We start from the raw sequence: 55,036 nt of genomic DNA, 5'->3' as shown, positions 1-55,036 counted from the left end.
CAGGACGCGGTCGCGGGTGGAGGGATCGGGGGGGAGGTCGGCGGGCAGGAAGAACACGCCCTTGCTGGTGCCCCCGCGCATGTAGAGGGCGCGGATAGGAATTTGGCGGGACAACGAGTCAATGTGATTCATGGGGAACTCCAGGCTTGAATACGATGCAGACGGGACTGCCTGTGGATGCGAGTACGGTCGGGGGTTGGGCAACATGCAGACGCACGATGGTGTCGGTGCCTTCATTCGCGACCCAGAGGGCCCGCCGGTCGGGAGCGAGTGTGATGAACCGCGGCGTCCTGCCCCCCGTTTCCTGCCAGCCGCCGGGCGACAAGCGCCCGTCGCGGATGACGAAGCAGGCGATGCTGTCGTGGCCCCGATTGGAGACGTACAGCCTGCTTTCATCCGAGGACAGCGCAATGCCTGATGCCGTGTTTTCGCCCGTGTAGTGGGACGGCAGCGTGGAGCTCCGTTCGAATGGCGTGAAGGCGCCACGCTGGGCGCATACCCGGGCGGCCAGCACCTGGCTGGAAAGCTCCAGGGCAATCCACGCGATACGGCCGTCGCCGCTGTAAACCAGATGGCGAGGACCGCTGCCGGCGGCAATGGAGGAACCGTGCATCCATGTCAATTGCCCCGATGCTTCGTCCAGGTGGACGGCATGGACCCTGTCGGTTCCCTTGTCAGGAACGGCCAGCCAATCGCCGGTGGGGTGGTAGACGAGCTGGTGGGGATGAGCACCCGTCTGCTGGCTGCGGTGCGGGCCCGGCATTCCTGGCAATGGCAATGTGTGCGCGACTGCGTCCAGGCTGCCGTCGGCCTTTATCGGGAGCGATGCCAGGTTGCCGCTGGCGAAATTCGCCACCAGCAGCCATCGGCCGCCGCGGCTGGCCAGGATATGGACCGGGTTGTTGCCTCCGCAGGCGTAAGTCCCCAAGTTCAGCAGCGCGCCGTTGTCCTGGATGCGGAAGGCGCTTACGGCATCGCCGTCGCCATGCGCACAATACAGATGCTTGGCCGCGGCATCCAGGCATAGAAACGACGGATTCGGTGCCGTCGGGTGGCGGTGCCGGTGATGCAGGCTGCCATCGGCAAGGAGGTCGAACACTTCGATTCCTTGGCCTCTGGCCTGGCGGGCGAGCGTGGTCCGGCAGCCGGTATAGACGAAACCGAGATGGGGATCACCTTCGGGATGCTGGTTCTTCATCTGATCAAATTGAATTATTTGATCAGATTATACAAATAAAAAAATCCTGAGCAACGCCGTTTTTAGATCATTAAATCCATTTTTATTTATGTGAAATCATCATAAAGCCGCAAGGCGGCCATGTTTTTAGTGGTTATTTGAATCTGATTGGGTGTGCCTTACCGAACCACGTTGCGCAGGCCGGCCCGGTCGCCGCTGGCCCAGGCACGCGCGTTGTGCGCGATGAGCGGCAGCACCTGGTCGGCATAACGGTCCGACTCGCCGCCGATGTGCGGCGTGATCAACAGCCTGGGTACCGACCACAAGGGATCGTCTTCAGGCAGGGGCTCGCGTTCGAATACGTCCAGCGCGGCGCCTGCCAGCCTGTCGCCGCGAAGTGCGTCCACGAGCGCGGCGGTATCGCATAGCGCCGCGCGCGCCAGGTTGATGAGGAAGGCGCCGGGTTTCATCGCCGCCAGCACGGCGGCGTCCACCAATCCCCGCGTTGCCTGGGTCAGGGGGGCCAGGAGCACCAGGAAGTCCGCTTGCGCAGCCACGTCGCGCAGCGTGCCATGGGCGTCCACCCGGTCGAAGCCCGCCACCTGGCGAGGGCTCGCCGATACCGCCAGCGTATGCATGCCCAGCGCCTGGCACTTGATTGCCAGTTCGCTGGCTATCAAGCCCGTTCCCACTACCGCGAGCGTCTTGCCGTGCAGCAGCGGCTGGCGTCGGCGCTGCCAGCGGCGTGCGCGTTGGTCCGCCAGGATGGACGGGAGATCGCGCGCCAGGGCGAGCATCAGCGTCAAGGCCATTTCCGAGACGGCCGGGCTGTGGATGCCGTGTGCCGACGTCAACGCCACGTCCGGCGGCAGGTCCGGATGGTCCGCGATGCCATCCACGCCGGAGGACAGGGCCTGCAGCCACTGCAACCGGGGCAAGGCACGCAGCAAGCCATGGTTCAACGCGCTGGCGAAACACGCCAGTGCCGTGGCCTGCCGAGCCGAATCGGGTATCGGCTGGTTCGGGCCAATCCAGTCGAACGCGAGATCCGGCAGGCGCCGGGTCAGTTCCCGCGCATAGTATTGGCCATCGGCGTTGACGATGAGCAGCCGGAAATCGTCCGTGGATGCAGGGGATGTCCGCATGGCATCAGTCCGTGCTGATCTTCGCCGCCGAGATCAGCGGCCCGTAGGACTGCTGTTCGCTTTCGATGCGGGCCCGTACCGCGCTGGCGGTGGACGGCGCGGCTTCCTGGCCGAGTGAGTTCAGTGCCTGCCGGGCTTCCGGTGTCGCCAGCCACGCCCGGATTTCATCGCCAAGCTTGTCGATGATCGCGCTCGGCGTGCGCGCCGGGGCGTAGAGCGCGAACCACGTTTCCAGCTCATAGCCGGGGAAGCCCAGTTCGGCCAGGGTCGGCACGTCCGGATACATGCTGGAGCGTTGCAGCGACGTGGCAGCCAGTACCTTGATGCGGCCCGACTTGCCGAATCCTCCCAACGCGGCCTGGTCCAGCATGGCCAGCGGCGTGCGTCCCGACACCACGTCGGCGATCGCGGGGGCAAAGCCCTTGTAGGGGACGTGGTTGAGCCGCACGTCGGCCCGCTGGGCAAGCAGTTCCATGCCAAGGTGGGCGGAGCCGCCAATGGCATTGGACGCATACGACAGCGCGCCGGGCTTGGCCCGCGCCATGGCGAGCACCTCGTCCAGCGTATTGGCGCCGAGTTCGGCCGACACGCAAAGAAGGTACGGGCCCTTGGACAGCATGCTGATGGGGGCGAAGTCGGCCCGGACGTCGTAGGGTACCTGCTTGCTGGTGAGCGGGATCAGGGACATGGTCGAACCGCCCGTCATCAACAGCGTGTAGCCATCGGGGGCGGCCCGCGCGACCGCTTGCGCGGCGATCACGGTATTGCCACCGGAGCGCGATTCGACCAGCACGGGCTGGCCCAGGGTTTTTTCCAGGCGCTGCGCAAGCAGGCGGGACAAGCCGTCCGCACCGCCTCCCGGCGCGTACGGAATGATGATGCGTATCGGCCTGTCGGGATAGGCGTGGGCGGGCGCGGCCGCCAGGGCCAGCGCGGCGGCCAGGCCGGCGAACAGATAGCGGCAACGATGGAACATGCCTGTCTCCTTGCGCGCGGCTCTTGCCGCGCTGCGTTTTTGTCGTGAGGCCGGCGCGCGCCGGTGGCGGGCCGGATGCGATGGGGTGAATCAAGTGCGATAGGACGGATCCTTGCGGTCCAGCATGCGCAAGAGCGCGGGCCATTCGAGGTTGCCCAGGGGACTGACGGTTCCGTCCGAGCGGACCGTGCCGGGCGGACGGAAGCCGGCCGCGGAGATCTTGTCGGCCAGGGCGGAGTCGGGAAGAGTCAATTCCTGGCCGCTGGCCAGCGCATCCACCTGGGCCTGCATGGCCATTTCGAGGTGCCACATCATTGCGAACGCCTGGCCGATGCTTGCGCCGGCCACCAGCGTGCCGTGGTTGCGCAGGATCATGACGGGCTTGTCGCCGAGATCGGCGGCCAGGCGTTCGCGTTCGGCGACCTGGTTGGCCAGCCCCTCGCTGTCGTGGTAGGCGACCTTGCCGTGGAACAGCATGGCGTGCTGGGTCAGCGGCAGGAGTCCGCACTTCATCGCCGATACCGCCATGCCAGCCCGGGTATGGGCATGGATGACGCAGCGCGCATCCGGGCGCGCGGCATGGATGGCGCTGTGGATGACGAACCCGGCGCGATGGACCGGATGCGGCGTGGGTTCCACGATGTTGCCGTCGATGTCGATCTTGACGAGGTTCGAGGCGCAGACCTCGTCGAACATCAGCCCGAAGGGATTGAGCAGGAAGTGCTCTTCGGCGCCCGGTACGCGCGCCGAGATATGCGTGTAGATGAGATCGGTCCAGCCATAGTGGGCATGGAGCCGGTAGCAGGCGGCCAGATCCACGCGCATTTGCCATTCTTCGGTGCGCGACGCGGGGCTGGAAAGGGCGGCGATATCGGTCTGCATGGATTCCTGAGCGTGTTCAATCGTGCAAGGCAGAGCGGCCGCGCTTGGAGTAGAGTATTCCCGCCGCGCGCCCTCTGCGCATTGAATCGCCTGTCCGTGCCGAAGCCAATCAAAACATTTTGATCGAAACTTGAGAAAAATCTGAATGAGCATCGAGACCCAGCTGACCCTGCGGCAACTGCGGGCCTTCGTCGCCGTCTATCGGCTCGGCAAGCTCGCGACTGCGGCAAGCCGGCTTTCCGTGACGGAGTCGGCCGTCAGCACCATGCTCAGGCAGATGGAATCCGCGTTGAACCTGAGGCTGTTCGACCGGACCTCGCGGTCGCTGGTGCCGACCCAGGCGGCCCAGGAGATCATCGCGGCTGCCGAGCGCATACTGGGCGACGTAGCGTGGCTCGGCACGCGGATGCAAGACATGGGCGATTGTCGCATCGGCCGCGTGCACGTAGCCGTCACCGCTACCGTAGGCAGCGTCCTGATGCCGGGCGTGGTGCGGCGGTTCCGCGACGCTTATCCTGGCGTTCAGCTGGTGCTGGACGACTGCGCGCCGGATCAGTTCCTGGCCAAGGTGTCGTCGGAGCCCGTGGATTTCGGCATCGGTACGCCGGAACGCGAGGACCCGCTGCTGGCATCCCGCTTGCTGCTCCGCGACCACCTCTGCCTGGTCTGCGCAACGGACCACCCGCTGGCGCGCCGTCGCCAGGTGCGTTGGCGCGAACTGGCCAAGGAGCCGGTGATTGCCGTGCGTCAGGGACTGGCCTACGGAATGCGCCGCCGGATGGAAGCGGCCGCGGCAGGTGCCGGCGTGGCGCTCAACGTGGTGCACGAGGTGAATTTCCTGTCCTCGGCGTTCTGGATGACGGCCAGCGGGCTGGGAGTATCGATGTGGGCATCGGCGCTCGCGGCGCGCATGCCCTACGAGAATCTGACGCGCTGCCGGCTGGTGGGCCCGCGAGTGCCTATTGATTTCTCGCTGGTGCACAAACACGGCCGCAGCCTGTCGCCGGCTGCCGAGGCCTTCGTGGAAATCGCGCGCGACGAGCTCGCGGGCATGGACGTCCTGTAGCCCGGCCGGGGCTCCCTCCAGGCAGCCCCGGCCAAGCGCCTACTTGAACGTTCCCGCCACCGCCGTGCTGAAGTCCTCCGGCTTGAAGTACTTGCGCAGCGCAGCGTTCACTTGCGAGGCCGTCAGAGCTTGCAGTTTACGGTCCGATTCGGCGGCGAAGGCGAAGGTGCGGCCCAGGTCCAGGTAGTCCGACCACGCGTTCACCAGGCGCCGGTCTTGCGCCCGGACCAGATGCCGCAGGTTCATCAGCGAGGCGATCCCGTCCTTGACCTCTTCCTCGCTGAAGCCGTCGCGCAGGACGCGGTCGATTTCCTCCTTGATCACCGCCTCCAGGCGTGCCCGGTTGCTGGGCGCATAGATGGCGTACATGCTCCATTGCCCCGAGGGTTCGTACGCCGAAGCCGACAACTGGCTGCGCACGTTGTAGGACAGCCCCTCGCGCTCGCGTACCCGCATCCACAGGCGCGAGGTCTCGGAGCTGCCCAGCAGGTAGTTGGCGAGCAGCGCCGCCGGGTAGTCCGGATCGGTGTCCTGCAGCTTGACCGGCATGGTGGACAAATAGAAGGCATTGGCCTTGTCCGGCAGGGAAAGGTCGAAGCGCTGGGCGGGCACGGCATGGTAGGGGTCCGGCACGCGGGTGTAGGCGGGCGCCTGCTTCCATCCCGCCAGGCCCTTGGTCAGCGCCTGCTCGGCGGCGGCCGGGTCGAAGTCGCCGACGGCTGCCAGGCGGATGCGTCCCGCGCCGTAGAAGCGGTCGTGGAACTGCACCAGGGCATCGCGCGTCAGCGCCTTGTAGGCGGCTTCCTGCTCGTCGAAACTGGGCGTGTAGCGCAAGTCGTCGGCCGGCCATGGGTTGTCGTGCCGGGCCAGGGCCAGCTGGGCGACGGCCGTGGGCTCCTGGCGCGCGCTTTCCACCGAGGCCAGGCCGCGGCGGCGGTATTCGTCCAGTTGGTCTTCGGGGAAGCTGGCATTGCGCAGGATGTCCAGCACCAGTTCCAGCGTGGCGGGAAGATTGTCCCGCGTGGTGGAGATGTCCACCACGGCGCTGGTGCCGCCGGCGGCAAAGCCGACGTCGGCGCGCAGGGCGTCGAAGCGGTCCTGGATCTGCTGGCGGGTCATCGTGGCGGTGCCGTTGTCCAGCAGCGCGCCCACGGCGCTGGCGATCTCGCGCTGGCCGCGCAGCGATTCGGCGTCGCCGAATTGCACCACCAGCCGCGCGTTGACCAGGCGGCCGCGCGTCGACTTGGGCAACAGCGCCAGCTTGACCGGGCCGTTGGGCAGGTTCAGGGTCTTGCGCTGGGTACGCGCGTCGATGTTGGCCGGCGTGGCGTCGAAGGCCTCGGCTTGCACGAAGTCAGTGTCGCCCTTGTAGCCCTTGAGCTCGGCCTCCAGGTCCAGCGGTTGCGGGGCGGGCGCCCGCTGCGGATTATCGGTCGGGATATAGGTGCCCAGGGTGCGGTTCGACTGCAGCAGGTAGTTCTCCGCCACGCGCTGCACGTCGGCCAGCTTGAGGTCGCGGATGCGGTCGCGGGTCAGGAAGAACAGCCTCCAGTCGCCCTGGGCGATGCTCTCGGACAGCGACACGCCCACTTTCTGCGGATCGCTGTAGGCCATGTCCCAGTCCTTGAGCCAGCGGGTGCGCGCCCGCTCAAGCTCCTCCTCGGTCACCGGATGAGACTTGAGGGATTCGATGGTCTCGAGCATCTTCGCGCGCGCGGCGTCCACGTCGGCGCCGGGCTGCAGCTGGACGCCCATCATGACGATGCCGGGGTCGCGCATGCCGAAGGTGAAGCCGAAGGTCGAGGCGGCCAGCTTGGTCTCTACCAGCGCCTTGTACAGCCGGCCCGAGGGCGCGTCGCCCAGGATGCTCGCCAGCATTTCCATGGCCGCGGAATCGGCCGCTCCGCCTTGGGGCGTATGGTACATGGCGGCGACCATGGGCGAGCCGCCCGATCGGCGCAGCGTGACGCTGCGCTCGCCGTCCTGCACCGGTTCCTCGGTGTAGAGCCGGGGGAGGGTGCGCTTGGGCTTGGGTATCTTGCCGAAGGTGCGGGCGATGACCGCCAGGGTCTTGGCTTCGTCGAACTGGCCCGAGACGATCAGCACGGCGTTGTCGGGCTGGTAGTAGGTGCGGTAGAAAGCCTGCAGGCGGCCGATGTCGACGTTCTCCACGTCGGAGCGCGCGCCTATCGTCGTCTTGCCGTAGTTGTGCCACTGATAGGCCGAGGCCATCATCTTGCTCATCAGCACGCGGAACGGATTGTTCTCGCCGCTTTCCATCTCGTTGCGCACCACGGTCATTTCCGAGTCCAGGTCCTTGCGCGCGATCAGTGAATTGACCATGGCGTCGGCCTGCCACTTCAGGTACCAGTCGAGGTTCTCCTCGTTGGCGGCGAAACTGGCGAAATAATTGGTGCGGTCGGTCCAGGTGCTGCCGTTGGCTTGCAGCCCGCGGCGCGAGAATTCGGCCAGCGCGTTGCGCATCGTGGGCGTGCCCTTGAACAGCATGTGCTCGAGCAGGTGCGCCATGCCGGTTTCGCCGTAGTTTTCCTGGCGCGACCCCACGAGGTAGGTCATGTTGACCGTGGTCGTGGGCTTGGACTGGTCGGGCGCCAGCAGGATGCGCAGGCCGTTGGGAAGGCGGTATTCGTTGATGCCTTCGACGGCGGTGACCTTCTGTACGCCCGCGGGCAGGGAGTCCGATGCCCGGGCGGCCTGCGCCGAAGGCGGCAGCAAGGCGGTCATGGACAGCGCGACGCAGGCCAGGGCCCGGCCCAGGCTGCCGGATCGGAAAGCGGTAAGCGATGATGGCATAGGGAAAGTCGAACCGTTCAAGAAGTGAGTTGGAGTGGTGAATCGCGCCAACGTTCCCGCCGCGCGGCCGCGGATCTACTTGGACAGCAGGCGCATGGCCTGTTCCAGGCCGCCCAGGGTGACCGGATACATGCGTCCCTGCATCAGCCTGCGGATGATATCGGTGGATTGCCGGTAGGGCCACAGCCCCTCGGGCTCCGGGTTGAGCCAGGCAAAGCGGGGGTAGGCGGCGGCCATGCGCTGCAGCCAGACGGCCCCGGCTTCTTCATTGTGGTATTCCACCGAGCCGCCGGGCTGCAGGATCTCGTATGGGCTCATGGTGGCGTCGCCGACGAAGATCAGGCGCCAGTCGGGGTTGTATTTGCGCAGGACGTCCCAGGTATGGGTGCGCTCGGCATGGCGCCGGCGGTTGCTTTTCCATACCCAGTCGTACAGGCAATTGTGGAAGTAATAGACTTCCAGGTTCTTGAATTCGCTGCGCGCAGCCGAGAACAGCTCTTCGATGCGCTGGATGTGGCTGTCCATCGTACCGCCCACGTCCAGCATCATCAGCACCTTCACCGTGTTGTGCCGTTCCGGCACCATGCGGATGTCCAGGCGCCCCGCGTTGCGGGCCGTGCTGCGTATCGTGTCGTCCAAGTCCAGTTCCAGGTCGGCGCCCTCGCGGGCGAAGCGGCGCAGCCGCCGCAGGGCCACCTTGATGTTGCGCGTGCCCAGTTCCACCTGGTCGTCGTAGTCGCGGAAGCTGCGCATGTCCCAGGCCTTGACGGCGCCGTGGTTGCCGGCGCTTTCGTTGCCGATGCGTATGCCTTCTGGGTGATAGCCCCCGCTGCCGAAAGGCGAGGTGCCGCCCGTGCCTATCCACTTGCTGCCGCCCTCGTGGCGTTCCTTCTGTTCTTCCAGCCGCTGTCGGAACAGTTGCATCAGCTTGTCCCAGCCCAGCTTTTCGATCGCGGCCTTGTCCTCGGGCGAGAGCTCGCGCATGAAGCGCTGCACCAGCCATTCGGCGGGAATCTCCTTGCCGGGAGGGAAGGCGGCCTCGACGCCCTTGTAGTAGCTGGCGAATGCCCGGTCGTAGCGGTCGAACTGGCTCTCGTCCTTGATCAGCGTCATGCGGGCCAGCAGATAGAACTCGTCCACCGACGGCGCGATCACCCGGCGCGACAGCGCCTCCAGCAGCGTCAGGTACTCCTTGATGGAGACCGGCAGCTGGTGTTTGCGCAGATGGTAAAAAAAATCAATGAGCATGGCCGGTCCCCCCTACGCGCTTACGCGCGCCCCCCAGGGGGCGGTGCTGGCGGACCGGCGGAGCCGGATCCGCGGCACCCTGGGTCGGGCACGAGAGGCGGATCGATGCAGATTCATGCTCGCCTGCCGCTTCTCGCCATGAGGACCAGGCGTTCGAACAGGTGGACGTCTTGTTCGTTTTTCAGCAGCGCGCCGTGCAGTGGAGGCACGGCGGCTTCGCGGTCGTTGCTTTTCAAGGCTTCCGGGGGAATGTCTTCCGCCAGCAGGACTTTGAGCCAGTCCAGCAATTCGGACGTGGACGGCTTTTTCTTCAGGCCGGGGGTCTCGCGCAGCTGGAAGAAGCTGTCCAGCGCCGCCGACAGCAACTCCTTCTTCAATCCGGGGTAGTGCACCTTGACGATCTGCTCCATGGTCTCCTTCTCGGGAAACCGGATGTAGTGGAAGAAGCAGCGCCGCAGGAACGCGTCGGGCAGGTCCTTTTCGTTGTTGGACGTGATGATGACCAGCGGCCGGTGGATGGCGCGCACGGTTTCCCGCGTCTCGTACACGTGGAACTCCATGCGGTCCAGCTCGCGCAGGAGGTCGTTGGGGAATTCGATGTCGGCCTTGTCGATCTCGTCGATCAGCAGCACCACCGGTTCCTGGGAGGCGAAGGCCTGCCACAGCACCCCGCGCACGATGTAGTTCGTGATATCGCGCACCTTTTCGTCGCCCAGCTGCGAATCGCGCAGGCGGGAGACCGCGTCGTACTCGTAGAGGCCCTGGTGGGCCTTGGTGGTGGACTTGATGTGCCACTGCAGCAGCGGCCGCCCCAGCGCCCGGGCGACTTCCTCGGCCAGCATGGTCTTGCCGGTGCCGGGCTCGCCCTTGATCAGGAGCGGCCGCTCGAGCGTCAGCGCGGCGTTGACGGCAAGGGTGAGGTCGTCGGTGGCGACGTAGGTGTCGGTACCCTCGAAGCGGGCGGCGGACGGCGGAACGGGCTGGGGCATGGTCGGACTGGCGTTGGCGCCCACCGGGGGCGAAGCACCCAGTATAGAAAAGTCCGGTGAGGCCGGGGAGCGGCATTGTGTGAGTGCGGATGACCGCTGCGGCGCCCGGCGGTTCCTGATGTATCATTAGCGGTTAAATAAGACGGGAACCGGGCATTTCAGTCGTAGAACAATACGGTTTCCGGATGGAAATACGGAGACGCTTCGTTGGCCTGTGGGGGCCGGGCGTTGCCGCTCAGTCGTTTCGCCGCCCGGTATCGGGATTTCTCTTGATTCTGATAGAGCGTTCTAATGAAGTTGAGCATAACGAAGCGGGCGCTGCCCGCGCTGGCCGCCCTGGCCGCCTGTGCGGTCGTCGGCTCGGCCGCCGCCCAATCCGCCCAGCCTGCCACCATCACCGGCAATGCCGAAGCCGCCCGTGACAAGAACTCCATGTGCATAGGCTGCCATGGCATTCCCGGCTACAAGGCCAGCTTCCCCGAGGTCTACCAAGTCCCCATGATCGCGGGGCAGAACGCCAAGTACATCGAGGCCGCGCTCAAGGAATACGCGAGCGGCGCCCGCTCGCATCCCTCCATGGTTGGCATCGCCAAGAGCCTGTCCGAGCAGGACATCGCCGATCTGGCCGCCTATTACTCGAGCTTGAAGTGAGCGCCCGACCATGACCAACAGCTACCGCATTTCCTTTGCCGCTGCCTTGCTTTCCCTGTCGGCCGTCCTGCCGGCCCATGCCGCCGGCGACATCGCCGCGGGCAAGGCGGTGTTCGACCGCATCAACTGCGCCTCGTGCCACGGCGCCGACGCCAAGACCTCGATCGATCCCAGCTACCCGCAACTGGCCGGCCAGCATGCGGACTACCTGGCGCACGCCCTGCGGGCCTATCGCCGGGGCCAGTCCAACGCTGCTCCTTCGGCCAACATCCGCAAGAACGCCATCATGGGCGCGTTCGCCGTCCAGTTGTCCGACAAGGATATCGAGGACGTGGCGGCTTACCTTTCCAGCCTGCCGGGCAACCTGGCGGTGAAGCGGTAGGTTGCCCTCTACGAGGCCCGCCCCCCTACGCGCTTCGCGCACCCAGAATGGTGGACCTCTGCGCGGCAGCCCTCCGAGGGGGCCGGGACGCCTTGGGGTGGCCCGGCGGAGCCGGATCCACCGCATCCTGGGTCTAGGGCCGGTTTCTTGGGTTGGGGCACCTGTGCTTCGCTGCTGCCTGCGGCATCAACAGTGCCGCAAACGGAGAAAGCCGCACTAGACCCAGGGCGCCGCGGATCCGGCTTTGCCGGTCCGCCAGCGCCGCCCCCTTGAGGGGGAGCGGCCGAAGGCCGCAAGGGGGTGGGCTTACCTTCCCCTTGAGGGGGAGCGGCCGAAGGCCAGCAGGGTGGATCCCCTCTACCGTTGGCGGATCAGCTCGATATAGGCTTCTGTGTCCAGCGGCGTACCCAGCCGCTGGGCTTCCCATACCACTCTTCCCAGGCACTCCATGATCTCGTGCGCCGCCTCGTGCGCGCCTTTGCGCTGGGCGAGTTTCTGGTAGGCGTCGCGGATGCCGGGCGGATGATCGATCGATAGCTGCTCGGCAATGGCCAGGTGCATCGACAGGTGCAGGAACGGATTGGTGCGCCCCGCCTCGACGCTGTAGTCGGCTTGCGCGGCGTCGGGGTTCTCGAGGTCGCCGTGGTATTCGGCGTGTTCGAGGATCCAGTCCAGCGCAGTCGCTTCCAGCGGGGTCAGCACTTCGCCCGCGCGGTGCTTGCGCCACGTCTCGGTGAAAAACTGGCGGACCTGGTCTCGGGTAGGGTTGAACATCATCCTGGCATTGTACCGCTGCTCCTGCCGGCCGCCGCGTGGCAATGCCGGGCCGAATACGGGATAATTCCCGGCATCCCGGGCGCGCAATACCGGCCCGCATCCATGATTGCTCGGAAACGCCGCATGTCTTCTTACAAGCATATCCAGGTGCCCGCCGAGGGCAGCCGCATCACCGTCAACGCGGATTTCTCCCTCAACGTGCCCGACCAGCCCATCGTCGCCTATATCGAGGGCGACGGCACCGGACGCGACATCACTCCCGTCGCGATCAAGGTGATCGACGCGGCCGTGGCCAAGGCCTATGGCGATGCCCGCCGCATCCATTGGATGGAGATCTACGCCGGCCGCAAGGCCACCGGGCTGTACGGCGAAGGCGTCTGGCTGCCGGAAGAGACCGTGGCCGCGTTGCGCGAATTCGTCGTGGCCATCAAGGGGCCGCTCGGCACCCCGCCCGGAGGCGGATTCCGGTCGCTGAACGTCATGATGCGGCAGGCGCTGGATCTGTACGTCTGCCTGCGGCCCATCCAGTACCTGCGCGGGGTGCCGTCGCCGCTGAAGCAGCCCGAGAAGACCAACATGGTCATCTTCCGCGAGAACTCCGAGGACATCTACGCCGGCATCGAGTACGCCGCGGGCTCGCCCGAGGCCGTGGAGCTGATCGCCGTGCTGGAAGAAAAGCTCGGTGCCAAGCACCTGCGTTTCCCCGCCACATCTGGCATAGGCATCAAGCCCGTTTCGCGCGAAGGGACCGAGCGCCTGGTGCGCAAGGCCATCCAGTACGCCATCGACCACGATCGCCGCTCGGTCACCCTCGTGCACAAGGGCAACATCATGAAGTACACCGAGGGCGCGTTCCGCGACTGGGGGTACGAGATCGCCCGCCGCGAGTTTGCCGCGGAAACCATCGATGCCGGTCCCGCGTGCCGCATCCGCAATCCGCGCACCGGCCGCGACATCCTCATCAAGGATTGCCTGATCGACACGTTCTCGCAAACCATGCTGCTGCGGCCGGTGGAGTTCGACGTGATCGCCACGCCCAACCTGAACGGCGACTATCTTTCCTCGGCCCTGGCCGCGCAGGTGGGCGGAGCGGGCATCGCCCCGGGCGCCAACATGAGCGATTCGGTTGCCGTGTTCGAGGCCACGCATGGCACCTCCGCCAAGTACGCCGGCAAGGACTACGTCAACCCGAGTTCCGAAATCCTGTCGGGCCGCATGATGCTGCAACACATGGGCTGGCACGAGGCGGCCGACCTGATCCTGCCGGCCATGGAGCGCACCATCCTGTCCAAGCGCGTGACCTACGATTTCGCGCGCCAGATGGAGGGGGCGACCCAGGTGTCGTGTTCCGGGTTCGGGGAAGCCGTCATCGCCAACATGGCTTGAGCTCGAGGGGAGCACAGGCTTCCCCGCAGCTTCCGCATCCGGGCTATTTGCCGCGTTTCTCCAGCAGCGGGTCGATACGCCGGCGTTCCTCCGCGAGAAAGCGCGCGAAGGTCGCCGCGCCAGGCTCCATGACCACGGCCCCGCCGTCTACGAAGATCTTGTTGACCTTTGGGTCGGCCAGGGCCTGTGCCGTGGCCTGCTCGAGCTTGGCAACCACGGCTGCGGGCGTCCCCTTGGGGGCGAAGAGCCCGAACCATCCGTTGAAGTCGAAGTCCGCCATGTCCAATGCCTCGGCCACCGTCGGCACGTCGGGCAGGAGCGGCGAGCGGACCTTGGACGTGACCGCCAGGGCGCGCAGCCGGCCTTCCTTCAGGAACGGGGCGGCCACCGGCGTATTGACGAATCCCATTTGCAACGTGCCTCCGAGCAGGTCGGTCATGGCCTGGGCGTTGCCCCGATAGGGCGTGTGCGTGAAGCGCGCGCCCGTGCGCGCCGACAGCATTTCTCCGGCAATGTGGGTAGACGTTCCTTCACCCGGGGATCCGTAGACGAAGCGGTCGGGCGCCTTCTTGGCGGCGGCGATGAGTTCGGCCAGGGTCTTGACCGGCACGGAGGCGTTGACGGTGACGACATTGGTCATCTTCGACACCCCGGAGATCGGCACCAGGTCGGTGGCCGGGTTGAACGACAGGTCGGCGAAGAGGTGCAGATTCGCCACCATGGGAAGGCCGTTGAGCAGGATGGTGTAGCCATCGGGCTTGGCGCGCGCCACGTATTCCGTGCCGATGTTGGTGCCCGCGCCGGGCTTGTATTCGATGACGATGGGCTGGCCCAGCGTCGTGCTCATGTGCTCGCTGATGGCGCGGGCGAAGACATCGGAAGATCCGCCCGCGGCGCCGCCGATGATCATGCGGATCGGGCGGGAGGGGTAGGTGTCGTCGGCTTGGGCCGGGGAGGCGGCCCCGGGGGCCGCGGTAGCCAGGACGAAACAGCAGGCCTTGAGAAGCTTGGTGCGCATGGGCGTATTCCTCAAACGTGGGGAAGCGGTTCGACTCAGGCACGAGGCGTGCCAGCCAGCTGTGGGTTCATGGTAGGAATGACTGGTTTTGTACACAATCAGTGTTAATCCGTAATCTTCCCAGCAACTTCGGCACAGCCTGCCAAGTTTCGGCTCTGTTGACGCGAGTGCCAGGTTTGGTGCGAATTTTCCCTGGAAAAGTGCGCTATTCCGCGATTGGAAGCCAGTCTGGTGCGGCAAATGCAATGGCTGGACTTTTACGCCGGTTCGTATCACTATTTGCATGAATTGTGTACAAAACGGGGAAGTGATGGCTAAGGCAAAGGTTCTGGTGGCCGGGGCGGGCCCTGTGGGGCTCGTCAGCGCGATGGTGCTGGCCGAGGCGGGCGTGGACGTGGAGGTCTTCGAGCGCAACGGCGACGTCATGGAGGATTTGCGGGCGTCGACCTTCCATCCTCCCACCCTTGACATGCTGGCTCCCTACGGCATCTCGGACGTACTGGTGGCTTCGGGGCTGAAGGCCCGGATGACCCAGCAGCGCGACCGGCGCAAGGGACTGATCGCGGAGTTCGACCTGGCGCGCCTGGCGGGCAGCACGGGCTATCCGTTCCGGCTGCAGTGCGAGCAGTGGAAGCTCAATGCCGAACTGGTCAGGAAGCTGCGGAACCATCCTCACGTGACGCTCCGCTTCGGCTGCGCCGTCGAGGAAGCCCGGCAGGACGAGGGGGCGGTCATGATCCGGATCCGCACGCAGGAAGGCATGGAAGAAGTGCGCGGCGACTACCTGATCGGAGCCGACGGCGCGTGGAGCACCGTGCGGCGCAGCCTGGGCATCGAGTTCGAGGGCTACACCTACCCAGAGCGCTTCCTGGTCGTTTCCACCGATTTTCCGTTCGAGGCGCACTTCGAGAATCTGTCTTGGGTGAACTATGTGTCGGACCCCGACGAATGGTGCGTGATGCTGAAAGTGCCGTCGCTGTGGCGCGTGCTGTTTCCTACCGCGGAGCACGAGTCGGACGAGCGCGTGCTGTCGGACGAGTTCATCGAGGCGCGCCTGCAGGGCCTCCTGCCCCGGGCCGGCGTGTACGAGGTCGTGCATCGCACGCTCTACAAGGTGCACCAGCGCGTGGCCAGCCGGTTCAGAACGGGACGCGTCATGCTGGCGGGCGACGCCGCGCACATCAACAATCCCCTGGGCGGCATGGGCATGAACGGCGGCGTGCACGACGCCTTCAACCTGTCCGCCAAGCTGATCGAAGTCATCGCGGGACGGGCGCCGGACAGCCTGCTCGACAAGTACGAGCGCCAGCGGCGCACGATCGCCATCGAATACATCAACGCCAATACGGCGCGCAACAAACAGCTCATCGAAGAGCGCGACGAGTCCGCCCGTTCGCGCATCCATGCCGAGCTGCGCGCTACGGCGGCGGATCCCGAGGCTTCTCTGGCCTACATCCGCAAGACGTCGATGTTCGATGCGCTGGAGCGGGCGGGGAGCATCGCGTGAACAATGGCTATGCGACGCGCCCGCCGTCGGTCCGGCGGCAGAGGCTGCGCGCGGCGCTGGCGGCGCCCGGGCCCATCGTCGCGCCCGGCGTCCATGACCTGATCTCGGTCCGGCTGGCGGAGCAGGCGGGATTCGGGACGCTGTTCATGAGCGGCTACGGCGTGGTCGCGGCGGCGCTGGGCTTGCCCGACGCCGGCCTGGCCAATGGCACCGACATGCTGGACCGTGTCCGGCAGATGGCGCTGGCCAGCGAGGCCGCGCTGATCTGCGACGCGGACAACGGCTACGGCGGCCTGATCAACGTCATGCATACCGTCCGGAGCTACGAGCGGGCGGGCGCCGCAGCCATCCAGCTGGAGGACCAGGTCTATCCCAAGCGCTGCGGCCACATGCGGGGCCGCAAGGTGGTGCCGGCCGCCGAGATGGAGGCGCGCATCAAGGTGGCGCTGGATACGCGCGAGGACGCCGGCACCGTGATCATCGCCCGCACCGATGCGCGCGCCGACCTGGGCGTGGACGAGGCGTTGCGCCGCGCCGAGCGCTATGCCTGCGCGGGCGCCGACGTAGTGTTCGTCGAGGGGCCGGAATCGCGCGACGAGATCCGGGCGTTCGCTGGCTGCGTGGACGTTCCGCTCATGCTCAACATGGGAGCCGGTGCGCGGTTGCCGCTCATGAGCCCTGACGAGCTCGAAGCGCTGGGCGCCAAGCTCGTCATCTATCCCACGGTCGCGCTGCTGGCGTCGGCGCAGGCCTGCGCCGACGCGTACGGCGCGCTCGGCGAGGGCCGCCTGCCCATGGGGCCCGGCTATCCGTTCGCCGATTTCTCCCGCCTGATGGGCTTCGACTGGGTCGAGCGTTTCGATGCCCGCTATCGCATGCTCGACGAAGGAGGACAGGCATGAGCGAGATCGACGTCTATCGGCGGCAGGGATTGGGCAAGCGGTCGGGCCTGGGGCATCGCTGCGGGCTGGTGCTGGTCGACTTCGTGAACGGATTCGTCGACCCCGCGCTGCTGGGCGGCCAGCACGTGGCCGATGCCGCCGAGCGCACGCTGCCCGTGTTGCGGGCCTTCCGCCGCCTCGGGCTGCCGGTGGCGCACAGCCGCGTGGTATTCGCCGATGATGGCAGCGACCACAATGTGTTCTGCCGCAAGGCGCCGGCGCTGACCCGCTTCACCGAGGCCGCCGGGTGCTCGCAGATCCTTCCCTTGCTCGCGCCCGAGCCGGGAGAGCGCATCGTTCGCAAACAGAGCGCATCCGCGTTCTTCGCCACCAGCCTGGCCGACTGGCTGCGCGCGCGCGGGGTGGACACGGTCGTGGTGGTGGGCTGTACGACCAGCGGCTGCGTGCGCGCCACGGCCGTCGACGCGATGCAGCACGATTTCATGACCGTGGTGGTGGAGGACTGCGTCGGCGATCGCGCGCTGGGTCCGCACCAGGCCAGCCTGTTCGACCTGCGGCAGAAGTACGCGGACGTGATGGGCCGCGACGCGCTGCTGGCCGCCATTTCTTGAGGAGTCCAACATGGACCACCTGGGTTATCGGATGAAATTCGGAGTACTGGGGCCTTCCACGAATACCATCGTGCAGCCGGATTTCGATGACATGCGGCCGGTCGGGGTCACCAATCACTACAGCCGCATCGAGATCCCCGACATGAAGGTGGACGACAATGACGACTTCCTGCGTCTGGTCCAAGCGTTTTCATCCAACACCATGCACGCGGCGGAGGTTCTCAAGAGCTGCGAGATGCAATACCTGGTCATGGGGATGTCGGCCGTGACCTTCTGGAACGGCCGCAAGGGAGCGGAGGAATACCTGCGCGGCATACGCGAGCGCGCCGGCGTCGAAGTTAGCTGCGGCTCGTTCGCGCTGGAGGCGGCGCTGCACGCCTACGGCGTCAAGCGGCTGGCCTTCCTGTCGCCGTACTTCCCGGTGGCCAACGCCGAGGTGCGGCGCTTCTTCGAGGATTGCGGCTTCACCGTGGTGCGCGATATCTGCCTGCGCCGCCCCAGTCCGGTCCTGATCGCGCACACGACCGATCAGATGTGCCGCGCGGCAATACGCGAACTCGACGGCGACGACGTGGACGCCATCGTGCAGGTCGGCACCAACCTGTCCATGGTCAGGCTGGCCGCGGCGGCCGAACTCTATCTGGACAAGCCGGTGATCGCGATCAATGCCGCCACTTATTGGCATGCCTTGCGCCAGGTCGGCATCCCCGACAAGATCCAGGGGCTGGGCCGGCTGCTGTCGCATTACTGACGCGGCGCGCGCCGCCACGTCAATCCTGGGCGGCGTGGGGATGTTCGAGCAGCGCGAACTGCGCGGACCGCAGGTGGCAATGCATGACGGCACGCGCCCAGGCCGGATCGCGGGCGGTGAATGCGTCGATGAGTTCGCGATGGTGCTGGAACGTGCGCGCCAGGCGTTCCCGGTCATAGCTGCGCCGGGTGCCCAGGATGACCTTGATCTCGACGGCCTTCGCGCGCATGCCGAGCAGGCGGGAATTGCCGGCCGCATCGTAGATCAGGGCATGGAAGCGCCGGTTCAGCGTGCTGATCCGATCCAGGTTGACCGGGCTCACGTCCGGTCCGCGGGACTCCATTTCGTCCTGGATCTCGCGCAATTCTTCGAGCGTCCGCGCGTCCATGCGCTCGGCGGCCAAGGCCGCCAGCTCCGATTCGACCAGGATGCGCGCGGCGTAGATCTCGCGTATCTCGGGCGCGGACCAGACCCGCACAGTTGCCCCGGCATTGGGGCGCAGCACGAGAAAGCCGTCGGCCACCAGCAGCCGGATGCCCTCGCGCACCGGGGTGCGCGACAGCCCCAGCGCTTCGGCGACTTCCTTTTCCGTGATGCGGGCTCCCTCGGGATAGCGGCCCGACAGGATGCCGTTGCGGACGTGGGCATACGCCTGCTGCACGGAAGCCGGCCTCGAGGACAGGTCGGAAAATGAATAGATGTCGGGCGAGATCGCCAGGGGGGCGTCTGTGGAGGGGGCGGGGTGTGACATGCACGCACGGCAACCAGGCTGGGTGGGGCTACTATAGCGGATCGCCGGCGATTCGCGAGAGCCCTGCCTTCATCCTCCGTGGCTGCAGTCGGCGCGGCCGTTCGGGGCCGCGCCGCCCGCCATCATTGCGGTGGCTGGCTCGTGGCCGTGCGCGCTGGCGACTGGACCGGGACACCCGCGGGCGCCGGCATGGAAGCCGCCGCCGGCCGTGTGCCGGCGCGCGAAGAAGCCTTGGCGGCGGCCGGATGCCGCCGCTTCAGCCACAGGTAAAGCCCGCTGCCCAGCACGATGATGGTGGCGATGTCCAGAAGCGCCCAGAGGATCTTCATCGGCATGCCGCCGTAGTCGCCGAAATGCAGCGGCTGGGAAACCAGGAGCGCCGTCAGGTACCACGGCAGCTTGGGAGCGGCGGTGATTTCGGCGGTCTTGGCATCGACCAGGATCGGCTGCAGCAGCTTGGAAGTCAGCGGCTCGTTGCCCGCCAGGAAGAACGTGTGGTGGTGGGGGCTGGAGAAAGCCGTGCCGGGAAAGGCAATGAAGGACAACCGGGTCTGGGGCGCCGCCGCCATGGCGGTTTCCATCGAGCGCTGCAGCGAGGCCCGCTCTGCCGGCGGGGTGATCGGCTGGCCCTGGTAGGGCGCCAGCAGCGCGCTGAGCTGGTCGTACTGCCAGTATTTGATCAGCAGGTCGGCCCAGGTGTTGATCATGCCGGTGCCACCCACGACGAAAGCCCAGACCAGCGTGACGATGCCCAGGAGGTTGTGCAGGTCCAGCCATTTCACGCGTGCCGTCCGGTGCCGGCGCACATCGCCGAATTCCAGCTTCTTGGTGAACGGCCCGTACAGCACCGCCCCGGTGACGATGGCCACCAGCAGCAGCAAGCCCATGAGGCCCAGGAACAGCTTGCCCGCCAGGCCCGCGAACAGGTCCACGTGCAGCTTGAGCATGACGTACATGAAGCCCTGGTCGAAGCGGGGCTCGGCGAGCACCTGGCCGGTGCGCGCATCGACCGCCACGGAGCGGAAATCGTCGGTGGGGGCCGGCGTGGGCGTGAGGGTGACGAACCAGATGCGGTCGTCCTCCTCGTCCTGCGAGACGAACTGGATCACGCGGTCGGGGTGGCGCGCATGCGCCACTTCGAGCACGCGGTCCAGGCTTACCCGCGCGCCGTCGTCGGCCAGGTCCGGGGCCTCGACCTCGGTGCCCAGCAGGTGGCCGATTTCATGGTGGAAGATCAACGGCAGCCCGGTCAGGCACAGCAGCAGCATGAACACCGTGCAGATGAGGCTGCTCCACTTGTGCAGCCAGGACCAGGTCTTGAGGGAGCGGGCGTTGGACATGGGTTCAGCAATCCATGGTGGCCGGAATGGAAATGGTGCGCGGCCCGGCCAGGCATGCCGGCGCGGGGAGGGCGGCAACGGGCACCACGGATTTCACGCCCGTTTCCTTGTCGACGCGTGGAACCTGGCCCGGTCGGGCTGGCGCCGCAGGCCGAACCAGATCATCGCCAGAACGGGTATGCCAAGGCCGACCCAGGACCAGGCGTCGCCCCAGGTGTCGGAGACGAGCGCGCTGAGGAGGCCGGTGGCGGTGAGCACGCCCAGGGCGAGCGGCCAGCCCCAGATGCGCATTGCCGAGGTCGCCATCGGTGTTCTCTTGATTAGGGAAAAGGCAAATAGTAATGATTTTTGTTCTAAAAATAAATGGCGGCCATGCTCGAGCCGTCCGCCGGACGGCGGGGCGTCACGCCGCGGGCATCCGGCCCACGTAGCGGGTGACGAAGGCCGGTCCCCGGTGGCCTTCGCCCTCGTCCAGCACGACCTCGCCCTCCCAGGCGAGGACTTCTTCGAGCAACGGGGAGAAATCGGCGCGTACGCCGGCAAGGTCGCACAGCATGTCGGCGTCGCGCGGCCCGCCGCTCTGGTAGCCGAGCTGGCGCGGATGGAAGGATTCCAGGATCAGCCATCCGCCCGGCGCCAGCGAGCGCGCCAGGCGGCGGTGAGCCTCGGTGCGGATCGCGCCCGGCAGATGGACGTAGATCAGGACTACCCCGGAACAGGTAGCCGCGGGCGGCGTCCAGGCAGCCAGGTCGACGTTGAGGGTGGTGATGGTGACGCCCCGCGTGGATGCCAGCGCCAGCGCCTTGTCGAGTCCGACCTGCGAGTTGTCCACTGCCAGTACCTGGTGGCCCCGTTCGGCCAGCCAGACACTGTTGCGTCCTTCGCCGTCGCCCGGCAGGAGCACCCGGCTGCCGGGAGGCAGGCGGGATTCCTGCTCCACCAGAAACCGGTTGGGCTCCGTTCCGTACTTGTATCCAGGTTGAGAAAACCGTTGGTCCCAGGTCGTCATGCTGCCATTCCTCGAGCTGCCTATTCGCCGCTCCTCAGCGCACCGAGCCGCTACCGCATGATCCCGGAGCGCTACCAGGCTGGCCGCGCACGGCGTGCCACCTTCCGCCTGCCACCGGGCGGCAAAAAAACGCCGCACGACGTCAGCCGCGCCGTACCCCGGAATGCGGCGGATCTGGCTCCGCCAGTCCGCCGGCACCGCCCCCTGGGGGGCGCGCGCCAGCGCGAAGGGAGGGGCCTTCCTCCATTAGCTCATACCACATCGCATTCAGGACGGCGAAAGCCGCGGCCAGGCCTAGCCCCAATATCCAGGAAAAGTACCACATGCTCGTTCCTCCCAGGTTCAATAGGCGTGGTTGCCGGGATCGTTGACGGACGTTTCGTCGACCTTGCCCCACAGGACCCGGTAGACCCACGAGGTATAGGCAACGATGAGCGGGACGAAAATGACGGCGGCGACCAGCATAATGAACAGCGTCAGGTGGCTGGACGAGGCGTCCCAGAGCGTGAGGCTGGCGCGAGGGTCGATGGACGAGGGCAGCAGGAACGGGAATAGGGTGACCCCCACGGTGACGATGATGCCCAGGATGGACAGCGAGCTCGCAAGCAATGCCGCCACCTCGCTGCGCAGGCGCAGGAAGAGCAGGGCCAGCGCCGCGCCCGCCAGACCCGCCGCGGGCGCCAGCGCGAGCCAGGGGTGGTTCCTGTAGTTGCCGAACCATGCCCCGGCCGCGATTTCGGCCGTCTTGCGCAGCGGGTTGGACGGCCCCGCCGTATCGATGGCGCTGGTGATGCGGTAGCCGTCGACCCAGTTCCACAACGCGAGGCCTCCGAGGGCGAACAGCAGCAGGGTGGCCAGCGCCGCCACGCTGCCGTACGCGCGGGCCCGGTCGGCCACCGTGCCGCGGGTCTTGAGCACCAGCCAGGCCGCGCCCTGCATGGCCAGCATGGCGACCGACACCAGGCCGCACAGCAGGGCGAACGGCGACAGCAGCCCGAAGAAGGTGCCGTCATAGAAAATGCGCAGGTCGCTGTCGAGGCGGAACGGCACGCCCAGCAGCACGTTGCCCACCGCCACGCCGAAGATCAGCGACGGCACCAGGCCGCCGATGAACAGCGCCCAGTCCCAGGACGCGCGCCAGCGGACGCTTTCGCGCTTGCTGCGGTACTTGAACCCTACCGGCCGCAGGATCAGCGCGAACAAGATGGCGAACATCGCCAGGTAGAAGCCCGAGAACGACACCGCGTACAACGGCGGCCAGGCCGCGAAGATCGCGCCGCCACCCAGGATCAGCCACACCTGGTTGCCTTCCCATACGGGACCGATGGTGTTGATCACCACCCGGCGTTCGATGTCGGTGCGGCCGACGAACGGCAACAGCATGCCGGTGCCCAGGTCGAAGCCGTCCGTCAGCGCGAAGGCGATCAGCAGGATGGCCAGCAAGGCCCACCAGATCATCCGCAGTACGTCGTAATCGATGAGGGTATGCAGAATCATGGCTTACTCCTGGGCGGTAAGGCGTTGGGACAGGTGCGGCGCCACGAGCCGGACTTCCGGGTCCGGGTCCGGTTCGACGCCCTTGCGGATGGCGCGCAGCATGAGGCCCATTTCGACGATGAAGAGCACCGTGTAGAGCGCGGTGAAGCCGAGAATCGTGAGTAGCACCGTGCCGGCCCCGAGATCGGAAACCGCGGCCGCGGTGGGCAGCACGCCTTCGATGATCCAAGGCTGCCGGCCGAATTCGGCCACGAACCAGCCCAGCTCCGCGGCGATCCAGGGCAGCGGGATGGAATAGACCGCGACCTTGAGCAGCCAGCGATGGGCATCGAGCCGGCGCCGCGCGGACAGCACGAAGAACGTCGCCATCAAGAGGATGAAGAAGAAGCCCAGCGCGACCATGATGCGGAACGCCCAGAACAGCGGCAGGACCATGGGGACGGTATCCTCGGCCGCCTGGTCGATCTGCTGCGGCGTCGCCTGGCGCGGGTCGTCCACGTAGCGCTTGAGCAGCAGCGCGTAGCCGAGGTCGCGGCCGTGCTCCTCGAGGGCGTCGCGGTCGGCCGCGGCGACGGCTGTGGAGCTGCCCGACGCCCGTATGCGTTGCAGGGCGTCGAAAGCCACGATGCCGCTGCGTATCCGCTCCTTGGCATGTTCCACCAGCGTGTCGATGCCGGGGATCTCGGTGGTGAGCGAGCGCGTGCCGATCAGGCCCATGACCGCCGGGATGCGCACGGCGTAGTGGGTTTCGCGCGCTTTCTGGTCCGGGATGCCGACGATGGTGAACGGCGCGGGCGCCGGCTCGGTCTCCCACATCCCCTCGATCGCGGCGAGTTTCATCTTCTGGTGCTCGGTCGACAGATAGCCGCTTTCGTCGCCCAGGACTACCACCGACAGCGCCGAGGCGAGGCCGAACGAGGCGGCCACCGTCATCGACCGCTTGGCGACGTCGATGTGGCGGCCCTTGAGCAGGTACCAGGCTGAAACGCCGAGCACGAACACCGAGGCGGTGACATAGCCCGCGGACACGGTGTGGACGAACTTGGCCTGCGCCACGGGATTGGTCAGCACCGCGAAGAAGTCGGTGATTTCCATCCGCATGGTTTCGGGGTTGAAGGCCGAGCCGACGGGATTCTGCATCCAGCCGTTGGCGATCAGTATCCACAGCGCGGAGAAGTTCGAACCCAGCGCCACGCACCAGGTCGCCACCAGGTGGCCGACGCGCGAGAGTTTGTTCCAGCCGAAGAAGAACAGCCCGACGAAGGTGGCCTCCAGGAAGAACGCCATCAACCCTTCCAGGGCGAGCGGCGCGCCGAAGATGTCGCCGACGTAGTGGCTGTAGTAGCTCCAGTTCATGCCGAACTGGAATTCCATGACCAGGCCCGTGGCGACGCCGAGCACGAAATTGATGCCGAACAGCGTGCCCCAGAATTTGGTCATCTGGCGCCAGATCTTGCGGCCCGTCATCACGTACACCGTCTCCATGATGGCGATGACCACGGACAGCCCGAGAGTGAGCGGGACGAAGAGGAAGTGATAGAGCGCCGTCAACGCGAACTGCAGGCGCGATAGCGAAACGATGTCGAGGTCCATGGTGGCCGATTCCTCCTCAGTCCGGGCGCAGGGTATGGAGTTGATAGTCGAAGGCGGGCGTGCCGCGCGGCAGGTCGCCGACCACGGTTGCGCCGCTTAATACGATGAGGCGGTCCGCCAGCGCGGCCTCCCGCCGGATGTGGGTGGCGACGACCACGGTGCGGTCGCGCGCCTGTTCGGCCAGCCGCGCGAGCACATCGCGCGCGGTCGCCGCGTCCAGGCCCTCGCTGGGCTCGTCCAGCAGCCAGAGCCGCGTGGGGCGCAGGAACAGCCGCGCGAGCGCCAGCCGTCTCGCCTGTCCGCCGGACAGGCCGAGCCCGTTCTCGCCAAGGAGGGTATCGAGGCCTGTGGGCAGCGCGGCGATGGCCTGGGCCAGCCCCGCGGCGCGCAGCGCTGCCCACAAGGCCTCGTCGTCGGCGTCCGGACAGGCCAGGCGCAGGTTGTCGCGCACGCTGTCCTGGAAGAGTTCCGTGCGCTGTGTCAGCAGGCAGGCGGGCGGCGCCGCGATCCGGCCAGCGGTCGGCGCGCGTTCTCCCGCGATGAGCGCCAGCAGCGTCGATTTGCCGGCTCCGCTGGGGCCGATGAGCGCTACCCGTTCGCCTGCGCGTATCGTTAGCGATACCCGGTCCAGCACGGGGGGGACTGCCGCGTCCGGCGTGCCGTGGCGCAGGGTGACCTCCCGCAGCCGGATGTCGTCGCCGTCGGCCGCAGGGGCCGGCTCGGGCCGGCTCTCCAGCCGCGGCGCCAGCCGCCGGACGGCGATCATGATACGGGCCAGCTCCAGCGCTCCCCGGCGCAGCGGCGCCATCGGCTCTGCGCTCGCGAGCACCAGCAGCAGCGCCAGCGCCGCCCCCGGGGCGCCGATCGTGCCGGCGGCGACCAGCAGGACGCAGCCGGCCAGCGTGGCGGCCATGGCGATTCCGGCCGCGGCCGATTGCAGGAACGCGCCCTCGGCGTCGGCGCGGTTGATCGCGTCGTCCGCCCGGGCGAGCCGGCTTTCCGTGCGGGCGAGGGCCTCGCATTGCGCGCCCAGGCGGCCCGCCATCAGGAGTTCGGCCTGTCCGGAGACCAGGTCGATCGTCTCGGCGCGCAGGACTTCGATGGCGTGCACCCGCTTGCGGGAGGCGCGGCGGCTGCGCCGTGCCGTCCATGCCCCGGCGGCAACGCCCGCCGCCAGCAGCCAGGCCGCGACGCCCAGCCCCAGCGGCAGGCTGATCGCACCGAGCGCGATTCCCGTCACGGCGATCGTCGCACAGGCGGCGCCCGCCGGAACCAGCAGCCGCAGATACAGCCCGTCGAGTGCATCGGCATCGGCGGTCAACCTGAACAGCAGGCGAGCCGGGCGCGCCAGCAGCTTGCGGGCCGCATCCGGACGAGCCCAGCCTGCGAACAGGCGGGGGCGCAGGGCGGCCACGACCGCCAGCGCGGCATCGTGGGTGACCACCCGCTCGCCGTAGCGGGCGGCGGTCCGGATCAAGGCCAGCAGCCGGATGCCGGCGCCCGGCGTGAAGACGTCGAAGGCCAGGGCGGTGCCGGCGGCGAGGCCGGCGAGAGCGGTAGCGGTGATGAACCAGCCCGACAGCCCCATCAAGGCCATGCCGGCGATCACGGTCAATGCCGCCAGCGCCGCGCCTCCCGTCAGCAGGCGGCCCCGGCGGGCGAAGAACAGCCGCAGCACGGCCAGCGCCGCGGCGCGGTCGCGATGGCTTCCTTTCATGCCCGTTGCTCCCGGACCAGAGGCCGCTCGTCCCGCGCCGGCTCGGTCAGGTCGATCACCCGGTCCATGCGGGCAGCCAGCTCGGGGTCGTGGGTCGCGACGATCAAGGTCTTGCCCGCCGCTTGCGCCAGCAGCCGCCGCGTCAGTTCACGCGCGGTAGCGGCGTCCAGGTGGGCGGTGGGCTCGTCGGCCAGCCAGAGATCGCAGGTTTTGTCGGCGGCTGCCCGCGCGATCGCCAGGCGCAGGCATTCCCCGCCCGACAGGCCGGCCCCCGACTCCCCGAGCGGGCGGCCGGCCGCCGCGCCGGTCAACCCTTCCAAGGTGGCGGCCGCCAGCGCAGCGTCGATGGCACCCGCGTCCACCGCGGAGCGGCCCAGGCCGACATTGAAGCGCAGCGTGCCGGCGAAGACGTGCGGCCGTTGTCCTATCCACGCCATGCGCGAGCGCAGCGCCGGCGCGGTCCTATCGTCGAGCGCCGTGCCGCCTACCGCGATGCGGCCGGAACGGGCGGGCAGCAGGCCCGCCACGAGTGCGAGCAGGGTGGATTTGCCGGACCCGCTAGGACCGATTACGGCCACCCGTTCGCCTGGTGCCACGTGCAGATCCAGCGCCCGGAAAAGCGGCTGGCCGGAGGCGGGATGGTCGAACGTCACGCCAGCCATCTCGACGGCCGGGGCAGGGCGCAGCGGGGTTCCGCCGTCGCGCGGGAGCGGCGAGGCCGCGCCCACCAGCTTGACGGGCGCTGCGGATAGCGTCCGCAGCGCGTCCAGCGCCGCGCGGCCCGAGGCGCGGTCGTGCCAGACCGCCGAAAGCTCGCGCAAGGGGTCGAAGAAACTGGGCGCCAGCAACAGCACGAAGAGCCCTTGGCCCAGCGTCAGCGCGTCGCCCCACGTGCCGAACGGCAACTGGCCCAGCAGGTGGAACCCCACATAGACGGCGACCATGGCTACCCCGATGGCGGCGAACAGCTCCAGCACCGCCGAAGACAGGAAGGCGATACGAAGTACCGCCATGGTACGCGTACGCAGTGTTTGCGCGACGTTTGCGAGCCGGCGGGTGGTGGTCTCGACGGCGCCGAGCGCGCGCAGCGTGGCCAGGCCCCGCAGGCGATCGAGCAGGAAAGCGTTGAGCGAGCCCATCTCGGCCAGGTGCGCCTGACTCGCGCGCTGGGCGCGCCAGCCTACCAGCGCCATGAAGATCGGGATGAGGGGGGCCGAAACCAGCAGGACCAATCCGGCTATCCACGACAGCGGAACGACGGCCGCCAGGATGGCGATGGGGACGATGGCGACCTTCAACTGCACGGCTGGATAGCGCGCCAGATAAGGCAGCGCGGCGTCGGCCTGTTCAGCCACCACGCTGGCGGCATGGCCGGCGGCGGGCCGCCGCTTGTCGAGCGGCGACCCGGTGGCCAGGGCGGCGATCGCCCCGGCACGGTATGCCCCGATGCGAGCGCGGGCCGCTCGAAAGCTCAGGCGCGTGCCCCAGGCTTCCAGGCCCGATCGGCACAGGCCCACGCCGAGGAAACCCGCGGTGGCCAGGACGCCGCTCGTCACATCGCCAGGGGCCGCGGCCATGCGCTCCACGGCGGCGGCCAATATGCCGGCCTGGGCCAGCCACAGGAGCGAACCGGCCAGTTGCAGCCAATCGCCGGACTTTGGCCGGAGCGGATCGGCGGGAGGCGGGGAGGCGGGCGTGGACAGGGGGCGTACTCCCGGCATGGTGACGTGTGATCGACACTAAGTTATCAGTGCTCATGCATGGATACAATGATCTGCGTCAATTTGCGGCGATATACGCGCCGTCCGCGCAAAGAAAACGGCCCCCGAGGGGGCCGTTTCGCCGTTAGTCGCGGCGCCGGTGGTAATGCCTGTCGTGATAGTGCCGGTCGTGGTCCCAGCGCCGGTATTCACGCCAGCGCTCTTCCCGCCAGCGCCGCTCGCGCCAATACGGGTCGTAGGGAACGTATTCGATCGGCCCCGGCACCACCATGACGGGGGGAGGAGCGACATACACCGGCGCGGGGGCGATATAGACGGGCGGCGGGCCGTACACGAATCCCGGCACGCCGATGCCGATAGAGACGCTGACCCGGGCGTGGGCCGTCGCGCTGATGGCGATCAGGGCCGTGCCAAGCAGTCCCGCCATTGCCAGCCGTTTCATACACATTCTCCGATACTGCGGTAGTTCGACTGTATGGGGCCGCGCCCGTCAGCGGTTTGTTCTGTCTGTTGCAGTCGTGGCTACATGTAACGCCGCCCACGGGCGCCCGCCGGCGCCCGCCGGCGGCCGTTGCCCGGTCGCGACGCCGGTTCAGTACCCCACGGTGAAGCGCTGCCGCACGTGCGAGGGATTCTCCACTTCATCCAGCATGGCGATGGCGAAGTCTTCCATCGATATCCAGCTGCGGCCGTCGGCCGCCGTAAGCAGCGCGTCGCCACCCAGGCGGAACTTGCCCGTGCGTTCGCCGGGCACGAACAGCGCCGACGGCGACAGGAACGTCCATTCCAGGTCCTTCTCCCGGCGCAGTCCATCCAGCCAGGCGCGGCCGGCCTGCGCTTCGGCCTTGTACTCGGGCGGGAAATCGGGGGTGTCGACGAGGGCCGCGCCGGGCGCGACTTCCAGGCTGCCCGCCCCGCCGACGACCAGCAGGCGGCTTACGCCGGCCTGCTTGACCGGCGCGACGACGGCATCCAGCGGTACCGGTTGGAAGCGTACGCCGCTGAGGACCGCATCGTGGCCCCGCAGCGCCGCGGCGAGCGCGGCGCCATCCGCGAGGTCGATGTTCCGCGTGACGAGTCCGGGCCGGGCGGCAAGCGACGAGGCATGGCGGGCGATGGCGGTGACCCGGTGGCCTCGCGAGAGAGCTTCGTCGACGAGGCGGCTGCCTACATTGCCGGTGGCGCCGATGATGGCGATGTTCATGAGAACTCCTTGAGAATCGCGGCGAACCCGGATGGTCCGCCAGGGCAGACGCCAGCTTATGAGGTGCGCTTGCCGGGAAAAACGGGGCTCGCCGCCATAGTTTGTTTCGGTTTCCGTGCAAATGCCTCGCGCTCCGACGCACGAAGGCCGTAGGCAAGCGTTACATCCTTTCTTGTCGATGCCTTGCCGCAGGCGTATAGATACGTGTGGTCAGAAACCGGGCACCGGACTTGCTGGGCGCTCGAGGCGGAATGGTTTCCGCTGTCCTAGGAGCCGATATTGACGACGATACGCCGAGGTCCTCCCCAGAGGATGGCCGGGACGAACAGCGCTTTTTCGATGGAGGGCGCCGCGGCGCGGGAGCGCCGCCACGATGGCGTCCCGATCGACAACCGGGCGGCGGAGCTGGCCGCCGGACTGCAGGCCGAACGGGCTTGCATCGATCCGAAGTTTCTCTATGACGCACAGGGCTGTGTGCTGTTCAACGCCATCTGCGAACTGGAGGAGTACTATCCCACGCGCACCGAACGGGCGATCTTCGAAGCCCATCGGGCCACCATCGCCCGCGCGCTGCCGTCCCGCATCCAATGGGTGGACCTGGGATGCGGGGACTGCGCGAAGTCCCGCGCCTGGCTCGGGCACGTCGATGCCTACCGCTATCTGGGCGTGGACATCGCCGCCGACTGGATACGCCGCGAAGTGGCTGCGCTGGGCCGGCAGTTCCCCCAGATCTCGTGCGTCCCCGTGGAGGCCGATTTCTCCGGTGACTTCGATCTTCACGGCAGCCTCGACGACCCGCAGGCCAACCCGCCGGTGTTTTTCTATCCGGGTTCGTCGATCGGCAATTTCTCGCCGGAACGGGCGATCGAATTCATGGCCGCGATATGCCGGGAGGCCGGCCCGCGGGGCAGCCTCCTGATCAGCGCGGATCTGCGCAAGGACCGCCGGACGATGGAACGCGCCTATGCGGACGACCTGGGTGTGACAGCCGCTTTCAATCGCAATGTGCTGCGTGTCTGCAACCGCGTGCTGGGCAGCGATTTCCAGCCGGCGGAATTCGCCCACGAGGCCGTTTTCGACGACGTCCATGGCCGGATCGAGATGCGGCTGCGCGCGCAGAAGCGGCAATGGGTGCAGTGGGGCGCATCCGGCCGCCTGTTCGAGTCCGGCGAAGCCATCGTGACCGAGCATTCGTACAAGTACACGCCCGAGCAGTTCGACGGCATGCTGGCCGCTGCCGGATTCTCGGTGCGCAACATGTGGACCGACCCGCGTTCGTGGTTCGGCGTGTTCCTGGCCCAGCGATGAACGCACGCGACGGAGCATCCACCCAGGACCTGCTGGCGCGGCGCGTGGCCTCCGTACGCGAGGCCACGCTGGCGCTGCTGGCCGGACTGTCCGCCGAGGACTGCATGCTGCAATCCATGCCCGAGGCGAGTCCGGTCAAGTGGCACATCGGGCATGTCGCATGGTTCTTCGAAACCTTCGTGCTCGAACCGAGGCAGCGCGAGTACCGGCCCTTCGATCCGGCCTTTCGCGAGCTGTTCAACTCCTACTACGTCGGGGTGGGCGAGCGCCACCCGCGCGGCCAGCGCGGGCTGCTGTCCCGCCCATCGCTGGAGCGCGTCCTGGCCTACCAACAATCGGTGCTGGAGCGGCTGCTGACATGGATGGACGAAGCCGCCCCGCCGGCCGGGGCGCTCGACCTGATCGAGCTGGGCCTGCAGCACGAACAGCAGCACCAGGAACTGATCGCCACGGATCTCAAGCATCACTTCTGGCACAACCCCCTGCTGCCCGCCTGGCGCCCGGTGGCGGGCGGCGTGCCGGGCGGCGCCCCCGGGCCGGCCGCGTTCCGCCGCTATGAAGCCGGGCTGGCGGAAATCGGGCACGACGGCGCGGGCTTTGCGTTCGACAACGAATCGCCGCGTCATCGCGTCTGGATCGAAGCGTTCGAACTGGCGCAAAGGCCGGTTTCCAACGGCGAGTATCTGGCCTTCGTCGACGACGGAGGTTATCGGCGGCCCGAGCTATGGCTGTCCGACGGCTGGGATGCCCGTTGCCGCCATGGGTGGGAGATGCCCTTGTATTGGATGCGGCAGGACGGCGGCTGGCATTGCTATACCACCTCCGGTCTTCGTCCGGTCGACGAGGCCGAGCCCGTGTGTCATCTGAGCTACTACGAGGCGGACGCGTATGCCCGCTGGGCCGGCGCCCGCTTGCCGACCGAACAGGAATGGGAACGGGCGGCGCTGCTGGCCCTGGAGGAAGAGGGCGGACGGGATGGCGATTTCGCCGAGGCAGGTTTCCTCCATCCGCAGCGGCTGCGCGCGGGCAAGGCCGCGTTCTTGGGCGGCGTCTGGGAGTGGACGCAGAGCGCCTATCTACCCTACCCGGGATTCCGCCCCGCCGCCGGCGCGGTGGGCGAATACAACGGCAAGTTCATGATCAACCAGATGGTGCTTCGGGGCGGCTCGTGCGCCACGCCGCGCAGCCACCTGCGCGCCACCTACCGCAACTTTTTCGCGCCGGCCTCGCGCTGGCAGTACGCCGGGCTGAGGTTGGCGCGCTAAGGAGAACCGCATGGCCGATTCAACCAAACGCAAGCCCGAGCAAACCCGGGCGCAGGACGAGATCGGGAGGACCGAGCCACGGCTTCCTCACGAGCACGACGAGTCGCACGACAGCCAGGAGAGCCCTCCTCGCGAGGTGATCGAGCAGGCCTACGAAGACGTGCAATCGGGACAGGAGGATACCGACCTGCGGGCCAGCGGCGGCAAGCGGCAGAAGACCGTGCCGCCCGACGAGCGCTGAGCGTCCGGGCGCGCGCTACCGCGACTTGCCGCCCTTGGCCGGCGCGCCGGCGTTGCGGCTCGCATCGCGCAGATTCGACAGCAGGCCCTGGCAGTCGGCGTCGGTACCCGGGCCGGTCTCGATCAGCGGGATCAGCGCCGCCAGCGGGTTGATGAAGCCCAGCGCGATGGATGCGCCGGCCCGCGTGAAGAGGGCCGCCTTGTCGATCTTGAAATCCGGATCGGCCAGCGTACCGCCGATGTCGATGGGCGAGCGCGCCGCCAGTATGCTTTTGTCCTTGGGCTGGGGCTCGAAGCGCAGGTTCAGGCGCTCGCTGCCGAAGTCGATCGTGCCGCTGCCGTCGATCCGGGTATCGTCGGTATCGATGACGAGGCCTTGCGCGGTCGCCACGCCGTCCTTCACCGCGAAGGTGGAGACCGCGCAACGCAACCGGGTCGTCTTGTCGCCGCCGATGAGGAAGCCGAGCGCCTGGCCCGCGTCCAGGCCGATGGCCTCGACCAGCAGGTTCGATATTTCTCCACCGGTCACCGCCAGCCCCAAGGTCCCGTCGGCGTGCGCCAGCATCGCCCTTACGGAATTGCCGGTGGTCTTGAGCTTGACGTCGGCGCCCAGCGTTCCTTCGCTTTTCTTCATCAGCTCGACGTCGGGGAAGAGCCGGTTCAGCCGCGCCCGACGCACGGCGATGCGGGCGTCGGTGCGGATCACGGACTGGCGTGCGTCCAGCGTGATGTCCGAGCGCAGATCGCCGCCGGCATAGCCGAAATTCAGCGGAGCCAGCTTGAGCACGCCATCCTTGAGGATGAGGTGGGCAGAAAAATCGTCGAACGCCCAGGGGCCGCGCACGCGCACGTCGCCCGCGTCCAGGGCGACGTCGGCATCGATCGCGTTGAGGCGCTCGAGCCGGAACTCGGCATCGGGAAGGACGCGCCGGTCGGCCGCGGCGGGCGCCTTCGCGGCCTCGCGGGCCGGCGCCTCGTCGCGCACGCCGATCAGGGGACCGAGGTCCTTCATGTCGAGCACGCGGCTCTTGAGCTTGGCGCGCAGCAGCGGCTTGTCCGGGCGCATCTCGTAGTGGGCGTCGCCCGCGATGTCGGTGGTGCCGATGCTGCCTTGCATGCCGGTGAGGTCGAAAGTCGTTCCCGCTCGCTTGAGGCGGCCCTTGATGCGATAGGGAGGGGTGGTGGGGAGCGGCAGGTTGATGTACGGATAGAGCGTGGAGAGCGTCGGCCCGGCGATGTCCAGCGCCACGTCCACTTGCGCATCGCCGAAGAGGTCGCCTACCTGGCCCTCGGCGCGGATGCGGGTCGGCCCCCCCTTGGCGTCGATGAAGAACGGAAACGGCGTGCCCGAGTCGCGCAGGGTCATGATGCCGCCGGTACGCGCCACGCCGCCGAACGCGCCGCCGTGGTATTTGCCGTTGAAGTCCAGCTTCATGCCGTAAGCCGGTCCGGAAGCCGGGGGCGCCTCGCTGTCGGCCCGCAGGTGCGCGGTCACGCCTAGCGCTCGGTCGTCGTAGTCCACCACCAGGCGGTTGAAGGAGAGAGCGCGCAGCGCGACATCTGGGGGAGGGCCCGAGTCCTCCTTTTGCGGCAGCGTCCAGTTGTTGGCGCCCGAGGCGTCCCGAGCGAGATGGGCCTGTCCGCCATCCACCGACAGCAGGTCGAGCACGATGGCCCGCTTGAGCAGCGGCAGCAGCCGGATATGGACCTCGACCGTCTCGGCCTCGATCATCTGCGCCGGTTGGGCCTGCGGAAGATTGGCGACCTGCAGCCCGTGGAGCCGGATGCGGGTGACGGGCCGTAGCCGCATCCGGAAGTCGTCCAGGGCGACCGGCCGGCCCAGTCTTTCGGTGGCCAGCCTCTCGACCGGCCCGCGCAGGAAACGCCAGTCGGTCAAGAGGGCGGCAACGACCAGAAGGACGATGAGGCCGGCAACGGCCGCGAGCAGTTTTGTGATTCGCATCGGCGGAATCCGCAAGAGGCCACGTGCCCCGATGTCACCGTTTTAATGGCTCAGGGATGTTTGCGCAATTCCGCCGGCGGCACTTTCATCAGGTCCCGGTACTTGGTGACCGTGCGCCGCGCCACGACCACGCCCTGCTCGGCCAGCATGCGGGTCAAGGCCACGTCGGAAAGCGGGTCGCGGCGGTTCTCGGCGGCGATCATGTCGCGGATCAGCGCCCGTACCGCCGCGGCCGAACAGCGGCCTCCCGTGTCGGTCGCGAGCTCGCGCGAGAAGAAATGCTTGAACTCGAATACGCCTCGCGGCGTGGCCATGTACTTGTTGTTGGTGGCGCGCGAGACGGTCGACTCGTGCAGGTCGAGTTCCTCGGCCACCTTGCGCAGCACCAGCGGCTTGAGCGCGATCTCGCCGTAGTCGAAGAATGTGCGCTGGTGGGCCACGATGGCCTCGGCCACGCGCTGGATGGTGGCAAAGCGCTGCTCCACGTTCCTTATCAGCCAGCGTGCCTCTTGCAGCTCCTGGGCCAGCGGCGGGCGGTCGTCGCAGCGCGCCTTGCGGAACAAGTTGGCGTAGGCCTGGTGCAGGCGGGCCTTGGGCATGACCGCGGGATTGGTGGTGATCACCCATTTGTTCTTGACCTTGCGGACGATCACGTCCGGCACGATGTGGTCGCTCTCGGGTTCGGCGAACGCCAGGCCGGGCCGGGGAGTCAGGCTGCGTATCAGGCGGCAGGCCACCGCGAGCTCTTCCTCGTTGCATCCCAGCTTGCGGCGCAGTTCCGCGGTCTCGCGCCGCGCCATGAGGTCGAGGTACTGGTCCGAGATGGCGATGGCCAGGGCCCGGCCCGGCGTGTCCGCGTCGTACGCTTCCAATTGCAGCCGCAGGCATTCGCCAAGGCTGCGGGCCGCCAGTCCCGGCGCATCCAGGTGCTGGACCAGCGTCAGCGCAACCATCCATTCGTCCTTGGTGGGAGGGGGAGTCACCGCCAGCGTGGTGGCCAGTTCATCGAGGTCCTGGCGCAGATAGCCGTCTTCGTCCAGCGCCTCGATGATGATCTCGGCCAGCAGGCGATCGCGCTCGCCAAGCCGATAGCCGCATAGTTGCTGGTGGAGGTAGTCGTGCAGGCCTACGGAACTGTGGGTCCATTGCCCGATGTCCGGGCGGTCGTCGCCGTCATCGTCGCGGACGCGGCTGGTGGGATAGGATCCGGCGTACGGTTCCGGATCGAAAGGCGGCGGTTCGGGATCTCGGGTTTCCGATCCTTCCGCCTGCACCGCCTCGCCGGCATTTCGATCGACCGGCAGCACCGATTCCTCGGCTTTGACGGCGGGGTCCTGGTCATCCTCTTCCAGGAAAGGGTTGTTTGCGATGGCTTGCTGCAGCTCTTGCGTGAATTCGAGTGCGGACATCTGCAATAGCTTGACCGACTGCTGGAGTCTTGGCGTCAAGGACAATTGCTGACGTACTCGCATGTCGTACGTGGCTTGTACCAATGCCGTCTCCCATGCTTGGGCCAGGCGGGGGCCTGGCCATTGAGGTGTCGCGATCCTTAACCTTGCAAGCTTCGTGCCAATCTGGAAACCGTAGGCAGCCGGGGCGAGACCATGGAAAATAGCGTGCAGCTCTTGCCGGTTCGGTAAGTTTTACCGGTGCGGACTTCGCCAGGCCAGAGTCCATCATCGACAGAACCTTGGGTGTCGTAACAGAATGAGAAAATTCTTTCGCGTCATCCTGTACGCGCTGTGCGCCGTCCTGCTGTGCCAGTGCGCAAGCCCGTTGCCGGACGTAGACGGGGGCGTCCCCCCGAGACAGAATGTGCGCATTTCCACCGATGCCGGGTGGCTGACGTATCGCGAGAGCCGGCGCATCATCGAGCGCCTGGATGCCGCCGGCAATGCCGGGGACTTTCTTGCACGCCATCTCCAGGTGGAAGAGGCGGTGGCCGATGCGCCGCTCGTGGCGGGCAACCAGGTGCAGCTTTTCGCCGACGGCCCCAGCACCTACCGGGCCATGGAAGCCGCCATCGGCGCCGCCAGGCGGTTCATCCACCTGGAGAGCTACATCTTCGAAGACGACGAGATCGGCAACCGGATCGCGGAGTTGCTGATCTCCAAGCGGACCCAAGGGGTGGCGGTTGCCGTCATGGTCGACGACATCGGCACGCTGTCCGTCCCGCCGGACCTGTTCGAGCGCATGCGGCAGGCCGGCATCCAGGTGGTCTTCTTCAATCCGGTCAATCCGCTCAAGAGTCGCGGCACCTGGTCCATCAACGAGCGTAGCCACCGGAAGATACTGGTGGTCGACGGCGAGGTCGCCTTCGTCGGAGGCATCAATCTGAGCGACGTCTACGCTTCGCGGCCGGTCGGCGGTTCCTCCCGCAGCGCGGCCGCCGACAAGAAGAACGCGCCTTGGCGCGACACGCACATCAGCATACGCGGGCCTGCCGTGCCCGACGTGGAGCGCGTCTTTCTCGAGGGGTGGCGCAGCCAGGGCGGCCCCGCGCTGGGCGACATCGACTTCCTGCCCCAGCAGCCGCGCCGCGGCCCGCACGTCGTGCGCATCCTCGTCAACAAACCGGGTGCGGACGATAACCACGCGATCTACCTGACACTGCTCTCCGCGATCAACAGTTCGCAGCGGTCCATCCATATCACCATGGCTTATTTCGTGCCGGACCCCGCCTTCATCGCCGCCTTGTGCGAAGCAGCCCGGCGCGGCGTGGACGTGGTGCTGCTGTTGCCGGGTTTCAGCGACTTCTCGATCGTGCTGCATGCCGGCCGTTCGCATTACGAAGAGCTGCTCAAGGCCGGCGTGAAAATCTACGAGCGCAAGGATGCGCTGCTGCACGCCAAGACCGCCGTCGTGGACGGTGTCTGGTCCACGGCGGGATCCAGCAACCTCGATTGGCGCAGCTTCACCTTGAATCACGAGATCAACGCGGTGATCCTCGGAGCAGAATTCGGAACCCAGATGGAAGCGCTGTTCGATGCCGACCGCCGCGCCTCCGAGCCGGTCGACTACGAGCAGTGGAAACGGCGGCCGATCTCCACGCGCTTCAAGGAGTTCCTGTCCCGCCTGCTGGAGCGCTGGCTGTAGCGGCGCGGCGGCCGGTCAGGTTTCGCCGTTGCCGTGCTTGTAGGTATCGAGCCGGTTGTAGAGCGTCTTGAGGCTGATGCCCAGCGTGCTGGCGGTCTGCCGCTTGTCGCCGCCGAAATGGGCGAGCGTGGCGAGGATGAGCTCGCGCTGGGCGTCCGGCAGCGGGATGCCCACGGCCAGCTCGAGGCTGCCTTCGCGGCGCACCACGCGCCGGTTGCGCGGCGCGGGTTCGGGGTTCTGCACCTCGACTTCCTCGTCGGCGAGGATGAAGGCCCGATGGACGGCGTTCTTCAGTTCTCGCACGTTGCCCGGCCAGTGATGCTGCCGCAGGTCGTCCAGCGTGCCCTTGGCAAAGCGCTTGCGGCTTTTCTCGGCGGCGTTGAGCTGTTCGAGGAAGCGGCGCGCCAGCAGCTCGATGTCCGAGGTGCGTTCGCGCAGCGGCGGCACGCGCAGCGGAAATACCGCCAGGCGGTAGAGCAGGTCTTCGCGGAATCGCCCTTCCTGCACGGCCACCTGGGGATCACGGTTGGTGGCGGCGATCACCCGGACGTCGGTGGAGATCTGCTCTGTGCCGCCGACGCGATGGAAGCTGGCGGTTTCGAGCACGCGCAGCAGCTTGATCTGCATGTCGGGCGCCATCTCCGTGATCTCGTCCAGGAAGATCGTCCCGCCCGCCGCGCGCTCGAAGTACCCGGCATGTTGCTGTACCGCACCGGTGAAGCTGCCTTTCTCGTGGCCGAACAGCTCGCCCTCGATGAGGGTGGCCGGGATGGCGCCGCAGTTGACCGGTATGAACGGGCCGCCGCTGCGCGGACTTTTCTCGTGCAAGGTGCGGGCGACCAGTTCCTTGCCGGTGCCGCTTTCGCCGATGATGAGCACGGTCAGCGCTGTGGGTGCGACCTTTGCGATCTGCTGATACAGGTCGCGCATGGGAGCGGAGGCGCCATACAGCAGGCCGTAGTGGTCGCGTGGCGGTTCCACCCGGGGCGGCTCGGCCGAGTGGCCTGCGCCGCCGTCGGAAGCGAACGGTGTGTCGGTATCGAGAGTCGGCGCCAGGGCTTCGTCAGGGCGCATTGCCTGTTCCTTCCGCATTGATCTCCAGGGGTGGCGTGCCGAGGGCGGGAGTGCCCCGTCGGGCGGGAACTGTCATTCTAAGCAGACCTGGGGGCCTGGCGGCGCCCGGCGGCCGGAAGCATGGTAACGGGCTGTCGCAACGCCCATCCGTCCAAGGGGAATTTACAAGTTTTCATGTAATTCTTACCTATTGCTTGCACTTAGACCAGCACGCGCTGCGAACGGCTGCGCGGTTTTCGGTGCACGGTATGAAAACTGCGCCCGGCCCACGCATCGGACGCCGGGGAGTCGCCGTCGCCTGCCGTTCTGTCACTCTATACAAGGAGTAAGCAATGTTGCGATGGGCCGCCATTTTCTTCGTAATTGCATTGATTGCCGCGTTGTTCGGTTTCGGGGGGATTGCCTCCGGCGCGGCGGAAATCGCGAAAATCCTGTTTTATATTTTCGTCATCGTCTTTGTGGTGACGCTGTTGCTGGGCGCATTCCGAAGATAGCGCCCGGCCGTCGATACGGGAGCGGAGATGGGTTCGTATTCGGGTGATTGGCTGCGCGGGAAGGACAGGGCCGTCGACCATGTCCGCGGCGTGGTGGAGGACGCCGAGGCACTGCTCAAGACCACGGCGGGCTACACCAGCCAGGAGCTGGAGGCGGCCCGCCGGCGGCTGCACGACGAATTGGAGCGTGCGCGCGAGCTGTATCACGAGGCGCAGCGCAGTGCCGTCGATTCCTACCGCCAGGCGTCCGCCCATACCGATGCCTATGTCCGCGACAATCCCTGGCGGGCCGTGGGCATTGCCGCCGCGGTGGGGGTGGTGATCGGCCTGCTCGCCATGCGGCGCTGACAGGCCTGCGCACCGGTCCCGCTTCGGGGCAAAATAACGGCGCCGGCAGCGCCGCCGACAAGTAGTCATGGATCTCAGGCCATGGCGGACGCCTTGGCCGCGCCTACAGGGCGTGGCCACGGACGTACGGCATGGCCTGCATTATCGAGGAGCCACAACGCATGCCGCATGTCCTGATCGTGGATGACGAACCGAACACCCGGGCCGCCCTGGCGGAGATCGTCGGTGCCGAGGGGTTCACCACGGCCGTGGCGGGCGACCTCAGGGAGGCCCGCATCCAGATCGTGCGCCAGAGTCCCGACGTCGTCCTGACCGACCTCAAGCTGCCGGACGGCAGCGGCATGGACCTGTTCAAAGAGCTGGACCCTTCGATCCCGGTCGAAGTCATCCTCATCACCGGCCACGCCAGCGTCGAGAGCGCGGTCGACGCGCTCCGGCTGGGCGCGGCGGACTATCTCATCAAGCCGATCAACATGCAGCGGCTCAAGGCCATCCTGGACCGCATCCCGCGGGCCGGCGATCTCAAGGCCGAGATCGGTTCGCTACGGGGGGAACTGCGGCGGTTCGGCCGCTTCGGCCGCATGCTGGGCAGCTCCGCGGTCATGCAGGATCTCTACGACCAGATCGGCAAGGTGGCGCCGACCGAGGCGACCGTCCTGCTGATCGGCGAGAGCGGCACCGGCAAGGAGCTCGCCGCCCAGACGCTGCACGACCTCAGCCTGCGCCGCAAGCGGCCCTTCCTGGCGGTCAACTGCGGCGCGATCTCGCCCAACCTGATCGAAAGCGAGATGTTCGGCCACGAACGCGGCAGCTTCACCGGCGCGGAACGGCAGCACAAGGGCTACTTCGAGCGGTCGCACGGCGGGACGCTGTTTCTCGACGAAATCACCGAGATGCCGATCGAACTGCAGGTCAAGCTGCTGCGCGTGCTCGAAACGGGCGTTTTCATGCGGGTGGGGACCAACCAGGAAATCGAATGCGACGTCCGCATCATCGCCGCCACCAACCGCAATCCGCAGGAGGCGGTGGCTGAAGGCAAGCTGCGGGAGGACCTCTACCATCGGCTGAACGTCTTCCCCATCCACCTGCCTCCACTGCGCGAGCGCGCCAAGGACGTCGAGCTGCTGGCGCAGAGCTTCCTCGACCAGCTGAATGAAACCCACAAGACCTCCAAGGCCTTCTCCCCGGCGATGCTGGCCGACATGGCATCGCATGCGTGGCCGGGTAACGTGCGCGAACTGAAGAACTATGTGCACCGCGCCTTCATCATGACCGACGGCGGGCTCATCGATACGGTGGCTGCGCCCATACAGCTCGCTCCGGCCAGCAAGGCGGAAAGCGAGCCCATCGTCACCATTCCCGTGGGCATGTCGCTTGCTGAAGCCGACAAGCGACTGATTTTCGCCACCCTGCAGCATTGCGGCGGCGTCAAGAAGCACGCCGCCGAGGTGCTGGGCATCAGTCTGAAGACGCTCTACAACCGGTTGGAGGACTACGCAGCGACCGACGCCCGCGAGGCCGACGTGCAAGACGTGCCGGTTTCCTGAGACCGCCCCTGCCAACGGAGGCCCTATGCCTGACCTGCTCTTGCACACCGTTCCGCCCGATCCGCCGGTCAAGGATCCGCCTCCCGTGGGCGATCCTCCCCGACAGCCGGTGGGCGATCCGCCCGTGCCGCCGGCGCAGGAGCCCGATCCCATCGATCCCGACCTGCCGCCTCCGCCGCCGACGCCGCCGGAAGAGGAGTGACCCCCGGCACGCTACATGCTGCAGTTTCCGCGTTCCTCAACCAAGGAGACTGCCGTGTCGCTCATCGTCGCCGCCCGTTTCGATTCCTTTCCCGAGGCCGAGAACGCCGGTCGCCAGCTGTTCGCGGCCGGCTTCGCCCCTGAGGACGTCTCGATATTCTTCGTCAATCCCGCAGGCCAGCATGATCGCTATCCGCTGGGCGGGGACCAGGCCGCCGATCCCGGGTCGCGCAAGACCAAGCACGGGGCCGTGGCCGGCGCCGCGCTGCTCGGCCTGATCGGGGCCGTCATCGGCAGCGTCGTGTGGCTGTACGCGGCAGGATCGGTCCTGGCCCTGGTCATCGCCGTGGGCGTGGGGGCATACATCGGTTCCCTCGGCGGGGCGCTGGTCGCCACCCGCAGCGCGGCCCGCGCCTACCGTGCCGGGCATAGCACCGGCATGCGGCGCGCGGGGGTACTGACCGCCGTGCACGTCACCGTGGCCTCCGAGGCCGCCGCCGCGCAGGTGCTGCGCGATTGCGGCGGCAAGGACGTGGAAAAGGCTCAGGGCAGATGGCGCGACGGGGACTGGGTGGATTTCGATCCGGTCGCGGCGCCGGTGCTCAGCGACAAAGTCCAGGCCCGTCCGTCGGACGGCCTGGACAGCCACCCCAGGCCCAATTCTCGGCAAACCGTGCAGCCTTAGCGCCGCACGAAGGCGGCGGACCGCCGCCGCCTCTTTCCGCAGGACCTAGCGGTGGCGAGTGGCGTCGTCCTCGTCGTCGCCGGGATGGGAACGCGCCAGGCGTTCTTCGTCGACCACCTCGTCCGGCAGCACATCGCTGCCGGTCCGTTCTTCTTCCTCGGGATCCACGGATACGCGTTCGCCGGTGCCGCCCGAGTCGGTGCCGGCCTCGTCGTCCGGCAGGCCCGCGAGGTCGCTTCCCGAATCCGACGTGTCGCTGGGCCCGAGCTTGCCATGTTTGCTGCTGTCGTCGGGCTGGCTCTCGGTGGTGCCCAGCACGGTACTGTTGGCCATTGCATGCTCCTTTGCGAGTAGCTCGGTAAGGGGATTGTCACGCCCGGTGACGACCCGTTCAAGCCGGAGGCCGCAAGCCGCATGCCCGAGCTGGCGCCGGGGCGGCTTCACTCGGGGGGCGTCTTGTCCTTGTACTCGCACAGGTCGGCGATGCCGCATTGCGGGCACTTGGGCTTGCGCGCGACGCAGATGTAGCGTCCATGCAGGATCAGCCAGTGATGCGCGTCCAGCAGGAATTCCTTGGGCACCACCTTGAGCAGGCGGTCCTCGACCTCGCGCACCGTCTTGCCCGGGGCGATGCGGGTGCGATTGGCCACGCGGAAAATATGCGTGTCGACCGCCATCGCGACCTGTCGGAAAGCCGTGTTGAGGACGACGTTGGCGGTCTTGCGGCCGACGCCCGGCAGCGCTTCCAGCGCTTCGCGGCTGGCCGGCACCTCGCCGCCGTATTGCTCGAGCAGGATGCGACAGGTCGCGATGACGTTCTTGGCTTTCGTCTTGTACAGGTTGATGGTCCGCACATACTCGATCAGCCCTTCTTCGCCGAGAGCCAGCAGCTTGTCGGGCGTGCCGTACTCGGGGAAGAAGCGGCGCGTGGCGAGATTGACCGATTTGTCGGTGGCCTGGGCGGACAGGATGACGGCGATCAGCAGTTGGAAGGTCGATCCGTATTCCAGCTCGGTCCTGGGGGAAGGGTTGGCGGCGTGCAGGCGCTCGAAAATGGTGTGGCGTTTGGCGGAATTCATGCGGACACGGCTCGTGCCGTTGTTGTGGTGAGAGTCAATGCGCGCGCCGGGAGCGAGCCCGGGCGAGGGCGGCCTCCAGTATGGCACGCTTGCGCTCGGCAGCTTCGTCGGCGGCGTTGCGGGGCGGCGTTGCCGTATCGGCTGCGGCCGGTTCGCGCCGGCGCAATTCGGACCGGGCGCGCAGCCGCTCCTGGTCCTCCCGGCTTTCGCGCGCGAGGCGTTCCTGCCGCCGACGATAACGCAGCCTGGCTGCGTCGGCGTCTCGCGCGGTCCAGCTTCGTCCAGGCTCGACAGGTTCCATGGCTATGCAATCCACGGGGCAGGGCGCCACGCACAGGTCGCAGCCCGTGCAGAGGTCCGCCAGGACGGTATGCATGACCTTGTTGGCGCCGACGATGGCGTCCACGGGACAGGCGCGGATGCACAAGGTGCAGCCTATGCAGTGCTGTTCGTCGATGCACGCTACTTGCAGCGGCTGGTGGCGGCCGCGCGTTTCGTCCAGCGGCAGCCGCGGCCGGCCGAGCAATGCGGCCAGTTTGGCGATGCCTTCATCGCCGCCCGGCGGACACCGGTTGATGGGCGCTTCGTCCTGCGCGACGGCCTGGGCATACGGCCGGCAGCCGTCGTAGCCGCATTTGGTGCATTGCGTCTGCGGCAGTTGCGCATCGATCAGATCGACCAGGTCCACGCCGCGTCCTCGTCAGGCCGGGTCGCTGTGCTGGCGGATGAACTGGGCGATCTGGGGGCAGATGACCTCGCGCCAGCGCCGGCCCGAGAAAATGCCGTAATGGCCGCAGCGCGGAGCGGTGAAATGGCGCTTGCGGGCGGCGGGAATGCCGCTGCACAGGTCCTGCGCGGCCTGCGTCTGGCCGGATCCCGAGATGTCGTCGAGTTCGCCTTCGATGGTGAAAAGCGCCACGGACTCGATGTCCGCCGGCTTGACGAGCTTGCCGTGCACCTTCCAGAGGCCACGCGGCAGCTGGAATTCCTGGAACACGATGCGTATGGTGTCGAGGTAGTACTCGGCGGGCATGTCGAGCACCGCGTTGTATTCGTCGTAGAAGCGGCGATGCGCCTCGGCGTCCTCGTCGTCGCCCCGCACCAGGTCGAGGTAGAAGTCGTAATGGGACTTCAGGTGCCGGTCGGGATTCATGCTGACGAAGCCCGCATGCTGCAGAAAGCCCGGGTATACCTTGCGGCCGGCGCCAGGGAAGCGGGGCGGCACGCGATGGATGAGGTTGTTCTCGAACCAGGAATATGGCTTGGTGGTGGCCAGGTTGTTCACCTGGGTGGGCGATTTGCGCGGATCGATGGGGCCGCCCATCATGATCATGCTGCGCGGCAGCTTGGGATCGTGTTCCGAAGCCATCAGCGACACCGCCGCCAGCACCGGTACCGTAGGCTGGCACACCGATATGACGTGGACCTCGGGCCCCAGCTGGCGGATGAAATCCCGGATGTAGTCCACGTAATCGGCCAGGTGGAACGGCCCCGCCGAGTCCGGCACCATGCGCGCGTCGATCCAGTCCGTGACGTACACGTCGTGTTCGGGCAGCAGTGCCCGGACCGTGTCGCGCAGCAGCGTCGCGTGGTGGCCCGACAGCGGCGCCACCAGCAGCACCGTGGGGTCCGGCTTGCGCCTGGCGTGCTTGCGCGCCTCCACGGGAGTGCGCACGAAATGCACGAGATTACAGAAGGGCCGGGCCGCGGCGATCTGTTCGGTCACGACGGCCTGGACGCCGTCCATGGTGGTGGAAGCCAGCCCCCAGGCGGGTTTCTCGTAGTCCTTGCCGAGCCGGTACAGCAGCTCGTATCCGGCCGCCAGGCGCCGGGACATCGGCGTATAGGCGAGCGGGCTGTAGGGGTTCGAGAAAAGCTGGGCCGTCGCGTCGGCAAAGTGAGCGAACGGCGTCAGCAGCGCGCGCTGCCATTCATGCAATTGATACAGCATCTCTGCTCCAGACCACAGGGGGCAATCGATTATTGCCGCTGGACCGATTATATTGCAATGCACAATCTCCTTTCGGCAACACCGTGGAGAGGGCAGGAAACTAGTATCCGTTTACCAGTAATTTTCGACCGCCAGATTGCCTGGCTTGCCGCGGCGCGACGTGCCGAAACCGCGTTCGGCCAGCAGCTTGCGCAGGTCGGATACCATCTCGGGGTTTCCGCACAGCATGACGCGCGACCGCGCGGGGTCCAGCGTGACCCCCGCCCGTCGCTCCAGTTCGCCGCTGGCGATCAGCGTCGTGATGCGGCCGTTCATCGCGCCTTCCACCTTTTCACGGGTGATCGAGGGCAGGTAGATCAGCTTGCCCGGCTGCTCGCGGCAGAATTCGCCGAATACCTCGTGGTCGCGCAGTCCCTCGATGGTGTCCCGGTAGACCAGCTCTTCGGCGGTGCGTACGCTGTGGACGACGATGAGATGGTCATACGTTTCCCAGACCTCCAGGTCCTGCAGGACGGAGACGAACGGGGCCAGTCCCGTGCCCGAGGCCAGCATCCACAAGTCCTTGCCCGCCGGGAATGCGGCCGTGGTCAGAAAGCCGAAATTGGTCTTGTCCACGTAGATCTTGTCGCCCTCGCGCAAATGCTCCAGCGCGCTGGTGAACTCGCCTTCCGGCACGACGATGGAAAAGAACTCCAGGAAGTCATCGTACGGTGCCGACACGATCGAATACGCCCGCCACACGATGCGCCGCCCGGAGCCATCCTCGGCCGCGGGATCCGGCCGCTCGATCCCCAGCCGCGCGAACTGCCCCGGCACGAAACGAAAGCCCGGCGAGCGCGTCGTACGGAACGAGAACAGCTTGTGCGGCACCCAGGTCTTGACCCAGGTAACTGTTTCGACGGTGTATTTTTCAGCGGTCATGAATGTGGCTCCCCCCTACGCGCTGACGCGCGCCCCCCAGGGGGCGGCACTGGCGGACCGGCAAAGCCGGATCCGCTGTGCCCTGGGGTACTACCAGGCTGATCAAGGGCGGCGTTTTTTCCTCGGCTTTCTACCGATGTGGCGAAAAGACGCCGTACGTTGTCAGCCTGGTAGTACCCCAGGATGCGGTGGATCCGGCTCTGCCGGTCCACCCGCATCGCCCCCTGGGGGGCGCGCGTCAGCGCGTAGGGGGGGGTCTACCTCTCTAGGAGTTCCAGCTTGCCTTCCTTGTCCTTCCACTCGTCGGCGTCGGGCAGGGGGGGCTTGGTACGCGTGATGCTGGGCCAGTTTTGCGAAAGTTCGGCGTTGAGCTGGATGAAGTGCACCTGCTCGGCTGGTACGTCTTCCTCGGCCAGGATGGCGTTGGCCGGGCATTCAGGGATACAGACGGCGCAGTCGATGCACTCGTCCGGGTCGATCACCAGGAAGTTGGGGCCTTCGCGAAAGCAGTCCACCGGGCAGACGTCAACGCAATCGGTGTATTTGCACTTGATGCAGTTCTCGGTGACGACGTGAGTCATATGCGGCTCCAGAACGGGCTGGAATAAAAGTTCAGGTCAGCCCATCATTTTACCGGACTGGCGAAATCCGGCCGGCATACCCCTAAGGGAGCCATGGGCGGGGGCCGGCGCCGCCCGGGCTTATCCATTCCGGCAGGGTGGCCTTGGCCGCGGGTAAATCCCCTCTTGTGCTATTTTCCCTGGTTACGCACAACAGGCATCACTGGAGACCGTACGATGCGATCCACCCTGAACGCCCTGCGCAAGAAGCTTGCCGCGGGCCGCAAGATTTCCATGCTGACGTGTTACGACGCCGGTTTCGCCAAGGTCATGGAGGACGCAGAGGTCGATTGCATCCTGGTCGGCGACACGCTGGGCATGCTCGTGCAAGGGAGGGACTCCACGCTGCCGGTGCAATTGCAGGATATCGCCTACCACGTCTCGTGCGTGGCCCGGGGCACCCGGCGGCCGTTCCTGCTCGCCGACATGCCCTTCGGCACCTATCAGGAAAGCCCGCAGCAGGCGCTGCGCAACGCGGTGACGCTGATGCAGGCGGGCGCGCAGATGGTCAAGATCGAAGGCGGCGCCGAGCTCGCGCCCACCATCGAGCTGCTGGTGCGCAGCGGCATCCCGGTGTGCGGCCACATCGGCCTGCTGCCTTCCCACGTGCACGCGCTGGGCGGCTATCGCGTGCAGGGCAAGGAGGACGCCGAAGCCCGGCGCATCGTGGCCGACGCCAAGGCGGTCGAGGCGGCCGGCGCCGCGATGATGGTGATCGAGGCCGTGCCCGATCCCGTGGCGCGCCAGGCATGCGAGGCGGTGGGGCTCATCACCATAGGCATCGGCGCCTCGGTGGCCTGTTCCGGGCAGGTGCTGGTCATGCACGATATGCTGGGCCTGACCGCCACGCCCGCCAAGTTCGTCAAGAACTACATGGTCGGGGCGCCGGCGGGCGGAGACGCCGTGCTGCAGGCTTTCCGCCGCTACGTCCAGGAAGTCGAGACCGGCGCGTTTCCCGGCGCCGAACACGTCTACGGCATGGCGGGCGGCAACATCGGCACTCCCTATGGCAACCAGAGCGGCCCGCAGTCATGATCATCACGTCTTTGCTGGATACCGACCTCTACAAGTTCACCATGATGCAGGTCGTCCTGCATCACTTTCCCGCCGCGCAGGTCGAATACAAGTACAAGTGCCGCACGCCGGGAATCGACTTGCATCCCTATGTGGACGAGATCCGCGAAGAAATCGAAGCCCTGTGCGAACTGCGCTTCACCGAGGAAGAGCTGGCCTACCTCGGGAGCCTGCGCTTCATCAAGAGCGACTTCGTCGACTTCCTCGGGCTGTTCCACCTGCCCAAGCGCTGCATCTCGGTCGCCAAGTCGGCATCGCCGGGGGAACTCGACATCATCGTCCAGGGGCCCTGGCTGCACACGATCCTGTTCGAGATCCCGGTGCTCGCCATCATCAACGAGGTCTATTTCCGCAACAACCACCTGGTGCCAGCCTATGCCGAAGGGCGGCAGCGCCTGATGAGCAAGGTGGAGATGGTGCGCGGCGACCCGGCGCTGCGCGATTTCCACATCGCCGACTACGGCACCCGCCGGCGTTTCTCCAAGGCCTGGCACGAGGAAGTGGTCATCACGCTCAAGGACCAGATGCGGGAGAATTTCGCCGGCACCAGCAACGTGTACTTCGCCATGAAGCACGGCCTCACGCCGCTGGGCACCATGGCGCACGAATACCTGCAAGCCTGCCAGGGGCTGGGCCCGCGCCTGCGCGATTCGCAGATCTACGGTTTCGAGGTCTGGGCGCGCGAATACCGCGGCGACCTGGGCATCGCGCTGTCCGACGTGTACGGCATGAGCGCCTTCCTGCGCGACTTCGACATGTACTTCTGCAAGCTGTTCGACGGCGCACGCCACGATTCGGGCGATCCCTTCAGCTGGGGCGAGCGCCTGATCGAACACTACAAGCAGAACCGGGTCGATCCGCGCGCCAAGACGCTGGTGTTCTCCGACGGCCTGACCTTCCCGCTGGCCATCAAGCTGGCCAAGCATTTCGCGGGCCGCTGCACCACGGCCTTCGGCATCGGCACGAACCTGACCAACGACCTGAGCTACCAGCCGCTGCAGGTGGTCATGAAGATGGTCAAGTGCAACGGCCAGCCGGTGGCCAAGGTGTCCGACACGCCCGAGAAGACCATGTGCGAAGACAAGGCGTACCTGGCGTATCTGCGGCAGGTGTTCGAGATCCCGCCGGAACAGACGGACGGCGGGGACGACTGAGCGGGGGGCCTACACCCCCAGGTAGCGGCTGAGCGCTTCCGGCTCGTGCCGCAGGTGCTCGGCCCGGCCCTCCAGCACCATGCGGCCTTTCTCCATCACCACCAGCCGGTCGGAGTTGGCCATGACCATCCGGTAGTTGCGGTCTACCACCAGGGTCGCGAGGCCGCTGCGCCGGATGTCGCCGATCACCCGCCAGATCTCGGCCACGATCAGCGGGGCCAGCCCTTCGGTTGCCTCGTCCAGGATGATGGCGCTCGGGTTGGTCATCAGCGCGCGGCCGATGGACAGCATCTGCTGTTCGCCGCCCGAGAGCTGCCAGCCCAGGTTGCCCAGGCGCTCGGTCAGCCTGGGGAAAGTGGCGAGAACCCGGTCCAGCGTCCAGTCCGCCTGGCCGTCGACGCCGCGGCGCGCCGCCATGACGAGGTTTTCCTTCACGGTCAGGTTGGGGAAGATGCCCCGGCCCTCGGGCACGTAGGCGACGCCGGCCTTGGCCGCCTCGTAGGGCTTGCCGCGCGACAGGTCGCGGCCGCCTATCGAGATGCGTCCGTCGCGTTGCTTGACGTGGCCGAGCAGGGTGCGGATCAGCGTGGATTTCCCCATGCCGTTGCGGCCCAGGAGGCCGACGGTCTCCCCGCGGCCCAGGCGGAAATCCACACCGTGCAGGATGTGGCTGCTGCCATACCAGGCATGGACCTGGCTGGCGTCGATGAGCGCTTCCATCTGTATTCCTTTTCTCCGGGCGAAGGGGTCAGTGGGCCGAGCCCAGGTAGGCTTCCTGGACGTCCGGGTTGCTGCGCACCTCCGCCGGCAGTCCGCTGGCGATAGGGCTGCCGTTGACCATCACGGTGATGTCGTCCGCCACCGCGAACACCGCGTCCATGTCGTGCTCGACCAGCAGGATGGCGTGGCCTTGCCGCAGCCGCCGCAGCAATTCCAGCATGCGTTCGGATTCCTCCGCTCCCATGCCGGCCAGCGGTTCGTCCAGCAGCAGTACCGTGGGCGAGGTGGCCAGGCACATCGCCACCTCCAGCTGCCGCTTCTGGCCGTGCGACAGGCTGGCGGCGGTCTTGCCCGCCACCGCGGTCAGCCCGGCCCGCTCCATCACCTCGTCGGCGCGTTCGCAACTGGCGCGGCAGTCCTGCGCCGACTGCCAGAATTGCCAGGGGCGCTGTGTCCGCGCCTGCGCGGCCAGCCGGCAGTTCTCGCGCACCGTCAGCGGCAGGAAGATCGTGTTGCGCTGGTAGCTGCGTCCTATGCCGGCCTGGGCGCGGCGGGGCTGCGACCAGGCGGTGATGTCGCGGCCGTGCAGGCGGACTTGGCCGGCCGTGGGCGGCAGCTCGCCGGACAGCAGGTGGATGAGGGTCGACTTGCCCGCGCCGTTGGTGCCGATCACGGCATGGATGCGGTCGGGGGCGAGCGACAGCGATACGTTGTCGATGGCCTTGAGCGCGCCGAAGTGGCGGCTCAGGCCCTGGGCTTGGAGCACTGCCGTCATGTCGTCTGTTCCGTGGCCGGGGAAGGGTTGGGAGAGGTATCGGCCGGGGCGGCCGTAGCGGGCGTCGCCAGCGGCCGCGGGCGGCCGCGATGCGGCATGCGCAGGCGTGCGAAACCGCCGGCCAGGCCCTGCGGCATCCAGGCGACGGCCAGGATGATGAATCCGCCCATCAGCAACTGCCAGTGCTTGGTCAGATCCTGGAACCATTCGGCCAGCAACACGAACGCAAAGGCGCCCACGACCGCGCCCGCCAGGCTGCCGAGCCCGCCCAGGATGATCATCAGGAGCGCGTTGCCCGACTGGTGCCAGGACACGAGCTCAGGGTTGACGTAGCCGTGCTGGGTGGCATAGAGGAAGCCGGCGAGCCCGGCCAGCGCGCCTCCGATGACGAAGCTCGCCAGTTTATAGGCGAAAGTGTTGTAGCCCGCGGCCCGCATGCGCGGCTCATTGTGCTTGATGCCCACGAGCGCGTGCCCCAGCCGAGAGCGGAGCACCAGCCCCAGGACGGCCAATGTCAGCACCAGCCCCGCCAGCGTGAACCAGTAGAACTGCGAGGATTGGTCGAGGTCGACCAGACCGCGGCCGGCCACCGCGAACGCCGGCTTGTTGTAGATGTAGGTGCCGTCGCTGCCGCCGAAAGCCTCCACGTCGTGGAATACGAAGTACACCAGCTGCCCGAAGGCCAGCGTGACCATGATGAAGTAGATGCCGCGCGTGCGCATGACCAGGAAGCCGATCAACAGCGCCAGCAGCGCCGCGCAGCCTATCGCCGCCAGGAGCAGCAGCCAGCCGTTGCCCGCTTCGTAGCGCGGCGTCAGCATGGCGACGGCATAGGCGGCCGCGCCGAAGTAGGCGGCATGACCCAGGCTGACCAGGCCGGTGTAGCCCACCAGCAATTGCAGGCTGACGGCGAAGATCGCCATGATCAGCACCTTGGTGCCGAGCTCGACGTGGAACGGCGTGCCGATCGGCTCAGGCAGCACCGGCAGCAAGGCCAGTACCGCCAGCGCCACAATCCAGGCAATAAGGGAAGAAGCTTTCATTCCGTATTCCAATGTTGTGCGAAGCCCACCCCCTCCGCGCTTCGCGCGTCCCCCTCAAGGGGGCGGCGCTGGAGGGAGGGCCCACCCCCTCCACGCTTGGCGCGCCCTCCTCAAGGGGGCGGCGCTGGCGGACCGGCAAAGCCGGATCCGCGGCGCCCTGGGTCTAGTGAGACTTTCTTAAATTGCTACACCGTGGCTGCCAGCGAAGCACCAGCGCCACAATCCAAAAAACCCGCCCTAGACCCAGGATGCGGTGGATCCGGCTCCGCCGGTCCACCCGCATCGCCCCCTGGGGGGCGCGCGAAGCGCGTAGGGGGGACATCAGGTACCTTGCTTGAACAGGCCTTCCGGCTTCCAAAGCAAGATGGCCGCCATCAGGACATAGATCAGCGCGCCGGCGGCCTGCTGCCAGAACACCTTGCCGAAGGTATCGACGAATCCGATCAGCAGCGAGGCCACCAGGGCGCCCTTGATCGAACCGATGCCGCCGATGACCACGACGACGAAACAGATGATAAGCACCGATCCTCCCATGCCCGGATACACCGACGAGACCGGCGCGGCGATCATGCCCGCCAGCACCGCGATGGCCACGCCCACCGCGAAGACAATGCGATACAGCAGCGAGATGTTGATGCCCAGAGACTGCACCATCTCGCGATTGGTCGCCCCGGCGCGCACCATCATGCCGAGCCGGGTCTTCTTGAGCGCCACGTACATCGCCACGGCCAGCAGCACGCACACGCCCGAAATAAACAGCCGATAGACGGGATAGGTCATGTCGTTGCCGATGGCGATGCCTCCCGAGAGCCAGCCTGGCACCGGCACCCCGTGCACGTCGTCGCCCACCATGATGCTGCGCATTTCCTCGAACACCAGGATCAGGCCGTAGGTCATCAGCACCTGCTGCAGGTGTTCGCGTTCGTACAGGAAACTGAAAAAACACCACTCCAGCACATAGCCGAACGCCACCGCCAATACCACTCCCAGGAGCAGCGCCAGCACGAAATTGCCTGTCATCGACGACAGGGTAAACGCCATGTAGGCGCCTATCATGTAGAAGCTGCCGTGCGCCAGGTTGATGACGCCCATGATCCCGAAGATCAGCGTCAACCCGCTGGCGATCAGGAACAGCAGCAGCCCGTACTGCACGCTGTTCAGGCACTGAATCAAAAAAGTCGTCAAATCCATCCCGCGCTCCCGTCAGACCGGCGCCGCCGGCCGACGCGTCGTTGCTCCATTCCACTCTTCCCCACGCCCCCGCGCAACGTGAGGGAAACCCCATCCAAGGCGTGCAGCAATGGGGAATCCCCGCCAGCCCGGCAGTCCCCCAGGGCACAGCGGATCCGGCTCCGCCGGTCCGCCAGTGCCGCCCCCTGGGGGGCGCGCGTAAGCGCGTAGGGGGGATTACATTTTGCAGCCCCGAGCCGGGTCCGCCAGCGCCTTCACCGCCACGTTCACCACCTGGTTGGTCTTGTTCTCGACCTTGCGCAGGTAGATGTCCTGGACCGGGTTGTGGGCCTTGGACATCGTGAACGGGCCCCGCGGGCTGTCGATCTTGGCCTGTTCCATGCCCTTGACGACGGCGTCGCGCTTGCTGATGTCGCCGCCCGCCGCCTTCAGGCCGGCGTCCAGCAATTGCGCGGCGTCGTAGCCTTGCACGGCATAGACGTCGGGCTGCAGCTTGTAGGCCTTGGCATAGTCCGTACGGAACGCCTTGTCCTTGGGCAGCGTCAGGCCGTCGGCATAGTGCAGCGTGGTCAGCAGGCCCTCGGCGGCCGCGCCTTGCGCTTCCAGCGTGCCGTCGGTCAGGAAGCCGGCGCCATACAGCGGGATCTTGTCCTTCAGGCCCGCCGCGGCATAGTCCTTGACGAACTTGACCGCGCCGCCGCCGGCGAAGAAGACGTAGACCGCGTCGGGCTTGAGCGCGGCGATCTCAGTCAGGAGCGCCTGGAACTCGACGTTGGGGAAAGGCAGGTTCAGGTGCTTGATGACCTTGCCGCCCTTCGATTCGAAGCCTTCCTTGAAGCCGTTGGTCGATTCGTCGCCGGCGGCGTATTTCCAGCTCAGCGTGACGGCCGTCTTGTGCTTGAGCTGGGTTGCGGCCACCAGTCCCATGGCGTAGGCGGGCTGCCAGTTGCTGAACGAGGAGCGGAAGATGTTGGGCGCGCACAGCGGGCCCGTGACGTCGTCGGCGCCGGCGTTGGGAATGATCAGGAGCGTCTTGTTGTCCTTGGCGACCTTGGCCATGGCCATGGCCACGCCCGAGTGCACGGTGCCGACCAGCACGTCGACCTGGTCGCGCTTGACGAGTTTGTTGGCGTTGTCCGATGCCTTGGCCGGATCGGACTCGTCGTCCACCTTGAAGTATTCGATTTCACGCCCGGCCAGCTTGCCTCCCTGCTCCTGCACGTACAGCCGGAAGCCGTTCTCGATCGCGGTGCCCAACGCGGAGTAGGTGCCGGTGTAGGGCAGCATCAGGCCGACCTTGACCTTGCCGGAGCCCTGTGCGGAGGCCGTCGACGCGAGGCACGACGCGGCGAACATGGCGGCGGCGAGGACGGTGAATTTGCGTTTTGAAGCGTTCATCGCGAGTCTCCTGGTGGGCGGATGTACGGCATGGTTCGGGCCGCCCTGTTCTTGGTGGAAAAAGTCGATGCGCCCTGCGACTGCGCACCGCTGCAGACGTCCGGCGGCGTGCCGGACAGGGGTGCTACGTGTGGTGGCGCCGCATGAACGCCACGCATGCTTCGATCAGGCGCGCCGGCTGGTCGCGGTGCGGCGAATGGCCGCAATCCTCCAGCTTCAGCAATTCGGCGTGCGGGACCTCCTCGGCGATGCCGTCTATCTGGGCCATGGTGCCGTACTCGTCGTCGTAGCCCTGCACGGCAAGCACGGGACAGCGGATGTCGGGCAACAGCGCCTTGATATTCCAGCGTTTGAACTCGGGGTTGAGCCAGACGTCGTTCCAGCCCCAGAAAGCCGAGTCGGGGTCGGCATGGTAGCGGGCGAGCTTGCTGCGCAGGTCGGTGGTGACGTAGCCGTCGCGGGCCTGCTCGATACTGGCCAGGGTGACCGATTCCACGAACAGATGGGGCGCGGCGGCGATCAGCCCGCCGACGCGATCCGGGAAGGCCGCCGCATGCATGAGGGCGATCGAGCCGCCGTCGCTGTGGCCATAGAACCAGGGACGGTCGGTCCGCGTATCGTGGCCGATCGCCTCGAAGAAGGCGGGCAGGAAGTGGCGCGCCTGCCGGTGCATGAAATCGGTCGGCCATTTCTCGTGGCCCGGGCGCGGGCTCGATTGGCCATAGCCCCAGCGCGACAGGACCAGCCCGCGGCACCCGGCCGCCTCGCACAGCGCATAGGGGAAGTCCTTCCACATCGCCACCGAGCCCAGCCCTTCGTGCAGGAACACCAGCAGCGGCTGCTGCGTGCGCTGGGGGGCGATGAAGACATATTCGATGTCGTGGCGCTTGCCGTCCCACGATACGTCGGCAAAGCGGGTGGGATGTGCATCGGCCAGGCCGGAGGCCGCGTAGGAGGCGGACCGGGCCAGACCGGCGCCGAGGGTCTCGCGGACATCCTCCCCAAGGGAGGGGGCGCGCCTTTCGGGCGGCCGTGCGGACGTGCTCATGCATGTACCCCCTGTGCAGCCTGGGCGGTTTCCTGCTCGCGCAGCCTGAATCGCTGAATCTTGCCGGTCGCGGTCTTGGGCAGGTCGCCGACGAATTCGATCTGGCGCGGATACTTGTGGGGCGCCAGGCGCGACTTCACGAACGCCTTCAGCTCGGCCGCCAGCGCATCGTCCGCCTGCTGCCCGGGCTTGACCACCACGTAGGCCTTGGTCTTGGTCAGGCCGTCGGTGTCGGCCACGCCTATCACGGCGGCTTCGAGCACGGCGGGGTGCTGCACCAGCGTGGCCTCGACCTCGAAGGGCGAGACGTACTGGCCGCTCACCTTGAGCATGTCGTCGCTGCGGCCGGCATAGGTGTAGTAGCCGTCGGCATCGCGGCTGTATTTGTCGCCGCTCTTGGTCCAGGCGCCCTGGAAGGTCTCGCGGCTCTTGTCGCGATTGTTCCAGTACATCAGCGCCGAGCTCGGGCCGCGGATGTAGAGGTCGCCGATTTCGCCCACGCCGACCGGCTTGCCGTCCTCGCCGCGCAGCTCCACTTCATAGCCCTCGACCGGCTTGCCGGTGGTGCCGTAGCGCACGTCGCCGGCGCGGTTGGAAATGAAGATGTGCAGCATCTCGGTGGAGCCGATGCCGTCGATGATCTCGCAGCCGAAGTGCGCCGTGAAGCGTTCGCCGATCTCCTGCGGCAGCGCTTCGCCGGCCGAGGAGCACAAGCGCAGCGCGACAT

The 55,036-nt window shown here is 67.0% G+C and carries 55 protein-coding genes and 1 pseudogene (2 of these 56 only partly in view); 19 read left to right on the top strand and 37 right to left on the bottom strand.

The genetic code is table 11. From position 1 onward, the window contains the following. The 5 genes from prpF to CDO44_RS16670 all read right to left on the bottom strand — a co-directional run. Positions 1–132, bottom strand: the 5' portion of a protein-coding gene (gene prpF, locus CDO44_RS16690; protein WP_087781386.1) for a 2-methylaconitate cis-trans isomerase PrpF. The gene continues 1,044 nt to the left of window position 1, outside the view; only the first 132 of its 1,176 coding nucleotides appear in the window; its start codon is at positions 130–132; its stop codon lies off the left edge, out of view. Further along, positions 119–1,198, bottom strand: a complete 1,080-nt coding sequence (locus CDO44_RS16685) for a lactonase family protein (RefSeq protein ID WP_087781385.1) — start codon at positions 1,196–1,198, stop codon at positions 119–121. The genes prpF and CDO44_RS16685 overlap by 14 nt, the downstream gene beginning before the upstream one ends. A gap of 158 nt (positions 1,199–1,356) precedes the next feature. Next, positions 1,357–2,322: a D-2-hydroxyacid dehydrogenase gene (locus CDO44_RS16680; protein WP_087781384.1), complete on the bottom strand. Its 966-nt coding sequence runs from the start codon at positions 2,320–2,322 to the stop codon at positions 1,357–1,359. A 4-nt stretch (positions 2,323–2,326) separates the two neighbouring features. Further along, positions 2,327–3,298 carry a tripartite tricarboxylate transporter substrate binding protein gene (locus tag CDO44_RS16675; protein ID WP_087781383.1) on the bottom strand — a complete coding sequence of 324 codons (972 nt, stop codon included), beginning with the start codon at positions 3,296–3,298 and terminating at the stop codon, positions 2,327–2,329. Positions 3,299–3,388: 90 nt separating this feature from the next. Continuing rightward, the gene (locus CDO44_RS16670) at positions 3,389–4,180 is read right to left on the bottom strand and encodes a class II aldolase/adducin family protein (protein ID WP_087781382.1); all 792 of its coding nucleotides are present in this window, start codon (positions 4,178–4,180) and stop codon (positions 3,389–3,391) included. Between the two features lie 145 nt (positions 4,181–4,325). On the opposite strand from CDO44_RS16670, the gene CDO44_RS16665 reads away from it, so the two are divergent. Beyond that, positions 4,326–5,246 (top strand): LysR family transcriptional regulator, encoded by a 921-nt coding sequence (locus CDO44_RS16665; RefSeq protein ID WP_087781381.1) that lies wholly within the window; start codon positions 4,326–4,328, stop codon positions 5,244–5,246. A 39-nt stretch (positions 5,247–5,285) separates the two neighbouring features. Here the strand turns inward: CDO44_RS16665 and CDO44_RS16660 are convergent, their stop codons facing one another. From CDO44_RS16660 to CDO44_RS16650, 3 genes are all read right to left on the bottom strand, one after another. Continuing rightward, a complete protein-coding gene (locus tag CDO44_RS16660; protein ID WP_087781380.1) occupies positions 5,286–8,060 on the bottom strand; it encodes a pitrilysin family protein in 2,775 nt (924 codons plus the stop codon). 75 nt (positions 8,061–8,135) lie between these two features. After that, positions 8,136–9,308 carry a VWA domain-containing protein gene (locus CDO44_RS16655; RefSeq protein ID WP_087781379.1) on the bottom strand — a complete coding sequence of 391 codons (1,173 nt, stop codon included), beginning with the start codon at positions 9,306–9,308 and terminating at the stop codon, positions 8,136–8,138. Between the two features lie 113 nt (positions 9,309–9,421). Next, positions 9,422–10,297, bottom strand: coding sequence for a MoxR family ATPase (locus CDO44_RS16650; RefSeq protein WP_087781466.1), 876 nt, complete (start codon positions 10,295–10,297; stop codon positions 9,422–9,424). A gap of 291 nt (positions 10,298–10,588) precedes the next feature. Between CDO44_RS16650 and CDO44_RS16645 the strand changes: the two genes are divergently transcribed. Next, positions 10,589–10,948: a cytochrome c gene (locus tag CDO44_RS16645; protein ID WP_087781378.1), complete on the top strand. Its 360-nt coding sequence runs from the start codon at positions 10,589–10,591 to the stop codon at positions 10,946–10,948. Positions 10,949–10,958: 10 nt separating this feature from the next. Continuing rightward, positions 10,959–11,330: a cytochrome c gene (locus tag CDO44_RS16640; RefSeq protein ID WP_087781377.1), complete on the top strand. Its 372-nt coding sequence runs from the start codon at positions 10,959–10,961 to the stop codon at positions 11,328–11,330. 357 nt (positions 11,331–11,687) lie between these two features. Here the strand turns inward: CDO44_RS16640 and CDO44_RS16635 are convergent, their stop codons facing one another. Then, positions 11,688–12,104, bottom strand: a complete 417-nt coding sequence (locus CDO44_RS16635) for a DUF1841 family protein (protein ID WP_087781465.1) — start codon at positions 12,102–12,104, stop codon at positions 11,688–11,690. A gap of 126 nt (positions 12,105–12,230) precedes the next feature. Between CDO44_RS16635 and icd the strand changes: the two genes are divergently transcribed. Next, positions 12,231–13,493, top strand: a complete 1,263-nt coding sequence (gene icd / locus CDO44_RS16630; RefSeq protein WP_087781376.1) for an NADP-dependent isocitrate dehydrogenase — start codon at positions 12,231–12,233, stop codon at positions 13,491–13,493. Positions 13,494–13,536: 43 nt separating this feature from the next. On the opposite strand, the gene CDO44_RS16625 is transcribed toward icd, so the two are convergent. Next, entirely contained in the window at positions 13,537–14,511 is a 975-nt protein-coding gene (locus tag CDO44_RS16625; protein WP_158213313.1) for a tripartite tricarboxylate transporter substrate binding protein, read from the bottom strand. A gap of 310 nt (positions 14,512–14,821) precedes the next feature. Between CDO44_RS16625 and CDO44_RS16620 the strand changes: the two genes are divergently transcribed. From CDO44_RS16620 to CDO44_RS16605, 4 genes are read left to right on the top strand one after another with little or no spacing between them, the layout of a single operon-like run. Further along, positions 14,822–16,018, top strand: coding sequence for an NAD(P)/FAD-dependent oxidoreductase (locus CDO44_RS16620; protein WP_158213312.1), 1,197 nt, complete (start codon positions 14,822–14,824; stop codon positions 16,016–16,018). Then, positions 16,015–16,920, top strand: a complete 906-nt coding sequence (locus CDO44_RS16615; RefSeq protein WP_087781373.1) for an oxaloacetate decarboxylase — start codon at positions 16,015–16,017, stop codon at positions 16,918–16,920. Before CDO44_RS16620 ends, CDO44_RS16615 begins: the two co-directional genes overlap by 4 nt. After that, positions 16,917–17,531, top strand: coding sequence for an isochorismatase family protein (locus CDO44_RS16610; protein WP_087781372.1), 615 nt, complete (start codon positions 16,917–16,919; stop codon positions 17,529–17,531). The genes CDO44_RS16615 and CDO44_RS16610 overlap by 4 nt, the downstream gene beginning before the upstream one ends. Before the next feature lie 10 nt (positions 17,532–17,541). Beyond that, positions 17,542–18,282, top strand: coding sequence for an arylmalonate decarboxylase (locus CDO44_RS16605; protein ID WP_087781371.1), 741 nt, complete (start codon positions 17,542–17,544; stop codon positions 18,280–18,282). 19 nt (positions 18,283–18,301) lie between these two features. Here the strand turns inward: CDO44_RS16605 and CDO44_RS16600 are convergent, their stop codons facing one another. The 11 genes and pseudogenes from CDO44_RS16600 to CDO44_RS16550 form a co-directional block, all read right to left on the bottom strand. Continuing rightward, complete coding sequence (locus tag CDO44_RS16600) at positions 18,302–19,033, bottom strand: GntR family transcriptional regulator (RefSeq protein WP_087781370.1); 732 nt, start codon at positions 19,031–19,033, stop codon at positions 18,302–18,304. Between the two features lie 122 nt (positions 19,034–19,155). Beyond that, positions 19,156–20,373, bottom strand: a complete 1,218-nt coding sequence (locus CDO44_RS16595) for a PepSY domain-containing protein (protein WP_087781369.1) — start codon at positions 20,371–20,373, stop codon at positions 19,156–19,158. Between the two features lie 93 nt (positions 20,374–20,466). Continuing rightward, entirely contained in the window at positions 20,467–20,679 is a 213-nt protein-coding gene (locus CDO44_RS16590; RefSeq protein WP_087781368.1) for a hypothetical protein, read from the bottom strand. 97 nt (positions 20,680–20,776) lie between these two features. Then, positions 20,777–21,382, bottom strand: coding sequence for a bifunctional 2-polyprenyl-6-hydroxyphenol methylase/3-demethylubiquinol 3-O-methyltransferase UbiG (locus tag CDO44_RS16585; RefSeq protein ID WP_087781367.1), 606 nt, complete (start codon positions 21,380–21,382; stop codon positions 20,777–20,779). Positions 21,383–21,620: 238 nt separating this feature from the next. Next, positions 21,621–21,707 (bottom strand): annotated as a pseudogene (gene cydX / locus CDO44_RS28125) (cytochrome bd-I oxidase subunit CydX); the annotation flags it as partial. Positions 21,708–21,724: 17 nt separating this feature from the next. Then, positions 21,725–22,879 (bottom strand): cytochrome d ubiquinol oxidase subunit II, encoded by a 1,155-nt coding sequence (gene cydB / locus CDO44_RS16575; RefSeq protein WP_087781365.1) that lies wholly within the window; start codon positions 22,877–22,879, stop codon positions 21,725–21,727. Between the two features lie 3 nt (positions 22,880–22,882). After that, entirely contained in the window at positions 22,883–24,472 is a 1,590-nt protein-coding gene (locus tag CDO44_RS16570; RefSeq protein WP_087781364.1) for a cytochrome ubiquinol oxidase subunit I, read from the bottom strand. 16 nt (positions 24,473–24,488) lie between these two features. Next, complete coding sequence (gene cydC, locus CDO44_RS16565; protein WP_087781363.1) at positions 24,489–26,189, bottom strand: thiol reductant ABC exporter subunit CydC; 1,701 nt, start codon at positions 26,187–26,189, stop codon at positions 24,489–24,491. Then, positions 26,186–27,910: a thiol reductant ABC exporter subunit CydD gene (gene cydD, locus CDO44_RS16560; RefSeq protein ID WP_198951374.1), complete on the bottom strand. Its 1,725-nt coding sequence runs from the start codon at positions 27,908–27,910 to the stop codon at positions 26,186–26,188. Before cydD ends, cydC begins: the two co-directional genes overlap by 4 nt. 124 nt (positions 27,911–28,034) lie before the next feature. Beyond that, complete coding sequence (locus CDO44_RS16555) at positions 28,035–28,352, bottom strand: hypothetical protein (protein ID WP_087781362.1); 318 nt, start codon at positions 28,350–28,352, stop codon at positions 28,035–28,037. Positions 28,353–28,502: 150 nt separating this feature from the next. Continuing rightward, positions 28,503–29,114 carry an NAD(P)-dependent oxidoreductase gene (locus CDO44_RS16550; protein WP_087781361.1) on the bottom strand — a complete coding sequence of 204 codons (612 nt, stop codon included), beginning with the start codon at positions 29,112–29,114 and terminating at the stop codon, positions 28,503–28,505. A gap of 312 nt (positions 29,115–29,426) precedes the next feature. On the opposite strand from CDO44_RS16550, the gene egtD reads away from it, so the two are divergent. From egtD to CDO44_RS16535, 3 genes are read left to right on the top strand one after another with little or no spacing between them, the layout of a single operon-like run. Beyond that, the gene (egtD, locus tag CDO44_RS16545) at positions 29,427–30,422 is read left to right on the top strand and encodes an L-histidine N(alpha)-methyltransferase (RefSeq protein ID WP_087781360.1); all 996 of its coding nucleotides are present in this window, start codon (positions 29,427–29,429) and stop codon (positions 30,420–30,422) included. Then, on the top strand, positions 30,419–31,687 hold the full coding sequence (egtB, locus tag CDO44_RS16540; RefSeq protein ID WP_087781359.1) for an ergothioneine biosynthesis protein EgtB: 1,269 nt from the start codon (positions 30,419–30,421) through the stop codon (positions 31,685–31,687). The genes egtD and egtB overlap by 4 nt, the downstream gene beginning before the upstream one ends. A gap of 10 nt (positions 31,688–31,697) precedes the next feature. Continuing rightward, positions 31,698–31,928 carry a hypothetical protein gene (locus CDO44_RS16535; RefSeq protein ID WP_087781358.1) on the top strand — a complete coding sequence of 77 codons (231 nt, stop codon included), beginning with the start codon at positions 31,698–31,700 and terminating at the stop codon, positions 31,926–31,928. A gap of 15 nt (positions 31,929–31,943) precedes the next feature. On the opposite strand, the gene CDO44_RS16530 is transcribed toward CDO44_RS16535, so the two are convergent. Together CDO44_RS16530 and CDO44_RS16525 are read right to left on the bottom strand one after the other, a co-directional pair. Further along, on the bottom strand, positions 31,944–33,890 hold the full coding sequence (locus tag CDO44_RS16530) for an AsmA family protein (RefSeq protein ID WP_087781357.1): 1,947 nt from the start codon (positions 33,888–33,890) through the stop codon (positions 31,944–31,946). Between the two features lie 50 nt (positions 33,891–33,940). Then, positions 33,941–35,383 (bottom strand): RNA polymerase factor sigma-54, encoded by a 1,443-nt coding sequence (locus CDO44_RS16525; RefSeq protein ID WP_255407803.1) that lies wholly within the window; start codon positions 35,381–35,383, stop codon positions 33,941–33,943. A 322-nt stretch (positions 35,384–35,705) separates the two neighbouring features. Here CDO44_RS16525 and cls point away from each other — a divergent pair, with 322 nt between their 5' ends. After that, entirely contained in the window at positions 35,706–36,986 is a 1,281-nt protein-coding gene (gene cls, locus CDO44_RS16520) for a cardiolipin synthase (RefSeq protein ID WP_233146222.1), read from the top strand. 15 nt (positions 36,987–37,001) lie between these two features. Here the strand turns inward: cls and CDO44_RS16515 are convergent, their stop codons facing one another. Further along, complete coding sequence (locus CDO44_RS16515; protein WP_087781355.1) at positions 37,002–38,060, bottom strand: sigma-54-dependent Fis family transcriptional regulator; 1,059 nt, start codon at positions 38,058–38,060, stop codon at positions 37,002–37,004. Between the two features lie 332 nt (positions 38,061–38,392). Between CDO44_RS16515 and CDO44_RS16510 the strand changes: the two genes are divergently transcribed. The 5 genes from CDO44_RS16510 to CDO44_RS16495 all read left to right on the top strand — a co-directional run bounded on the left by CDO44_RS16510 (position 38,393) and on the right by CDO44_RS16495 (position 41,335). Next, complete coding sequence (locus CDO44_RS16510; protein WP_087781354.1) at positions 38,393–38,554, top strand: DUF1328 domain-containing protein; 162 nt, start codon at positions 38,393–38,395, stop codon at positions 38,552–38,554. A 27-nt stretch (positions 38,555–38,581) separates the two neighbouring features. Beyond that, positions 38,582–38,902 carry a YqjD family protein gene (locus tag CDO44_RS16505; RefSeq protein ID WP_087781353.1) on the top strand — a complete coding sequence of 107 codons (321 nt, stop codon included), beginning with the start codon at positions 38,582–38,584 and terminating at the stop codon, positions 38,900–38,902. A 161-nt stretch (positions 38,903–39,063) separates the two neighbouring features. Further along, positions 39,064–40,449 carry a sigma-54 dependent transcriptional regulator gene (locus CDO44_RS16500; protein WP_087781352.1) on the top strand — a complete coding sequence of 462 codons (1,386 nt, stop codon included), beginning with the start codon at positions 39,064–39,066 and terminating at the stop codon, positions 40,447–40,449. A 25-nt stretch (positions 40,450–40,474) separates the two neighbouring features. Then, positions 40,475–40,651 (top strand): hypothetical protein, encoded by a 177-nt coding sequence (locus CDO44_RS27650; protein WP_158213311.1) that lies wholly within the window; start codon positions 40,475–40,477, stop codon positions 40,649–40,651. Positions 40,652–40,705: 54 nt separating this feature from the next. Next, complete coding sequence (locus CDO44_RS16495) at positions 40,706–41,335, top strand: hypothetical protein (RefSeq protein WP_233146221.1); 630 nt, start codon at positions 40,706–40,708, stop codon at positions 41,333–41,335. 45 nt (positions 41,336–41,380) lie between these two features. On the opposite strand, the gene CDO44_RS16490 is transcribed toward CDO44_RS16495, so the two are convergent. The 6 genes from CDO44_RS16490 to fdxA all read right to left on the bottom strand — a co-directional run bounded on the left by CDO44_RS16490 (position 41,381) and on the right by fdxA (position 45,867). Next, positions 41,381–41,668, bottom strand: a complete 288-nt coding sequence (locus CDO44_RS16490) for a hypothetical protein (protein WP_087781351.1) — start codon at positions 41,666–41,668, stop codon at positions 41,381–41,383. A 107-nt stretch (positions 41,669–41,775) separates the two neighbouring features. Beyond that, entirely contained in the window at positions 41,776–42,414 is a 639-nt protein-coding gene (nth, locus tag CDO44_RS16485) for an endonuclease III (RefSeq protein ID WP_087781350.1), read from the bottom strand. 34 nt (positions 42,415–42,448) lie between these two features. Beyond that, positions 42,449–43,102: an electron transport complex subunit RsxB gene (rsxB, locus tag CDO44_RS16480; protein ID WP_087781349.1), complete on the bottom strand. Its 654-nt coding sequence runs from the start codon at positions 43,100–43,102 to the stop codon at positions 42,449–42,451. Between the two features lie 12 nt (positions 43,103–43,114). Continuing rightward, on the bottom strand, positions 43,115–44,365 hold the full coding sequence (locus CDO44_RS16475) for a polyhydroxyalkanoate depolymerase (RefSeq protein WP_087781348.1): 1,251 nt from the start codon (positions 44,363–44,365) through the stop codon (positions 43,115–43,117). A 111-nt stretch (positions 44,366–44,476) separates the two neighbouring features. After that, positions 44,477–45,286: a ferredoxin--NADP reductase gene (locus CDO44_RS16470; RefSeq protein WP_087781347.1), complete on the bottom strand. Its 810-nt coding sequence runs from the start codon at positions 45,284–45,286 to the stop codon at positions 44,477–44,479. A 257-nt stretch (positions 45,287–45,543) separates the two neighbouring features. Continuing rightward, positions 45,544–45,867: a ferredoxin FdxA gene (fdxA, locus tag CDO44_RS16465; protein ID WP_087781346.1), complete on the bottom strand. Its 324-nt coding sequence runs from the start codon at positions 45,865–45,867 to the stop codon at positions 45,544–45,546. Positions 45,868–46,083: 216 nt separating this feature from the next. Here fdxA and panB point away from each other — a divergent pair, with 216 nt between their 5' ends. Beyond that, complete coding sequence (panB, locus tag CDO44_RS16460) at positions 46,084–46,941, top strand: 3-methyl-2-oxobutanoate hydroxymethyltransferase (RefSeq protein WP_087781345.1); 858 nt, start codon at positions 46,084–46,086, stop codon at positions 46,939–46,941. Continuing rightward, entirely contained in the window at positions 46,938–48,134 is a 1,197-nt protein-coding gene (gene pncB, locus CDO44_RS16455; RefSeq protein ID WP_087781344.1) for a nicotinate phosphoribosyltransferase, read from the top strand. Before panB ends, pncB begins: the two co-directional genes overlap by 4 nt. A gap of 9 nt (positions 48,135–48,143) precedes the next feature. Here pncB and CDO44_RS16450 read toward each other — a convergent pair whose 3' ends face one another. From CDO44_RS16450 to CDO44_RS16420, 7 genes are all read right to left on the bottom strand, one after another. Beyond that, the gene (locus CDO44_RS16450; RefSeq protein ID WP_087781343.1) at positions 48,144–48,854 is read right to left on the bottom strand and encodes an ABC transporter ATP-binding protein; all 711 of its coding nucleotides are present in this window, start codon (positions 48,852–48,854) and stop codon (positions 48,144–48,146) included. Positions 48,855–48,882: 28 nt separating this feature from the next. Further along, positions 48,883–49,629, bottom strand: coding sequence for an ABC transporter ATP-binding protein (locus CDO44_RS16445; protein ID WP_087781342.1), 747 nt, complete (start codon positions 49,627–49,629; stop codon positions 48,883–48,885). Next, positions 49,626–50,672 (bottom strand): branched-chain amino acid ABC transporter permease, encoded by a 1,047-nt coding sequence (locus CDO44_RS16440; protein ID WP_087781341.1) that lies wholly within the window; start codon positions 50,670–50,672, stop codon positions 49,626–49,628. Before CDO44_RS16440 ends, CDO44_RS16445 begins: the two co-directional genes overlap by 4 nt. Positions 50,673–50,993: 321 nt before the next feature. Then, positions 50,994–51,863, bottom strand: a complete 870-nt coding sequence (locus tag CDO44_RS16435) for a branched-chain amino acid ABC transporter permease (protein ID WP_087781340.1) — start codon at positions 51,861–51,863, stop codon at positions 50,994–50,996. A 216-nt stretch (positions 51,864–52,079) separates the two neighbouring features. After that, positions 52,080–53,261, bottom strand: a complete 1,182-nt coding sequence (locus CDO44_RS16430) for an ABC transporter substrate-binding protein (RefSeq protein WP_087781339.1) — start codon at positions 53,259–53,261, stop codon at positions 52,080–52,082. A 124-nt stretch (positions 53,262–53,385) separates the two neighbouring features. Next, positions 53,386–54,309 carry an alpha/beta fold hydrolase gene (locus tag CDO44_RS16425; RefSeq protein ID WP_087781338.1) on the bottom strand — a complete coding sequence of 308 codons (924 nt, stop codon included), beginning with the start codon at positions 54,307–54,309 and terminating at the stop codon, positions 53,386–53,388. Then, positions 54,306–55,036: the end of a benzoate-CoA ligase family protein gene (locus CDO44_RS16420; RefSeq protein WP_233146220.1), read on the bottom strand. It continues 865 nt past the right edge of the window; only the last 731 of its 1,596 coding nucleotides appear in the window; the start codon falls outside the window, past its right edge — the gene reads right to left on this strand; its stop codon occupies positions 54,306–54,308. Before CDO44_RS16420 ends, CDO44_RS16425 begins: the two co-directional genes overlap by 4 nt.

It is taken from the genome of Pigmentiphaga sp. NML080357 (assembly GCF_002188465.1).
Classification (GTDB): Bacteria; Pseudomonadota; Gammaproteobacteria; order Burkholderiales; family Burkholderiaceae_B; genus Pigmentiphaga.
Note: the sequence above shows the minus strand (reverse complement) of the source record. Positions and strands in the feature narration are given on the sequence as shown.

Bases quoted from the DNA above. Each gene is read 5' to 3' on its own strand.
- CDO44_RS16685 (WP_087781385.1), bottom strand. From the start codon at position 1,198: ATGAAGAACCAGCATCCCGAAGGTGATCCCCATCTCGGTTTCGTCTAT.
- CDO44_RS16680 (WP_087781384.1), bottom strand. From the start codon at position 2,322: ATGCGGACATCCCCTGCATCCACGGACGATTTCCGGCTGCTCATCGTC.
- CDO44_RS16675 (WP_087781383.1), bottom strand. From the start codon at position 3,298: ATGTTCCATCGTTGCCGCTATCTGTTCGCCGGCCTGGCCGCCGCGCTG.
- CDO44_RS16670 (WP_087781382.1), bottom strand. From the start codon at position 4,180: ATGCAGACCGATATCGCCGCCCTTTCCAGCCCCGCGTCGCGCACCGAA.
- CDO44_RS16665 (WP_087781381.1), top strand. From the start codon at position 4,326: ATGAGCATCGAGACCCAGCTGACCCTGCGGCAACTGCGGGCCTTCGTC.
- CDO44_RS16660 (WP_087781380.1), bottom strand. From the start codon at position 8,060: ATGCCATCATCGCTTACCGCTTTCCGATCCGGCAGCCTGGGCCGGGCC.
- CDO44_RS16655 (WP_087781379.1), bottom strand. From the start codon at position 9,308: ATGCTCATTGATTTTTTTTACCATCTGCGCAAACACCAGCTGCCGGTC.
- CDO44_RS16650 (WP_087781466.1), bottom strand. From the start codon at position 10,297: ATGCCCCAGCCCGTTCCGCCGTCCGCCGCCCGCTTCGAGGGTACCGAC.
- CDO44_RS16645 (WP_087781378.1), top strand. From the start codon at position 10,589: ATGAAGTTGAGCATAACGAAGCGGGCGCTGCCCGCGCTGGCCGCCCTG.
- CDO44_RS16640 (WP_087781377.1), top strand. From the start codon at position 10,959: ATGACCAACAGCTACCGCATTTCCTTTGCCGCTGCCTTGCTTTCCCTG.
- CDO44_RS16635 (WP_087781465.1), bottom strand. From the start codon at position 12,104: ATGTTCAACCCTACCCGAGACCAGGTCCGCCAGTTTTTCACCGAGACG.
- icd (WP_087781376.1), top strand. From the start codon at position 12,231: ATGTCTTCTTACAAGCATATCCAGGTGCCCGCCGAGGGCAGCCGCATC.
- CDO44_RS16625 (WP_158213313.1), bottom strand. From the start codon at position 14,511: ATGCGCACCAAGCTTCTCAAGGCCTGCTGTTTCGTCCTGGCTACCGCG.
- CDO44_RS16620 (WP_158213312.1), top strand. From the start codon at position 14,822: ATGGCTAAGGCAAAGGTTCTGGTGGCCGGGGCGGGCCCTGTGGGGCTC.
- CDO44_RS16610 (WP_087781372.1), top strand. From the start codon at position 16,917: ATGAGCGAGATCGACGTCTATCGGCGGCAGGGATTGGGCAAGCGGTCG.
- CDO44_RS16605 (WP_087781371.1), top strand. From the start codon at position 17,542: ATGGACCACCTGGGTTATCGGATGAAATTCGGAGTACTGGGGCCTTCC.
- CDO44_RS16600 (WP_087781370.1), bottom strand. From the start codon at position 19,033: ATGTCACACCCCGCCCCCTCCACAGACGCCCCCCTGGCGATCTCGCCC.
- CDO44_RS16595 (WP_087781369.1), bottom strand. From the start codon at position 20,373: ATGTCCAACGCCCGCTCCCTCAAGACCTGGTCCTGGCTGCACAAGTGG.
- CDO44_RS16590 (WP_087781368.1), bottom strand. From the start codon at position 20,679: ATGGCGACCTCGGCAATGCGCATCTGGGGCTGGCCGCTCGCCCTGGGC.
- CDO44_RS16585 (WP_087781367.1), bottom strand. From the start codon at position 21,382: ATGACGACCTGGGACCAACGGTTTTCTCAACCTGGATACAAGTACGGA.
- cydB (WP_087781365.1), bottom strand. From the start codon at position 22,879: ATGATTCTGCATACCCTCATCGATTACGACGTACTGCGGATGATCTGG.
- CDO44_RS16570 (WP_087781364.1), bottom strand. From the start codon at position 24,472: ATGGACCTCGACATCGTTTCGCTATCGCGCCTGCAGTTCGCGTTGACG.
- cydC (WP_087781363.1), bottom strand. From the start codon at position 26,189: ATGAAAGGAAGCCATCGCGACCGCGCCGCGGCGCTGGCCGTGCTGCGG.
- cydD (WP_198951374.1), bottom strand. From the start codon at position 27,910: ATGCCGGGAGTACGCCCCCTGTCCACGCCCGCCTCCCCGCCTCCCGCC.
- CDO44_RS16555 (WP_087781362.1), bottom strand. From the start codon at position 28,352: ATGAAACGGCTGGCAATGGCGGGACTGCTTGGCACGGCCCTGATCGCC.
- CDO44_RS16550 (WP_087781361.1), bottom strand. From the start codon at position 29,114: ATGAACATCGCCATCATCGGCGCCACCGGCAATGTAGGCAGCCGCCTC.
- egtD (WP_087781360.1), top strand. From the start codon at position 29,427: ATGGCCGGGACGAACAGCGCTTTTTCGATGGAGGGCGCCGCGGCGCGG.
- egtB (WP_087781359.1), top strand. From the start codon at position 30,419: ATGAACGCACGCGACGGAGCATCCACCCAGGACCTGCTGGCGCGGCGC.
- CDO44_RS16535 (WP_087781358.1), top strand. From the start codon at position 31,698: ATGGCCGATTCAACCAAACGCAAGCCCGAGCAAACCCGGGCGCAGGAC.
- CDO44_RS16530 (WP_087781357.1), bottom strand. From the start codon at position 33,890: ATGCGAATCACAAAACTGCTCGCGGCCGTTGCCGGCCTCATCGTCCTT.
- CDO44_RS16515 (WP_087781355.1), bottom strand. From the start codon at position 38,060: ATGCGCCCTGACGAAGCCCTGGCGCCGACTCTCGATACCGACACACCG.
- CDO44_RS16510 (WP_087781354.1), top strand. From the start codon at position 38,393: ATGTTGCGATGGGCCGCCATTTTCTTCGTAATTGCATTGATTGCCGCG.
- CDO44_RS16505 (WP_087781353.1), top strand. From the start codon at position 38,582: ATGGGTTCGTATTCGGGTGATTGGCTGCGCGGGAAGGACAGGGCCGTC.
- CDO44_RS16500 (WP_087781352.1), top strand. From the start codon at position 39,064: ATGCCGCATGTCCTGATCGTGGATGACGAACCGAACACCCGGGCCGCC.
- CDO44_RS27650 (WP_158213311.1), top strand. From the start codon at position 40,475: ATGCCTGACCTGCTCTTGCACACCGTTCCGCCCGATCCGCCGGTCAAG.
- CDO44_RS16490 (WP_087781351.1), bottom strand. From the start codon at position 41,668: ATGGCCAACAGTACCGTGCTGGGCACCACCGAGAGCCAGCCCGACGAC.
- nth (WP_087781350.1), bottom strand. From the start codon at position 42,414: ATGAATTCCGCCAAACGCCACACCATTTTCGAGCGCCTGCACGCCGCC.
- CDO44_RS16475 (WP_087781348.1), bottom strand. From the start codon at position 44,365: ATGCTGTATCAATTGCATGAATGGCAGCGCGCGCTGCTGACGCCGTTC.
- CDO44_RS16470 (WP_087781347.1), bottom strand. From the start codon at position 45,286: ATGACCGCTGAAAAATACACCGTCGAAACAGTTACCTGGGTCAAGACC.
- fdxA (WP_087781346.1), bottom strand. From the start codon at position 45,867: ATGACTCACGTCGTCACCGAGAACTGCATCAAGTGCAAATACACCGAT.
- panB (WP_087781345.1), top strand. From the start codon at position 46,084: ATGCGATCCACCCTGAACGCCCTGCGCAAGAAGCTTGCCGCGGGCCGC.
- pncB (WP_087781344.1), top strand. From the start codon at position 46,938: ATGATCATCACGTCTTTGCTGGATACCGACCTCTACAAGTTCACCATG.
- CDO44_RS16450 (WP_087781343.1), bottom strand. From the start codon at position 48,854: ATGGAAGCGCTCATCGACGCCAGCCAGGTCCATGCCTGGTATGGCAGC.
- CDO44_RS16445 (WP_087781342.1), bottom strand. From the start codon at position 49,629: ATGACGGCAGTGCTCCAAGCCCAGGGCCTGAGCCGCCACTTCGGCGCG.
- CDO44_RS16440 (WP_087781341.1), bottom strand. From the start codon at position 50,672: ATGAAAGCTTCTTCCCTTATTGCCTGGATTGTGGCGCTGGCGGTACTG.
- CDO44_RS16435 (WP_087781340.1), bottom strand. From the start codon at position 51,863: ATGGATTTGACGACTTTTTTGATTCAGTGCCTGAACAGCGTGCAGTAC.
- CDO44_RS16430 (WP_087781339.1), bottom strand. From the start codon at position 53,261: ATGAACGCTTCAAAACGCAAATTCACCGTCCTCGCCGCCGCCATGTTC.
- CDO44_RS16425 (WP_087781338.1), bottom strand. From the start codon at position 54,309: ATGAGCACGTCCGCACGGCCGCCCGAAAGGCGCGCCCCCTCCCTTGGG.